57 protein-coding genes, 1 tRNA gene and 1 pseudogene are annotated in these 55,103 nt (G+C 66.8%); 21 read left to right on the plus strand and 38 right to left on the minus strand.

The genetic code is table 11. The features are described from left to right. Positions 1 to 322: 322 nt before the first annotated feature. Positions 323 to 1,765, plus strand: coding sequence for a glutamate decarboxylase (locus ABZ827_RS27010; RefSeq protein ID WP_357242304.1), 1,443 nt, complete (start codon positions 323 to 325; stop codon positions 1,763 to 1,765). A gap of 200 nt (positions 1,766 to 1,965) precedes the next feature. On the opposite strand, the gene ABZ827_RS27015 is transcribed toward ABZ827_RS27010, so the two are convergent. From ABZ827_RS27015 to ABZ827_RS27105, 19 genes and pseudogenes are all read right to left on the minus strand, one after another. Beyond that, positions 1,966 to 2,352: a hypothetical protein gene (locus ABZ827_RS27015; protein ID WP_357242307.1), complete on the minus strand. Its 387-nt coding sequence runs from the start codon at positions 2,350 to 2,352 to the stop codon at positions 1,966 to 1,968. A gap of 178 nt (positions 2,353 to 2,530) precedes the next feature. Then, on the minus strand, positions 2,531 to 3,727 hold the full coding sequence (locus ABZ827_RS27020; protein WP_357242310.1) for an NADH:flavin oxidoreductase: 1,197 nt from the start codon (positions 3,725 to 3,727) through the stop codon (positions 2,531 to 2,533). Positions 3,728 to 3,791: 64 nt separating this feature from the next. Next, positions 3,792 to 4,370 (minus strand): TetR/AcrR family transcriptional regulator, encoded by a 579-nt coding sequence (locus tag ABZ827_RS27025; protein ID WP_357242313.1) that lies wholly within the window; start codon positions 4,368 to 4,370, stop codon positions 3,792 to 3,794. Between the two features lie 84 nt (positions 4,371 to 4,454). Beyond that, entirely contained in the window at positions 4,455 to 5,720 is a 1,266-nt protein-coding gene (locus ABZ827_RS27030; protein ID WP_357242316.1) for an amidohydrolase family protein, read from the minus strand. After that, positions 5,689 to 6,753, minus strand: coding sequence for an acetamidase/formamidase family protein (locus ABZ827_RS27035; protein WP_357242319.1), 1,065 nt, complete (start codon positions 6,751 to 6,753; stop codon positions 5,689 to 5,691). Before ABZ827_RS27035 ends, ABZ827_RS27030 begins: the two co-directional genes overlap by 32 nt. Next, positions 6,750 to 7,151, minus strand: coding sequence for a gamma-glutamylcyclotransferase (locus ABZ827_RS27040; RefSeq protein WP_357242322.1), 402 nt, complete (start codon positions 7,149 to 7,151; stop codon positions 6,750 to 6,752). Before ABZ827_RS27040 ends, ABZ827_RS27035 begins: the two co-directional genes overlap by 4 nt. 40 nt (positions 7,152 to 7,191) lie before the next feature. Then, on the minus strand, positions 7,192 to 7,854 hold the full coding sequence (locus ABZ827_RS27045) for a GntR family transcriptional regulator (RefSeq protein ID WP_357242325.1): 663 nt from the start codon (positions 7,852 to 7,854) through the stop codon (positions 7,192 to 7,194). Beyond that, positions 7,851 to 8,756, minus strand: coding sequence for a hypothetical protein (locus ABZ827_RS27050; RefSeq protein WP_357242328.1), 906 nt, complete (start codon positions 8,754 to 8,756; stop codon positions 7,851 to 7,853). The genes ABZ827_RS27045 and ABZ827_RS27050 overlap by 4 nt, the downstream gene beginning before the upstream one ends. Before the next feature lie 30 nt (positions 8,757 to 8,786). Beyond that, entirely contained in the window at positions 8,787 to 10,163 is a 1,377-nt protein-coding gene (gene allB, locus ABZ827_RS27055) for an allantoinase AllB (protein WP_357242331.1), read from the minus strand. A 23-nt stretch (positions 10,164 to 10,186) separates the two neighbouring features. Then, entirely contained in the window at positions 10,187 to 11,242 is a 1,056-nt protein-coding gene (locus ABZ827_RS27060) for an ABC transporter substrate-binding protein (RefSeq protein WP_357242334.1), read from the minus strand. A 44-nt stretch (positions 11,243 to 11,286) separates the two neighbouring features. Further along, positions 11,287 to 12,096 carry an ABC transporter permease subunit gene (locus ABZ827_RS27065; protein WP_357242337.1) on the minus strand — a complete coding sequence of 270 codons (810 nt, stop codon included), beginning with the start codon at positions 12,094 to 12,096 and terminating at the stop codon, positions 11,287 to 11,289. Continuing rightward, positions 12,093 to 12,929 (minus strand): ABC transporter permease subunit, encoded by an 837-nt coding sequence (locus ABZ827_RS27070; protein ID WP_357242340.1) that lies wholly within the window; start codon positions 12,927 to 12,929, stop codon positions 12,093 to 12,095. Before ABZ827_RS27070 ends, ABZ827_RS27065 begins: the two co-directional genes overlap by 4 nt. Continuing rightward, positions 12,926 to 13,735, minus strand: coding sequence for an ABC transporter ATP-binding protein (locus ABZ827_RS27075; protein ID WP_357242343.1), 810 nt, complete (start codon positions 13,733 to 13,735; stop codon positions 12,926 to 12,928). The genes ABZ827_RS27070 and ABZ827_RS27075 overlap by 4 nt, the downstream gene beginning before the upstream one ends. Before the next feature lie 153 nt (positions 13,736 to 13,888). Continuing rightward, the gene (locus tag ABZ827_RS27080; protein ID WP_357242346.1) at positions 13,889 to 14,332 is read right to left on the minus strand and encodes a hypothetical protein; all 444 of its coding nucleotides are present in this window, start codon (positions 14,330 to 14,332) and stop codon (positions 13,889 to 13,891) included. Positions 14,333 to 14,380: 48 nt separating this feature from the next. Next, complete coding sequence (locus ABZ827_RS27085; protein WP_357242509.1) at positions 14,381 to 15,085, minus strand: hypothetical protein; 705 nt, start codon at positions 15,083 to 15,085, stop codon at positions 14,381 to 14,383. A gap of 165 nt (positions 15,086 to 15,250) precedes the next feature. Next, positions 15,251 to 16,108 carry a CbbQ/NirQ/NorQ/GpvN family protein gene (locus tag ABZ827_RS27090; RefSeq protein WP_357242512.1) on the minus strand — a complete coding sequence of 286 codons (858 nt, stop codon included), beginning with the start codon at positions 16,106 to 16,108 and terminating at the stop codon, positions 15,251 to 15,253. Next, on the minus strand, positions 16,080 to 17,609 hold the full coding sequence (locus ABZ827_RS27095) for a MorD protein (protein WP_357242349.1): 1,530 nt from the start codon (positions 17,607 to 17,609) through the stop codon (positions 16,080 to 16,082). Before ABZ827_RS27095 ends, ABZ827_RS27090 begins: the two co-directional genes overlap by 29 nt. A gap of 173 nt (positions 17,610 to 17,782) precedes the next feature. Beyond that, positions 17,783 to 18,400 (minus strand): TetR/AcrR family transcriptional regulator, encoded by a 618-nt coding sequence (locus ABZ827_RS27100; RefSeq protein ID WP_357242352.1) that lies wholly within the window; start codon positions 18,398 to 18,400, stop codon positions 17,783 to 17,785. A 68-nt stretch (positions 18,401 to 18,468) separates the two neighbouring features. Further along, a pseudogene (locus ABZ827_RS27105) lies at positions 18,469 to 19,584 on the minus strand (transcription termination factor Rho, short form); the annotation flags it as partial. A 455-nt stretch (positions 19,585 to 20,039) separates the two neighbouring features. Here ABZ827_RS27105 and ABZ827_RS27110 point away from each other — a divergent pair. The 3 genes from ABZ827_RS27110 to ABZ827_RS27120 all read left to right on the plus strand — a co-directional run bounded on the left by ABZ827_RS27110 (position 20,040) and on the right by ABZ827_RS27120 (position 22,640). Beyond that, positions 20,040 to 20,981 carry a hypothetical protein gene (locus tag ABZ827_RS27110; RefSeq protein ID WP_357242354.1) on the plus strand — a complete coding sequence of 314 codons (942 nt, stop codon included), beginning with the start codon at positions 20,040 to 20,042 and terminating at the stop codon, positions 20,979 to 20,981. Positions 20,982 to 21,007: 26 nt separating this feature from the next. Further along, a complete protein-coding gene (locus ABZ827_RS27115; protein ID WP_357242357.1) occupies positions 21,008 to 21,763 on the plus strand; it encodes a helix-turn-helix transcriptional regulator in 756 nt (251 codons plus the stop codon). A gap of 79 nt (positions 21,764 to 21,842) precedes the next feature. Then, positions 21,843 to 22,640 carry a sulfite exporter TauE/SafE family protein gene (locus ABZ827_RS27120; RefSeq protein WP_357242360.1) on the plus strand — a complete coding sequence of 266 codons (798 nt, stop codon included), beginning with the start codon at positions 21,843 to 21,845 and terminating at the stop codon, positions 22,638 to 22,640. Between the two features lie 93 nt (positions 22,641 to 22,733). Here ABZ827_RS27120 and ABZ827_RS27125 read toward each other — a convergent pair whose 3' ends face one another. Further along, positions 22,734 to 23,366 (minus strand): SagB/ThcOx family dehydrogenase, encoded by a 633-nt coding sequence (locus tag ABZ827_RS27125; RefSeq protein WP_357242362.1) that lies wholly within the window; start codon positions 23,364 to 23,366, stop codon positions 22,734 to 22,736. Positions 23,367 to 23,540: 174 nt separating this feature from the next. Here ABZ827_RS27125 and ABZ827_RS27130 point away from each other — a divergent pair, with 174 nt between their 5' ends. From ABZ827_RS27130 to ABZ827_RS27145, 4 genes are all read left to right on the plus strand, one after another. After that, a complete protein-coding gene (locus ABZ827_RS27130) occupies positions 23,541 to 23,960 on the plus strand; it encodes a VOC family protein (protein ID WP_357242365.1) in 420 nt (139 codons plus the stop codon). Between the two features lie 76 nt (positions 23,961 to 24,036). Continuing rightward, complete coding sequence (locus ABZ827_RS27135) at positions 24,037 to 24,615, plus strand: dihydrofolate reductase family protein (protein WP_357242368.1); 579 nt, start codon at positions 24,037 to 24,039, stop codon at positions 24,613 to 24,615. Positions 24,616 to 24,723: 108 nt separating this feature from the next. After that, positions 24,724 to 25,002 carry a type II toxin-antitoxin system Phd/YefM family antitoxin gene (locus ABZ827_RS27140; RefSeq protein ID WP_357242371.1) on the plus strand — a complete coding sequence of 93 codons (279 nt, stop codon included), beginning with the start codon at positions 24,724 to 24,726 and terminating at the stop codon, positions 25,000 to 25,002. Positions 25,003 to 25,064: 62 nt separating this feature from the next. After that, complete coding sequence (locus ABZ827_RS27145; RefSeq protein WP_357242515.1) at positions 25,065 to 25,265, plus strand: type II toxin-antitoxin system RelE/ParE family toxin; 201 nt, start codon at positions 25,065 to 25,067, stop codon at positions 25,263 to 25,265. 40 nt (positions 25,266 to 25,305) lie between these two features. Here the strand turns inward: ABZ827_RS27145 and ABZ827_RS27150 are convergent, their stop codons facing one another. Then, positions 25,306 to 25,701 (minus strand): type II toxin-antitoxin system VapC family toxin, encoded by a 396-nt coding sequence (locus ABZ827_RS27150; RefSeq protein WP_357242374.1) that lies wholly within the window; start codon positions 25,699 to 25,701, stop codon positions 25,306 to 25,308. Next, a complete protein-coding gene (locus ABZ827_RS27155) occupies positions 25,695 to 25,949 on the minus strand; it encodes a type II toxin-antitoxin system Phd/YefM family antitoxin (protein ID WP_357242377.1) in 255 nt (84 codons plus the stop codon). The genes ABZ827_RS27150 and ABZ827_RS27155 overlap by 7 nt, the downstream gene beginning before the upstream one ends. A gap of 177 nt (positions 25,950 to 26,126) precedes the next feature. On the opposite strand from ABZ827_RS27155, the gene ABZ827_RS27160 reads away from it, so the two are divergent. From ABZ827_RS27160 to ABZ827_RS27170, 3 genes are all read left to right on the plus strand, one after another. After that, the gene (locus ABZ827_RS27160; protein ID WP_357242380.1) at positions 26,127 to 26,747 is read left to right on the plus strand and encodes a TetR/AcrR family transcriptional regulator; all 621 of its coding nucleotides are present in this window, start codon (positions 26,127 to 26,129) and stop codon (positions 26,745 to 26,747) included. Between the two features lie 180 nt (positions 26,748 to 26,927). Continuing rightward, positions 26,928 to 28,154, plus strand: a complete 1,227-nt coding sequence (locus ABZ827_RS27165) for a helix-turn-helix domain-containing protein (RefSeq protein ID WP_357242383.1) — start codon at positions 26,928 to 26,930, stop codon at positions 28,152 to 28,154. A 103-nt stretch (positions 28,155 to 28,257) separates the two neighbouring features. Further along, positions 28,258 to 29,631 carry an AarF/ABC1/UbiB kinase family protein gene (locus ABZ827_RS27170; RefSeq protein ID WP_357242385.1) on the plus strand — a complete coding sequence of 458 codons (1,374 nt, stop codon included), beginning with the start codon at positions 28,258 to 28,260 and terminating at the stop codon, positions 29,629 to 29,631. Positions 29,632 to 29,669: 38 nt separating this feature from the next. Here ABZ827_RS27170 and ABZ827_RS27175 read toward each other — a convergent pair whose 3' ends face one another. Next, entirely contained in the window at positions 29,670 to 30,437 is a 768-nt protein-coding gene (locus ABZ827_RS27175) for an IclR family transcriptional regulator (RefSeq protein WP_357242517.1), read from the minus strand. 172 nt (positions 30,438 to 30,609) lie between these two features. Between ABZ827_RS27175 and ABZ827_RS27180 the strand changes: the two genes are divergently transcribed. The 5 genes from ABZ827_RS27180 to ABZ827_RS27200 all read left to right on the plus strand — a co-directional run bounded on the left by ABZ827_RS27180 (position 30,610) and on the right by ABZ827_RS27200 (position 35,561). Next, the gene (locus ABZ827_RS27180) at positions 30,610 to 31,233 is read left to right on the plus strand and encodes a DUF4203 domain-containing protein (RefSeq protein WP_357242388.1); all 624 of its coding nucleotides are present in this window, start codon (positions 30,610 to 30,612) and stop codon (positions 31,231 to 31,233) included. 134 nt (positions 31,234 to 31,367) lie between these two features. After that, complete coding sequence (locus ABZ827_RS27185) at positions 31,368 to 32,210, plus strand: fumarylacetoacetate hydrolase family protein (RefSeq protein ID WP_357242391.1); 843 nt, start codon at positions 31,368 to 31,370, stop codon at positions 32,208 to 32,210. Then, complete coding sequence (locus ABZ827_RS27190; RefSeq protein WP_357242394.1) at positions 32,207 to 33,178, plus strand: acetaldehyde dehydrogenase (acetylating); 972 nt, start codon at positions 32,207 to 32,209, stop codon at positions 33,176 to 33,178. Before ABZ827_RS27185 ends, ABZ827_RS27190 begins: the two co-directional genes overlap by 4 nt. Continuing rightward, complete coding sequence (dmpG, locus tag ABZ827_RS27195; RefSeq protein WP_357242397.1) at positions 33,175 to 34,221, plus strand: 4-hydroxy-2-oxovalerate aldolase; 1,047 nt, start codon at positions 33,175 to 33,177, stop codon at positions 34,219 to 34,221. Before ABZ827_RS27190 ends, dmpG begins: the two co-directional genes overlap by 4 nt. Before the next feature lie 203 nt (positions 34,222 to 34,424). Next, positions 34,425 to 35,561: a DUF456 domain-containing protein gene (locus ABZ827_RS27200; protein WP_357242400.1), complete on the plus strand. Its 1,137-nt coding sequence runs from the start codon at positions 34,425 to 34,427 to the stop codon at positions 35,559 to 35,561. Here the strand turns inward: ABZ827_RS27200 and ABZ827_RS27205 are convergent. Next, positions 35,545 to 36,339: a thioesterase family protein gene (locus tag ABZ827_RS27205; protein WP_357242403.1), complete on the minus strand. Its 795-nt coding sequence runs from the start codon at positions 36,337 to 36,339 to the stop codon at positions 35,545 to 35,547. The genes ABZ827_RS27200 and ABZ827_RS27205 overlap by 17 nt on opposite strands. Before the next feature lie 369 nt (positions 36,340 to 36,708). Between ABZ827_RS27205 and ABZ827_RS27210 the strand changes: the two genes are divergently transcribed. Together ABZ827_RS27210 and ABZ827_RS27215 are read left to right on the plus strand one after the other, a co-directional pair. Further along, entirely contained in the window at positions 36,709 to 37,362 is a 654-nt protein-coding gene (locus ABZ827_RS27210) for a GntR family transcriptional regulator (protein ID WP_357242406.1), read from the plus strand. Then, entirely contained in the window at positions 37,359 to 38,558 is a 1,200-nt protein-coding gene (locus tag ABZ827_RS27215; protein ID WP_357242409.1) for an MFS transporter, read from the plus strand. The genes ABZ827_RS27210 and ABZ827_RS27215 overlap by 4 nt, the downstream gene beginning before the upstream one ends. A 21-nt stretch (positions 38,559 to 38,579) precedes the next feature. On the opposite strand, the gene ABZ827_RS27220 is transcribed toward ABZ827_RS27215, so the two are convergent. Further along, positions 38,580 to 39,803, minus strand: coding sequence for an FAD-dependent oxidoreductase (locus ABZ827_RS27220; protein WP_357242412.1), 1,224 nt, complete (start codon positions 39,801 to 39,803; stop codon positions 38,580 to 38,582). A 121-nt stretch (positions 39,804 to 39,924) separates the two neighbouring features. Beyond that, positions 39,925 to 40,410, minus strand: a complete 486-nt coding sequence (locus tag ABZ827_RS27225) for an Rrf2 family transcriptional regulator (protein ID WP_357242415.1) — start codon at positions 40,408 to 40,410, stop codon at positions 39,925 to 39,927. A 457-nt stretch (positions 40,411 to 40,867) separates the two neighbouring features. Between ABZ827_RS27225 and ABZ827_RS27230 the strand changes: the two genes are divergently transcribed. Then, positions 40,868 to 42,457, plus strand: a complete 1,590-nt coding sequence (locus tag ABZ827_RS27230) for an AMP-binding protein (RefSeq protein ID WP_357242418.1) — start codon at positions 40,868 to 40,870, stop codon at positions 42,455 to 42,457. 13 nt (positions 42,458 to 42,470) lie between these two features. On the opposite strand, the gene ABZ827_RS27235 is transcribed toward ABZ827_RS27230, so the two are convergent. The 7 genes from ABZ827_RS27235 to ABZ827_RS27265 form a co-directional block, all read right to left on the minus strand. Beyond that, positions 42,471 to 42,686, minus strand: coding sequence for a type II toxin-antitoxin system RelE/ParE family toxin (locus tag ABZ827_RS27235; protein WP_357242520.1), 216 nt, complete (start codon positions 42,684 to 42,686; stop codon positions 42,471 to 42,473). Between the two features lie 41 nt (positions 42,687 to 42,727). Then, on the minus strand, positions 42,728 to 43,465 hold the full coding sequence (locus tag ABZ827_RS27240; RefSeq protein ID WP_357242421.1) for a TetR/AcrR family transcriptional regulator: 738 nt from the start codon (positions 43,463 to 43,465) through the stop codon (positions 42,728 to 42,730). Between the two features lie 10 nt (positions 43,466 to 43,475). Continuing rightward, on the minus strand, positions 43,476 to 44,675 hold the full coding sequence (locus ABZ827_RS27245; protein WP_357242424.1) for a beta-ketoacyl synthase N-terminal-like domain-containing protein: 1,200 nt from the start codon (positions 44,673 to 44,675) through the stop codon (positions 43,476 to 43,478). A gap of 122 nt (positions 44,676 to 44,797) precedes the next feature. Next, entirely contained in the window at positions 44,798 to 45,952 is a 1,155-nt protein-coding gene (locus ABZ827_RS27250) for a thiolase domain-containing protein (protein ID WP_357242427.1), read from the minus strand. Beyond that, positions 45,949 to 47,019, minus strand: a complete 1,071-nt coding sequence (locus tag ABZ827_RS27255; RefSeq protein ID WP_357242430.1) for a lipid-transfer protein — start codon at positions 47,017 to 47,019, stop codon at positions 45,949 to 45,951. Before ABZ827_RS27255 ends, ABZ827_RS27250 begins: the two co-directional genes overlap by 4 nt. After that, positions 47,012 to 47,485 (minus strand): Zn-ribbon domain-containing OB-fold protein, encoded by a 474-nt coding sequence (locus tag ABZ827_RS27260; protein ID WP_357242432.1) that lies wholly within the window; start codon positions 47,483 to 47,485, stop codon positions 47,012 to 47,014. Before ABZ827_RS27260 ends, ABZ827_RS27255 begins: the two co-directional genes overlap by 8 nt. After that, positions 47,485 to 47,943 (minus strand): DNA-binding protein, encoded by a 459-nt coding sequence (locus ABZ827_RS27265; protein WP_357242435.1) that lies wholly within the window; start codon positions 47,941 to 47,943, stop codon positions 47,485 to 47,487. The genes ABZ827_RS27260 and ABZ827_RS27265 overlap by 1 nt, the downstream gene beginning before the upstream one ends. Positions 47,944 to 48,176: 233 nt before the next feature. On the opposite strand from ABZ827_RS27265, the gene ABZ827_RS27270 reads away from it, so the two are divergent. Then, the gene (locus ABZ827_RS27270; RefSeq protein WP_357242437.1) at positions 48,177 to 49,712 is read left to right on the plus strand and encodes an aldehyde dehydrogenase family protein; all 1,536 of its coding nucleotides are present in this window, start codon (positions 48,177 to 48,179) and stop codon (positions 49,710 to 49,712) included. 54 nt (positions 49,713 to 49,766) lie between these two features. Here the strand turns inward: ABZ827_RS27270 and ABZ827_RS27275 are convergent, their stop codons facing one another. The 3 genes from ABZ827_RS27275 to ABZ827_RS27285 form a co-directional block, all read right to left on the minus strand. Beyond that, positions 49,767 to 50,438: a VTT domain-containing protein gene (locus tag ABZ827_RS27275; protein WP_357242523.1), complete on the minus strand. Its 672-nt coding sequence runs from the start codon at positions 50,436 to 50,438 to the stop codon at positions 49,767 to 49,769. A 126-nt stretch (positions 50,439 to 50,564) separates the two neighbouring features. After that, positions 50,565 to 51,080: a hypothetical protein gene (locus ABZ827_RS27280; protein WP_357242439.1), complete on the minus strand. Its 516-nt coding sequence runs from the start codon at positions 51,078 to 51,080 to the stop codon at positions 50,565 to 50,567. Positions 51,081 to 52,062: 982 nt separating this feature from the next. Beyond that, a complete protein-coding gene (locus tag ABZ827_RS27285; protein ID WP_357242441.1) occupies positions 52,063 to 52,509 on the minus strand; it encodes a nitroreductase family deazaflavin-dependent oxidoreductase in 447 nt (148 codons plus the stop codon). 146 nt (positions 52,510 to 52,655) lie between these two features. On the opposite strand from ABZ827_RS27285, the gene ABZ827_RS27290 reads away from it, so the two are divergent. Continuing rightward, positions 52,656 to 52,729 (plus strand) — tRNA-Ile (locus ABZ827_RS27290). Positions 52,730 to 52,826: 97 nt separating this feature from the next. Here ABZ827_RS27290 and ABZ827_RS27295 read toward each other — a convergent pair. Then, positions 52,827 to 53,408, minus strand: a complete 582-nt coding sequence (locus ABZ827_RS27295; protein ID WP_357242443.1) for a hypothetical protein — start codon at positions 53,406 to 53,408, stop codon at positions 52,827 to 52,829. 53 nt (positions 53,409 to 53,461) lie between these two features. Continuing rightward, positions 53,462 to 54,760, minus strand: a complete 1,299-nt coding sequence (locus ABZ827_RS27300) for an NtaA/DmoA family FMN-dependent monooxygenase (protein ID WP_357242445.1) — start codon at positions 54,758 to 54,760, stop codon at positions 53,462 to 53,464. Positions 54,761 to 55,103: the final 343 nt, after the last annotated feature.

The raw sequence follows: 55,103 nt of genomic DNA on the forward strand, positions 1-55,103 counted from the left end.
CGGGGCCCGTCTCGTTCTGGAGCGACCAGAGCGAAGGAGCGCAGCGACTGAGCGTCGGGAGTGAAGAACGAGACCAAGGGGGCCCCGAACCCGCGGCGCCGGAGGCGACGCCAAAAAACACAGAACCTTCACGAACTGCCCTGCTTCTCACCTTCGCAAACTGTCCCTGTTCGTCACATCCACGACCCGCCCCCGCTCACCGAACCCACCACGACCCGCCGCGCCCCGCGACCTCCACCTCCGACCCCGCCCATCAGGGAATACTCCTACCGATCGGCGGACCGGGCGACCGGCGCCCGGCCAGATGCTGATGGAGGTTTCCATGGCATTGACCCATCCGGCGCATATCTCGGAGCCCGATCGCGAGCAGATCGCGGTGAATCCCGTGTTCACCCGGGAACCCATCGAGGTGCCGCGTAACCGGCTTCCCGCCGGTGAGATCGACAGCGATACCGCTTATCAGATCGTGCACGACGAACTGCTGCTCGACGGCAACGCTCGGCTGAACCTGGCGACCTTCGTCACCACGTGGATGGAGCCTATGGCGCAGACCTTGATGAGCGAATGTTTCGACAAGAACATGATCGACAAGGACGAATATCCCCGTACCGCCGAGTTGGAGGCTCGGTGCGTGCGGATCCTCGCCGATCTCTGGAATGCCGCCGATCCCGATCACGCCGTCGGCTGTTCCACCACCGGTTCCAGTGAGGCGTGCATGCTGGCCGGTCTGGCGTTGAAGCGCCGCTGGCAGAAACGGCGGCGGGACGCCGGGCAGGCGACCGACCGGCCGAATCTGGTGATGGGCAGCAATGTCCAGGTGTGCTGGGAGAAATTCACCGAATACTGGGACGTCGAGGCGCGGCTGGTGCCGATGGCGGGGGAGCGGTTCCATCTGACCGCCGATGAGGCGGCGGCCCATTGCGATGAGAACACCATCGGTGTGGTGGCGGTGCTCGGTTCCACATTCGACGGTAGCTATGAACCGGTCGCCGAGATCTGCGCCGCCCTGGATCAGGTTCGGGACAGCAACGGCTGGGATATCCCGGTGCATGTGGACGGTGCGTCCGGTGCCATGTTCGCACCGTTCTGCGATCCCGGGCTGGAGTGGGATTTCCGGCTCGCGCGGGTGGCTTCGATCAATACTTCGGGCCACAAATACGGATTGGTCTACCCGGGTGTGGGCTGGGTGTTGTGGCGCGATGCCGCGGCGTTACCCGAGGAGTTGGTGTTCCGGGTCAACTATCTCGGCGGCCAGATGCCGACCTTCGCGCTGAACTTCTCGCGGCCGGGCGCTCAGGTGGTGGCGCAGTACTACACCTTCCTGCGGCTCGGTCGCCGCGGTTACGAACGTGTCCAGGGCTACTGCCGGGAGGTCGCCGCCGCGCTCGCCGACCGGATCGCGCAGCTGGGTGCTTTCCGACTGCTGACCGATGGGCGGGAACTGCCGGTTTTCGCGTTCAAGCTCGCGCCGGAGGAGAGCGGTTACTCGGTTTTCGATGTCTCCGCCGCGTTACGCGAAGAGGGTTGGCTGGTTCCCGCCTATACCTTCCCGGCGGACCGGGAAGATCTGGCGGTGCTGCGGATCGTGGTCCGTAACGGTTTCAGCCACGATCTGGCGGATCTGCTCATCGGGGCGTTCGAACGGGCGCTGCCGCGCCTCCGGGCCCAGCAGGCGCCGCAGCGGGGTGTGGAATCCGCTTCGTTCTCCCACGGCGCGGATACCGGTGTTCAGGGTGCGTCGCCGCCGGCGGGTGGAGCCGGGTGAACCTGCGCCCGGTCGGGCCGGGTGGCCGCGGAACTGATCGCCGACTGTTCCGCGCCCACCCGGTATCACCGGAATCTCCACCGGGTGTGGCGGCCGGTGTCGTGCGGCGGTCGGCTCTCGTGAAGCCGGCCGGCCGCTCAGGAGGGCAGTTCTCTCGGCGGCACATCTGAAAACCTGAATGATGTGCCGCTATTCGACGGCTAGAATGCGCTGCCGGTTCCGGGGAGGAAGAACCCGGGCAGCGGCAGGCCGTGGCCGTGGTTCCAGCCGCGGTCGTGGTTCCAGCCGTGGTTGCGGCCCGGGCGGCCGTGGCCGTGCCGGTTGCGGTGGCCCCGGTTCCAGTCGATGCCGTCATCGGACCAGCCGTTCCAGCTGTGGTTGCCGCGGTCGTGGTTCCAGCCGCGCCCGTGGCCGTGGTTATGGCCGAAATGCCCTGGGCGGCTGACATCTTCGACCTCCGAGCTGGGGGCGACTGCCACCGGCTCGGCGAGGGCGGGTGCGGCGGTGATCGCCAGTGGTGCCAGTGCGATGACCGCGGTGGCGGCGATGCGGGTGACGAATCGGTGGGTGCGGGAGGTTCGGTGCATGGTTCGGTCCTCGGTTTCGCCGCGGTGCGGTGAGTAGGTCTGCGGGCAATCGCACTCGGGGAGTGCGGGTTTCGATACCGCTTACCGTACCGTTAAACAACGGCGCATTCAATAGGTGTTCGTTAATGAATGTTTGTACAACACCCGAGCGCCCCCGGCGCACAGTGGATTCGGCAGCTCACCGGCTGTCCGGCGCCGAACCCGCAGCCGACGGCTCGATCCGCAATACGCACCGCGTACGGCTGTAGATGGTCGGCATGCATTCGTTGCAGTGCACGCAGGCCGACTCGGTCTTCGCGTCGGATTCGATGCGCCGCAAAAGATCCGGCTCCCGCAGCAGCGCCCGGCCCATGGCGACGAACTCGAACCCTTCGTCCATGGCCAGCTGCATCGACTCCGAGTCCGTGATCCCGCCCAGCAGTACCAGCGGCATGGACAGTTCGCGGCGGAACTGGCGGGCGCGTTCCAGCAGATAGGCCTTCTCGTAGGGGTATTCGCGCAGGAAGGCCCGTCCGATCAGCCGGAAACCCCAACGCGCCGGCCCCGGCAGTGTTTTCGCGAACTCCCGGCGCGGTGCCGCGCCGTGGAACAGCAGCATCGGATTCAGCAGGGAACTGCCCGCGGTCAGCTCCAGCGCGTCGAGTGTGCCGTCGGCCTCCAGCCAGGAGGCCACCTGCAACGATTCCGGGAGGGTGAATCCGCCGCGGACCCCGTCCTCCATATTGAGTTTCGCGGTGACCGCGATCCGCTCGCCCACCGCATCGCGCACCGCGCGGGCGATCTCGCGGGCCAGCCGGGCCCGGTTCTGCAATGTGCCGCCGTAGCGGTCCTTACGCCGATTCAGTAGCGGGCTCAGGAACGAACTCGCCAGATAGTTGTGCCCGAAATGAATCTCCACCGCGTCGAAACCGGCCTCGATCGCCAGCAGCGCCGCGTCCGCGTGAGCGGTGACGAGCTCACCTATCTCGGTTTCGTCCGGAACCTTCATCGGGCTCATCCCGAGTGGACTGAAGAGTCGGCTCGGTGCCAGCGCGGGTGCGCGATTGGATGCGGAATTGGCCACCGGACCCGCGTGCCCGAGCTGCGCACTGGCCGCCGCTCCCTCGGCGTGCACCGCGTCGGTGAGACGGCGCAGTCCCGGCACGGCTTCGGGCCGCATCCAGATCTGGTGCCGGTCCGTGCGCCCCCCCGGCGCGACGGCGCAGTAGGCGACGGTTGTCATGGCGACCCCACCCGCCGCGACTTCGCGGTGGAATTCGATGAGGTCATCGGTGACCAGCGCGTCGGGGGTGCGGCCCTCGAAGGTCGCGGCCTTGATCACCCGGTTGCGCAGGGTGAGCGGGCCCAGGGTGGTGGGTGCGAATACCTCGTTCATCGAATCTCCCTCGAGATTGGTGCATGCGGTCGGCGGAGGCCGGAGCGGAGGCGGAGGCATCGCATCACGGGGTCTCCTTTGCGGTCAATCCGGCCACGACGAAATCGCGCAGGGACGCCACGGCCTGCTCGGTGATCGGCCGGCCGTCGGCGGCGTCGCCGCCGAATCGCATGATGATCAGGTCGAAGGCGAGCATCCAGCGGCGCCGGCTGTCCGGTTCCGGCAGATGGGGCAGCAGGCCGGACCACGAATCGAGCCGGAACCACTGCTGCTGCCAGAACTCGAGTCCGACCTGCCGGCCGAGGATGCACTGGGCGAGCAGCCGTAGATGTAGCCGGCCCGCGGGGTCGGCCGCCAGTTCGGTGAACGGTTCGAGGATCGCGTCCACGATATCGCCGACCGGGCGGTGTTCGCTGGTGACGGCGGTGAGCCGGTCGGCCCACAGCGCGCCGAGTCGGTCTTCCAGCAGGGCCACCACGAGGGCCTCTTTGGACCCGAAGTGGTAGTGGACGGCTGCCGCATTGGCGTCGGCCGCCGCGCAGATGCCGCGTACCGAGACATCCTCGTAGCGCTCGGTCAGCAGTAGTCGTTCGGCGGCCGTGAGCAGGCGTTCCCGGGTCCCGGCCGAGACTTTCTGGGGCATGGAGGTAGTGAACCACCGCGGCCGGGAAAGTTCAATCATTGATTGAACTACTGATTGAGAACGGTCTGAAGCCGGGGCGCGGAATCAGTCCGGCGGCCGGGTCACCGTCGAGCGTTCCGAGCGGCTGGCCGCGACGAGCCTGCCGCGGCGCAGAACGAACCGATCGGTGGGCGCCGTGGCGATGGCGTCCTCGAGACCGGAGGCCCGGATGGCCAGCAGATCGGCGTATGCGCCCGGCACCGGCCCGGCCGCCGGGAGGCCCATCACTTCGCGGGCACCGGTGCTGACCGCGCGGTAGGCCTCCCGCGGTGTGAGATGCGCGGCGGTGACGAGCAGCATGGCCGTTTCGAACGCGTCGGCGCGCCCGAGCGGGTTGAACGGATCCCGTACATTGTCCGCGCCGCCGGCCACCGGGACGCCGGCATCGAGTAGTGCGCGAACCGCGGTGATACCCCGCGGCGTGGCCACCGGGTGATCGCGGCCCTGCAGGTACAGGTTGGTGATCGGCAACGCGACCACGCCGATACCCGCCGCCGCGACCGCGGCCGTCACGCGCGCGCGGACCTCCGGGCGGGTCATACCCAGGCTGGCGCAGTGGCTCGCGGTCACCGATCGCGTCGGCGGCCTGTCCCGGACGAGGTGGGTGAGCTGTTCGAGCGTGAGCATCTCGGGGTCGAGTTGTTCGTCGGTATGCATATCGACACCGATCCCGCGGTTTTCGGCGATCCGCAGCAGCCGCCGCAGGTTGGCGGTCGGCTCGGGCGTGTTGTGCGGATGGCCGCCGACGAAATCGACCCCCAGGTCGAGTGCGGCGTGGATCGCCGCATCGTCCACCGCGTACGGGGCCAGGACCGCCAGCTGGATATCCATGACCGCCGCGAGTTCGGCCCGCACGCGCACCAGTGCCTGTACGCCGCGCAGCGGGGCGTCACCGGGCAGCAGATTGACATGCGAGCGGATGGCGGTCGTGCCGTTGGAGAGCATGTGCAACGCCACCCGGCGCGCGCGGTCGGCGATACCGTCCACCGTCAGCCGGGGATTGTATTCCTCCCAGGACGCGATGGCAGTGCGCAGATCGCCCAGCGGAGGCCGGATTTCGTCGAACGAGAGCGCCTTGTCGAGATGGGTGTGTGGTTCCGCCGGTGCCTCGAGCAGGAGGTAACCGCTGAGGTCCAGATCGCGCTCACCCACGGGCCCGTCTCCGGCCGCGGCGACCGCCGCCACCCGGTCGCCGGTGATGTGTACATCCACGAGCTGTCCGTCGACGGTCGCGGCGTTGCGCAGTGACGTGACCCGCCCCCCGTCGGCGTGGCGGAAACTACCCGGCGACATCGCGTTTTCGGATCGCACAGTGCACTCCTTTCACCAGGTCGACCACCTGGGTCACCGAGAAATCTCCGGCCGCGCTGAGATAAAGGTAGGCCTCGCTCGGTGTCATACCGGTGCGGGACGCGAGGAACTCGACCGCGGTCCGCGCGCATTCCCGCATCGCGATATCGAGGCTCTCGTCCATCCCCAGCAGGATCCAGTGCTCGTCTGTTTCGGCGAACGGGGCGGCCGGAGGCTGCCCTGGAAGTGATTTCACCACCGAGAGCCGCGCGGTGACACGCAGGGATCCCTCCAGAGCGGTGAGCGCGATCTCGCCGTTGCCCTGCGCGAAATGCGGGTCACCGAGGAAGAATCCGGCGCCCGCGATCTGTACGGGGAGGTAGAGAGCCGAACCGGCCACGATCTCACGGATATCCATGTTCCCGCCGAACGGCCCCGGTGGGATGGTGCTGCGTGCTTCGTCACCGGACGGGGTGACACCGCACAGCCCCATGAAGGGCCGGATATCGATCGTTGCCCGGCCCCTGTCGTACCGGAACTCCGCGCGACCCGGACCGTCGAGAGCGCAGAATCTGCTGAAAACGGCGGGCACACTGCCGTCGGCCTCGCGTGGCAGTTCGTCGGGCAGCGCACCCCGGCGGTGCCGGCTGGAGATGATGCCGTAGGGAACCCGGGGCGTCAGGCCGAGGAAATCCACCCGCAGCCAGTCTCCGGGCTCGGCTCCCCGAACGTGCACAGGGCCGAGCACGATATGGGGACCTTCGGGCGTATCCATCCGATGTAGATCGGATGCGGCCAGGTCGACGGCATCGGGCAGGACGTCTCCGGGGGCGACGCCGAACTGCCCGAAGTAGCCGGCCGGATCGCGCCCCTGGTCCTCCATCAGGCCTTCCTGCGAGACCGTATCGAAGGTGACGGTCTCGCCACTGTCGACGGCCAGGACCGGTGTGGTTCGCGCGGTGGGCAGTGTTCCCCAGCTGACGGTCTCCGGGGTACACCAGAGATAGTGATCGGCGGTCCCGGGATCCTTTCCGGCGGTGAGTATCTCTGTCACAGCCGACCGGCCGGAATCGAGTGGTGTTCGCGCCAGCCGCCGGGTGCGGTGATCTCACTGACGGGGTCGTCCGGCCCGGGGAGGCGACGGCAGACCATGCTCAGCGAACCCCGGCCGTCCTCCAGTTCGATCACCGAGAGTTCCAGTTCGGCCGGCTCCCGCGGCAGCAGATTGTCGCGGAGGTCGGCGTAGGACACTTCGTAGATTTCTCCCGGTACTGCCCAGCCACCTTCGGAAACTCTTGCGAGACCGGGGAATACATCGTCGAACGAGAAGAAGCGATACCTCGGAGCGGTTCGCACGGCGCCGAGGAAACGTGCCGAGGCAAGGGCATCGTGCAACGATCCGCCGCGCATGGCCTGGCCGTTGACGAACATGAGGACGAGACCGTCGGACATGGTGGAGCTCCTTGGCGGCAGAGCGTACGAGGACGCGATATCAGATAAGGGTGGTATTTCCGGGGCCCCGTAGCGCGTGCACCCGGGCAGCGGTGACGGCGCGTTCCGGATCGCCGCTGGAGAGATCGTCGAGGAGTACCCGATGCTGGGAGACGGGTTCGTGGCCCGGCTGCTGAACGTAGTCGTCGGTGGGGTAGAGAAAGGCCTGCCGTCGGAGGAACGATGAGGTGACCGGGGTGAACGCGGCCCGGTTGACGGCCATATGGAATTCGAGATGGGCCATCGAATACTGGGGGCTGGTGACGCCGTATTCGTGCAATGCGGTGCCGAGCGGTTCGAGTAGTGCGTAGAGCGCCACCCAGTCCACGCTGTCCGCCTTGGCAGTGAGCATTCTTGCCGCCACCTGATCGAAGGCGACCCGGAGTTCGTGCAGCTCGGCTCGTACATCGGCATCGAATTGCACGACCACCAACTGACCGCGCCGCACCCGTTCGACCAGGCCTTCACTGGTCAGCCGTTGCAGCGCTTCCCGGATCGGCGTCCGGCTCGCGCCGAGTTCCTCGGCGATCTGCTCTTCGGTCAACCGGATACCGCCGGCGTATTCACCGGTGATGATCTGCTGGCGCAGAAAGCGGTACACCCGTTCCCGGACGCTCAGCTGTTCCTCGGCGGGCCGGGTACCCGCCCCGTTGGGCGTGGTCACCGTGGTTCCGTACTCAGCAGCGCGGCGCGGCAGGCGTTGGTGACGCGCTGCATGAACGTGCCCGACACAACGTTCATCCCGGAGCGCAGCGCGGTGGTCTGCAGCGCGGAGACCCGGTTGTTCAGGTCGAAATAGCAATTTCCCGGCCGGGCGAGTTCCGGGAAGTCGAAAACGAAGGGTTCGTTCTCCGAAGCGTCGGTTTCACCCCAGGTGGTCGTGTTGACGATCAGGGCGGGAGACTCCTCGGCGCAGAGCGCCTTCAGCTCGCCGGGCGCCACGGCCTCGGCGCCGAACCGGGCGGCCCACGCGGACAGGGCCTCGGAATTGCGGGCGCTGCCGATCAGCCGCGTATCCGGCCAGGCGCGGCGGCACCCCAGCGCGACCGAATTCGACGATCCGCCGGCACCGAGTACCAGTACCGCACCCGGGGTCCGGCCGCCCAGAACGGTTTCCATCGCCGCCTGTGCCGCCCACGTGTTGGTGTTGATCCCGGCCGGGCCGTCGGCGCCGCGGACGATGGTGTCGACGACGCCGGTCCGAAGAGCGGATTCGGTTCGGGTCGCCAATTGTGCGGCCACACGCTGTTTCCAGGGGCTGAGCACAAGGGCGAGGTTCCACGACCGGTCCGCGAGCAGGGCGTCCGCATCCGGGAACGGGACGGTATCTGCCGGTTCGACACCCTGGGCGGCGAGTGCGTCGTGCAGCAGTGCGCCGCGCAGCGCGTGCGGTGCCGTGGTGCCGATACCGGCGATCACTGTGAACGATCCGCCACAGGTTTCGGCGGGTCGATCGGGCACCACGCCGGCGCGGATCACTTCGTCCAGGCACTGTGTCACCGCGTTGCGGATGGTGGCGGCGCCGTCGCCGCCGGAGTCGAGCAGAGATATCTGTGATTCGGTCACGACTTCTCCCTAGTATTCGGAGGATGGCAGTCAGAGTGCGGCAGCGCGCGATGCGCGGATAGGAAGCACCTGCCGGCCCGTCGGCGCACCGATGATGTCACCCTTCTCGTAGACGAGCTGCCCACGCAGATAGGTGGCGACGACCGACCCGGTGAGCGGCCACCCGTGGTAGGGCGTGACGGTGTGCTTGGAATGCAGTGCGGCGGAGTCGAGAGTGGTTTCGGCGGTCGGATCGACGAGAACGAAATCGGCGTCGTAGCCCGCCGCGATCTGCCCCTTGCCGGCGATCGACCATCGCTGCGCGGGCCGGTAGGCGCAGAGCCGCACAATATCTTCCACCGTCAGTTTGCCTTGGGCGGCGGCGGTGAGCAGCAGCGGCAGCATCGTCTCGACACCGATGAAACCGCCGTAGGCCTTCCAGACATCCGTTTCGGCCTGTTCGTCCGCGGTATGCGGGGCATGGTCGGTGGCGATGATATCGACATCGCCGCGGGCGATCCCGGCCCAGAGGGCGTCCACATCGGCGGCGGGCCGGATCGGTGGGTTGAGCTTCACGAGGTTGCCGTAGTTGTCGTAGGCGTTGTCGTCGAGGAACAGATGCGCGATAAGGGTTTCGACCGTTACCCGGTGACCCTCGGCGCGCAGATCCATCACCCGCCGCAGTCCCGCCGCCGTCGACAGATGGTGGATATGGAGTTTCGCACCGGCCTCGGTGGCCATGGTGACGATCCGGGTCACGGCCTCGACCTCGACGAAGGCCGGCCGCCCTTCCAGATGCGCCCGCGGGTCCTTGCGGCCGGAGTCCTGCAGCCGGTCGCCGAACATTCGTAGTAGGTGGTCGTTCTCGGCGTGCACCCCGACCACGAGATCGGCCGCCGCGGCCGCCTCGAGTCCGCGGAAGATCGCCGCGTCGTTCGGGCAGCGGTTATCGCCGGTGGTCTGGCCCATGAAGAGTTTGAAGCCCATGGCGCCCAGCCCGGCCATCCCGGCGATCTCGCCGTCGTTGTCGTGGTCGATCATTCCGTAGAGCCCGAAATCGACATAGGCCTTGTTCCGGACCAGTTCCAGCTTCTGCCGGTATCGCTCGGCGGTGGCGACCGGGGGTTTGGTGTTCGGCATATCGACGACCGTCGTCACACCGCCCGCGGCCGCGGCCCGTGTCCCGCTGGCGAAATCCTCCTTCTCGACCATCCCGGGTTCCCGCAGGTGGACATGCATATCGACGAGACCGGGCAACACCATCAAGCCGGTGGCGTCGACCGCCGGGATCCCCTCGGCGGCGAGACCGTCACCGACGGCGAGGATCCGGCCGTCGCGGACGGCGATGTCCTGGCGGCGGCGGCCGTCGTGGGAGACCACGGTCGCGCCGGTGACGACGAAATCCGGGGTGGTGGCAAAGGCGGGCATGATCAGGCCTTTCGGGGAGAGAGTCAGGCGAGGGCGAGGTCGGGGTTCTCGGCGAAGACCTCGCGGATCGGCCCGAGATCGAACAGGTCGTTCACGGTGAGGTCCAATCCGCCCGCCGCGATCGAGGCGATATTCGCGGCGGCCGCCTCGTCGGAGATCGCGACGATCTGCTGCCGGGGATCGCCGTTGCGGATGAGTTCGATGCCCGCGATACAGCAATCGAACGTGGCCGCGCGGTCGAGTTCGAGAGTTCTGCCGTAATCGTCGACGGTGATATCGGTGGCCAGGCGCGGATCGGCGACAACATCCTTCCAGCCGCGGACCTCGGCCTTCAGGAAGGCTTTGACCTTGTCCCGGTGATTATCGAGATTGGCCTGGGTGGTGATATAGGTCTGGCCCACCAGCGGAAAGCCCATATCGGCCAGCAGCGTGGCGCGGATATCGAATCCCTTGTGGCGCAGGTCCACGACCTGGCTGTTTATGAATCCCAGATACCCGTCGATCTCACCGACCGTCATCCCGATCGGATCCCCCTGGACGGGAACGGTGTTGATCCGGGAATCGTCGAGCCCCAGTGCGGCCATGAAGTTACGCCAGACGGGTTCGCTGGAAGAGGCACAGCCGATGGTTTTGCCGTAGAGATCCTGTGGTCCGTCGATCGGTTTCGAACCCATCGACATGATGCATCCGGCGTACCGCTGGTAGACCGCGCCGATGATCTTCAACGGCGCGCCCTTGGCGACCGCCGAGCCGACGATGGGTACCTGGGAGACGCCCGCGAATGTGCGGCTGAGGACATCGGATTCGATGGGCGGCGCGGTCGGGCCGCCGGCGACGAGATCCGCTCCGGTGAAACCCGCGTCGAGATAGTAACCGTTGCGGTCGGCGAGAAAGCTGCCCGCGAACTGGGTGTTCTTGATCCAGGCCAGCCGCTGGGAAGCGACGCCGAATCCGTCGGTGGAGCCGCTGGTGGCGCCACCGGAGACGCACGCGGTCAGGGCGGCCGAACCGGCCAGCGCGACGCCGCCGGCCGCCAGGGTTCGGGTCAGGAATTTACGGCGATCGAACTGTGCAGACATGGGTGCTCCGATGATTGTTGGTGCATGGAGTGCGGGCTCCGGTGTCAGCGCGCAGCGCTCATCCGGGCAGTCACGAGGTCCTCGGCGACTGCGACCACCTGGTAGACGGCGACGCATACGACGGTGAGGACGACCACCGACGCCCAGAGCCGGTCGAACTGGAATTCGTTGGCGGCACGCAGCATCTGCCCGCCGAGACCCTCCCCGGTCGCGAGCCATTCGGCCAGCAGGGCGCCGACGACCGAGGTCGTCACCGCGACTCGGGCCGCGGCGAACCAGGTCGGCACGGCGTGGGGGAGCGAGACTTTGAAGAAGACATCCAGGGTGGAACCGCCGAACGCGGTGATCATGTCGAGATCCGCCCGCGGGGTCGCGCGGATTCCGTGCAGCATGGTGAGCAGCGCCGGTACGACGACGACGGCGGCGCCGATAACAGCGGTGGCGAGGGCTCCCCGGCCGAAGACGAGGACCAGGATCGGCGCGACGGTCACCATCGGGATCGCGTGCGCGGCGGTCACCGTCGGCGTGAACATGGACTCGACGGTTCGCGAGAAATAGAACAGCAGCGAAACCGCCGCTGCCAGCGCGAGCCCCAGCAGGTAGCCGTAGGAGGCGTCGGCCAGGGTGCGGAGCAGATCGGCGATGATCGCGGAGCGGTTGGCCGCGGCCTCCGGGGCCGTGAACAGGTAGGTCACCACATCGCCCGGGGATTTCGCGACGAACGAGCTGACATCGACCACCCGCAGGAACACCGTCCACACGATCACGATGGCCAGTACCGCACCGATCAGGGTCGCGAGGGTCCGCGCCGCACTTCTGGCGGCCGGATTTCCCAGTACAGTCGCGGTGCTCATACCCGGACCTCCGATTCGGTCCCGGCGGCCCACGGGGTGGCGAAGCGCTGGACGGCGGCGACGATGAGGAAGCCTCCGGCGGCCAGCGCACTGCACACCAGCGTGATACCCCAGGTGCGGACGACCTCACTGGACTGTTGCGCGACCACCAGCGCGGCGCCCAGACCGGTTTCCTGACCCATGAATTCGCCGATGATCGTGCCGAGCAGGGCCGCCGGAACGGCGATCTTCAGTGCGGTGACGATATCGGGCAGGGCATAGAGCAACTGGACCTTGCGCAATACGAGATATCTGCCGCCGCCGTAGGCCCGGACCAGATCCTCACTGACCGGGTCGGCGTGCCGGAGCCCGTTGATGGTCCCGACCAGCGTCGTGAAGAAAACGGAGACGGCCGCCATGATCGCCGAGGTCACCTGCCCGTTGAAGCATGCTGCCAGGATGGGCGCGATGGCGATCAGCGGAATACAGGCCGAGGCGATACCGATCTGCAGAACCAGTTTCTCCAGCGCCGGCACCGTGAGCACCAGGGCCGCGCAACCGATCGCGGCCAGATTGCCCCAGAAGAAGCCGGCGGCCGCCGATGCGAGGGTCACCGGGAGATGCAGGCTGTAGAAGTTCGTGCCGTCCGTGATCAGGCCCTGGACGATATCGACCGGGGCCGCGATGGCCGGACCGAGTACTCCGGTCGCTCCGATCACCTGCCAGGCGGCGAGCACGATCAGAGAGCCGGCCGCCCCGAGATACTTCCGGCCTTTCGTACCGCCGCTGCCGAGCATCCGCGAGGGCTCCGCGTGGTCGCCCTTCGCCGCCACTTCCGGGCCCGACTCGCTCATACGCCCACCTCGACAGCGTCCCGGGCCGGTTCTCCGGATCCGAACAGGACACCGGACAGTAAGTCGACGTAATCGTGGAAGGCGCTGGTCCGCATCATTTCCGGGGTACGCGGCCGGGGCAGGTCGATATCGACCACCTTCTGGACGCGGCCCGGCCGGGGGCTCATCACCACCACGGTGTCGGAGAGGAATACCGCCTCGGAGATCCCGTGCGTAACCATCAGTGTTGTCGCCGGGCGTTCGGTCCAGATACGCAGCAGTTCCATATTCAGGTTCTGCCGGGTCATATCGTCGAGTGCGCCGAACGGTTCGTCCAGCAGCAGGACCCGCGGTCGCACCACCAGGGCGCGGGCGATGGCAACGCGTTGCCGCATACCGCCGGACAGTTGTGCGGGCCGCGCGTTCTCGAAACCGGTCAGGCCGACCAGATCGATCAGTTCCTGGATAGCCCGATCGTCCACCGGCTTCTTGGCGACCTCCAGGGGCAGCCGGATATTCGTGCGCACCGAACGCCACGGCAGCAGGGCCGCGTCCTGGAACGCGATCCCGAGGTGATCGTGCCGGCGCATATCGCGTGGCGTCTCGCCATGGACCAGCGCGATACCCTCGGTCTGCGGCTCCAGCCCGGCCAGAATGCGCAGCACAGTGCTCTTCCCGCACCCCGAGGGACCGAGGAGGCTGACGAATTCTCCTTCGCCGGACTGAATGTCCACACCGTCGAGGGCGGTGACCTCCCGGCGCCGGCCGACCTTGAATGTCTTTGTGAGACCACCGATATGGATTCCGGGTGCGGTAGGCGAGACCATACGTTCTCCTCGTGTGAAGCCCTCCGGACTTGTATCCGAGTTTGGATCCAAGCTCGTATCCAGAAGCTACGAGGCCGACGTTTCGTCCCAATGAAGTGTGGACAAGACTGGATTACGTTCCGCTCACCGGGGCGGCACCGGGCCCCGGTTCCGTCAGCGGGGTGGTGGCGCCTGCTGCGCGGCTTCCTGGCGGGCCACGCGGTCGTCGCGGATCTGGATGAGTTCGCGGAACCCGATCCGATCCCAGCCCGGTTTCGGCTGAATACCCCAATCGTCCCGCGCGGTTTTCTGACCCGCCGCTTCCGGCGGCCCGCCGAAGGGCGGTCCGGACAGCGGATACGGATGCTCGCATTCGAGGGTGTCGTCGGAATATCTGACCTTCATCAGTTCACTGCAGATCTCGGTGAACGACAGGGTCGGCCAGCCGTACCAGAGTGCGAGGGCCGGTACCGTGAAAGCGCCCTCGATGACGAGCGCGAACAGGCAGACGAAGATGGCGCGCCGTAGCCATTTGTGCATCCGGGCGTACGGTGCGGTGGTGCCCAGGGGCAGATCGGTTTTCGCCGGATCGTTCGCCGCGGGGGTGGATGTGCTCATATGGAAGTCCTTCGAGCGGAACGGAATCGACTACCGGGTGGGCGCCGGTCAGTCGGAGAAGATCTCGCGGTTGACCGTGTGCAGATAGGGAATCGCGAGGAACGGCGTGATGTAGAAGATGTCGTAGAGCCACCAGCCGATCACCGGCAGTACGACCCCGTCGTAGCGCACATCGGCGTACATGGTCATGTTGAACGTGTAGCCGATCCAGATGACCAGGCCGAACCAGCAGGTGACGATCATCCACTGGTGTCCCCAGCGTTTCATCTGCAGGAACGCGATCGCGGCGGCGATACGCATCGGGAACACGGTCAGCATCAGGGCCACTTCCCAGCCCTTCTCGCCGGGCGCGCCGGCCCCGCCGATCCACAGTTCGTTGTAATGCCAGAAATAGCCGGCGTCGAAGAAGTTGCCCCACGCGGTGAGGATCACCCGGTTGATCAGCGTGTGGTTGGCGATGAGATCCAGCGCCCAGCCGAGGCTGTTCAGCGCGGCGTCGAGGATAACCAGATAGCCGATCAGGGTGACGATGATCGGGCGGACCGACAGGCCCGCGGTCTGCGCCCGGCGCTGTAGCCATACCCCGCGCAGGAAGATCGGGAGACCGACGATACCGAGCACCAGCGTGCCCATCAGCAGAGTTCCGCCGGTGAGCCACCAGTCGGCCTCCCGCTGGGCGCGCCGGGATTCGTCCTGATGTTCGTCGTAGGCGTCCTTGGGCCCGGCGGCAGCGGGAGCGCCGCGCCAGGGCAGGGTGAATGTCGAGAGTTTCACGAGGGCTCCTACCAATCCCGGACCGAGTACATGTACAGCTGGATGAGGAACATCGCCAGCAGAAATCCGTAGGCGAAGATCTGAACGGCGATCAGCGCACGCCGTCGCCTGCGATCCTGTTCGTTCACGGTGGTTGGCCTCCTTCTAGACCGACTGCGCGGCCGGAGTGTCCGCGGCGGCCAGGCCGGCCGCCGCGATCTCGCGCAGACCTTCGTTGATCGCGCCGTTACTGCTCAACGGCGCCAAGATGCACGCCTGGGCCGCCTCCCATTCGCTCGCTCCGGCGGCGATCAGATGCGCGGTGGTCACCAGGACGCGGGTGGAGGGAGGTTCGAAATGGAAGACCTCGTCGGCCTCCCGGATGGTGCGGGCGCACCGGACCAGGCGCCGGGCGATCTCCGGCGTGATACCGGTTTCGGCAACCACCACATCGGTCTCGCGGTCCGCGTCCAGATAGTCCATGGCCAGCGTCAGGAACCGTTGCCGGAAAGACGGTTTCAGCTCCTTGAGTGAACTGCGGTACGCCGGGTTGTAGGAGCAGACGAGCATGAAGGTCGCCGGCGCGGGCACCACTTCGTCGGCGCGATCCAGGAACAGCGCCCGGCGATGATCGGTGAGCGAATGCAGGACGGCCAGTGAATCGTGCCTGGCCTCGACCACCTCGTCGAGATAGCAGATCGCGCCGTTCTTCACGGCGGTGGTGAGCGGGCCGTCCTTCCAGACCACATCGCCACCGGTCACCAGGAACCGGCCGACCAGATCCGCGCTCGTCAGATCGTCATGGCAGCTGATCGTGACCACCGGCCGGTTCAGCCGCTGTCCCATGTACTCGACGAACCGGGTCTTACCGCAGCCCGTCGGCCCGGTGAGCATCACCGGTATCTGCCGCTGAAAAGCCTTGTCGAACAACTGGATATCGTTGCCGGTGGAGTGGTACTCGGTACTCATCCGCACCTCATTCCTGACACGATCGCTAAGCGGCGACCAATTCGCGATGTACATGGGCGAGGACACGGGGTAGTTCCTCGACCCGGCGGATCCGCTGGGAACGGCGGTCTCCGAACACGGTGGGTAGTGGGTCGACCCGCACGGGTCCGATCCCGAGGTAGTAGACGGCCACACCGGCCTCGTCGGCTTCTTCGACGGCATGCGCGACATCGGCCCAGGCGTAGCGCCCCTCGTAACCCTCGTCGGAGATCAGTCCGTCACCGATGATCAGCAGCAGCCGGCGTTCGGCCGGTTGCGCGAGCAAACGGCTGGTCAGGTGTCGCACGGGCGCGCCGAGACGGGTGTAGCCGCCGGTTTCCAGTCCCAGACCACCGGGATCGACGAAACTCGGCTCGTCGAAATCCTTCAGGCAGCGGACCTCCACACGGTGCCGGGTATTACCGGTGAACACGAAGATCCCGTGCCGTTCCCGTGCCGTGGCCATGGCGTGGGAGAGGGCGTCCGCGCAGGCGAGCTCCAGCTGGAAGGCGCGACCCTGATGCACGCCGAGCGACGAACTACCGTCCAGCAGAACGGCGGTGGCGACATCGCGCGATTCCGGCAGCAGCTCCCGGAACACCCGGGGCTGATGCGCGGTGCCCGTCATCAGGTCCACGTAGTAGCCGATATAGCGGTCGATATCCAGGTCGGAACCGTCCTCCAGTCCGCCGGTCATCGCCCGGTGGGTGCGCTCGCGGAACCAGCGCCGCACATCCACCGCGACAGGAGCGGGGCTGTGGGCCGGCCTGGCCTGTCTCCGTTCCAGGACGGCGACATGGCCGGGCAGGAAACTGCCGGTCCACGAATTCCACTCGGGGTAGGGGATACCCGCCCGCCGGTCCGGGCTGATCTCGATATCGTCGTTCTCCGGGCGGCTCGGTGGCGGCAGGTTCGGGTTGCGTACGCCGCCCTCGCCGCCGACCGGTACCGACATGGCGCGGTAGGAATCGGTGCGCTGTGAGGTCCACGGCATCCGCCCGTACATCCGCCGCATCGCCAGCGATACCCGGCCGCGCGCCGGAACGGTCAGCGGAGGTGTGCCGAGGATGGGGTGCGCCACGGGCGGGCGAGACGACCGGGCCGCCGCGACCGCCCGGTCGACGATCGCGAGCCCGTCCAGATCGGGATCGCCGATATCGAAATCGGGTAGCACCCGGCGCAGCTCCGGAATCAGGCCTGGGAATGTCGCGGCGATCCAGCCCATCGCGACATTCCCCTCGACCACGGACAGGCTCGCGAGTTCACGGGGTGAGAGTTCGTGCAGCGCGTACCGCGCGATGCGTTCTTTGGAGGGTGCGCACTGCAGGGCGACACCGCAGGTCACGGTGCGGCGGGTCCATCCCGGCAGCGGTGGATAGGGTACGTGCACGACGGTCTGTGCCGGGTTCAGGCCGAATGCGCGGCGCTCGCCGGTGATGAGGCGGGCCCCGGATCGTCTGCGCGCGGAGAACGCGACGGCGGTGACGGCGCAGCTGCTTTCGAGCGCCGCGGCGGAGGTGGTTTCCCGGATATTCATGACATGCCTGTGCTCGGGCGGCTCAGAAGGTCCCGATATTGCGCATCACCCAGTACCAGAACCCGATCACGGCGCCCATGGCGCCCCAGGCGACGATCAGGCGCACGATGTCTTGCCACATGAGGACCTCCGTTGTGATCTTTTCCCGATGGCTGCGGTGAACGCCGGGGCGCTCACCGGGGTTCCAGGCCGCGCAGAGCGACGGTGACGTAGTTGTCGAGCATGGTGGCCCGCACGGATTTCGAATCGCTGGTCGTGGTGAGCAATGCGTACAGGCCGAGCAGGAAGAACACCGCGCTGTGGAACGGATCGACCTCGTCCGCGGCCTCGCCGGCCTCGCGTGCCCGGGCGATCTCCTCGACCACCAGCACGATCAGTGGATGGTCGGTCCATTCGTCGTCCGGCGGGCGGGTCGGCGCGAAGTGCAGTCCCAGGACGTCTTTGAACAGGACCGCACCGACCCGGCGCTCGACGGAGAGCACGAGTCGCACCGCCTTCCGCAAGGCGGCCGGCAGATCGTGCGGCCCGGCGACGAACCGGGCGAACTCCTTGGCGCAGCGCGCCTCTTCACGCCGCTCCAGTTCCAGCAGCACATGCTCTTTGCTGGGGAAATGGAAGTAGAACGTCCCCCGCGCCACGCCGGCGGTATCGATGATGGCGCCCACGTCCGCTCCAGCGGTGCCGGTGCGTTTGAACTCCGCGACGGCGGCATCGAACACCCGCTTCCGGGTCTCCAAGCGCTGGGCTTCCCGGCCTCGTGGCTGTTGTGTCGGCGCGTTCACGATATCCATTACCGCGCGCTCATTGAAAAATGTCAATAAAAAATTTCAATGACCGATGTCAGCGAAGGAGCTGGAGCTCAGCCCGCGGTGCGGATCTGGGTGAGGAATTCGGCGTTGGTTTCGGTCTGCCCGAGACCGGTCAACAGCAGTTCGAGAGCTTGCCGGGAGTCGCGGCCCGCGAGGGTTTTTCGCAGGGAGCGGGTGGCGGTGCGCTCGTCGGGGGTGAGCAGCAGCTCCTCTTTGCGGGTGCTCGAACGGTCGATATCGATCGCGGGGAACAGGCGCCGGTCGGCGGCGTGGCGGTCGAGTTTCAGTTCGGCGTTTCCGGTGCCCTTGTACTCTTCGAAGATCACGGTGTCGGCGAGTGAACCGGTTTCGACCAGGGCGCTGGCGATGATGGTGAGCGAGCCGCCGTTCTCGATATTGCGAGCGGCGCCGAGGAATTTCTTGGGTGGTGCGAGCGCGGCGGCGTCGACTCCGCCGGAGAGGATCCGGCCGGATCCGGCGGCGGCCAGGTTGTACGCGCGGGCCAGCCGGGTCAGCGAATCGAGTAGGACCACCACATCGCGACCCATTTCGACGAGGCGTTTGGCATGTTCGATGGCCAATTCGGCGAGCACGATATGGTCGCGGGCCGGCTGGTCGAAGGTCGCGGCGGCGACCTCGGCCGGTACCGCGCGGGACAGATCGGTGACCTCTTCCGGGCGTTCCCCGACAAGTACCAGCATCAGCTGGCATTCGGGATGATTCTTGGCGATACCGTGCGCGATGGATTGCAGTACGGAGGTTTTGCCCGCCTTGGGTGGTGCGACCACCATGGCGCGCTGGCCCTTGCCGATCGGCATCACCAGATCGGTGACGCGGGTGGTCAGCTCATGCGGTTCGGTTTCGAGCCGCAAACGGTCCTGCGGGTAGATGGGAATCAGGTCGGCGAAGTTCGGTCGCGATTTCGCGTTGCCGGGCGGCAGGCCGTTGACGCTGTCGACTCGGACGAGTGGCGGCAGTTTTGCGCCCTCACGTTTGGGTCCGACCGTCCCGGTGAGGGTATCGCCGCGCCGGAGCCCGTACTCGCGGATCAGGCGCGGCGGCACATGTGCGTCGCGCGGTCCGGGTAGGTAGCCGTCGACGCGTAGCGAGGCATGGTTGTCGGTGATGTCGAGGATGCCCGCCACCGACGGCCGATCGTCCTCGTCTGCATGGTTCTGTCTGTGAATAGTATTGTCCTGCATAGTGTTTCTCCTGAATGGTGAGTTGCGGAATCGGCTCTGTGCCGTGAATGCCGCATGCTGCGTACGACGCTCGCCGCATGGGCGTAGATGTGAGGCGTTGCTGTGGTGGGAATCCCGTCCGGTTCGGACGTTGCGCCGAGCCGACGGCGTTCGAGTACCGAAGTAACGAATACAGAGTCTTGTGGGAGGGAGTGATCCACCTACGTCCACAAGATGAAGACCGCACCCACGGTAGCGGCACCCCGTGCAACACGCAACAGCGCCGGGTTGTTCCCGCGAGTCCGTGGGTTCCGCTGGGGAGGCCGGTCTCGAACTGGTCCTGGGCTGAACATGTACCGGATGACATCGCTTACCGGGTGTGAGACTGTCGAAGGAAGCCGGGGGACCGGATGACGAGGTGACCGGGCAGGAGGCCGCATATGAAGCCCCCCGTCTCCCGATCCATTATCGAAGCTGTACACAAAGTCACGCAGCAAGCGGCTCTGGCCTTTCGAGGCGCCGCGGGCGGGGTCCACGGAAGCTACGGTCGCATTGCCGACGGCTCGAAGGCCGGAAGAGAATTCCTGCGTATGGCGGACGAGGGGCGTGGAAAAACTCTCCGGCGGGTGTCCGCCGGCGCCCTGGGTGCCGTAGCGCTGACACAAATTGTCGACGATGAACCCAGTCGGGTGGAACGCGTGGTGGAAGACACCCTCTCCGAATTCGACCCGGCCGTGCAACGCTATGCCGGTATGTCCCCTTTCTTAGTGGATCAGCTGGAAACATTGCATGCCGAGGGCTGGACGATAAAATACGGGGATGTCGCCGGAAAATATGGCGAAAGCACGAAGGGTGAAGCCGACCACCAAGCCAAGCAGATCACTATCGATGACGGGTTGAAGGACGATTCGGTGCAGACAACTCGCATTCTGGCGCACGAGGTGGGTCACGTATATCCCGGACGGGTCGTAGCAATTACCGATCCACCCACTCCCGGGGAAAAATTTCCCGCATGGCTCGCGCGGAACATGCGCGAACTTTATGCGGGGGAAGCCGAAAGTGAACTGGTCACAGCCCGGGTACGAAAGGAAATTCTGGACGCCGGCGGCCCGGACATCACTCGTAATGATGAGGGTGGCGGATCCACCAGGGGCGAAGGCCGTTACGGCCGGGTGCTCGACGGGGAACTGTCTTATGACGAAGCCCGTGACGGGCTGACAGATACGATGGAATACGATCCGAACGATATCTATATTTCCCGCCTGGAAAAGGAGTGGGACGAAAAATATGCCGATTCCCACGGGCCGTCGACGGTACGCCCGGGTGAGGATTGGGGGCCGGATGATTATGTCGGCCGTCCTCCGGGGCTTACATCGGACTGAACCCACCGCGCACTAGCCTGGGAGTCGTGCGCAACGTCTCGATCGACGCGCTGGACCATCTACCCGTCGATGTCCTGCCGGTGGGCACGGACTACCCACCGGACTTTCTCCTCGCACGCCACCGCCATCGTCGTGCCCAGCTGCTCTACGGCGCCAGCGGAGTCATGCAGGTGGTCACCGACGACGGGTCGTGGACGGTCCCGACCGATCGCGCCGTCCTCATCCCCCCGGGTGTCGGCCATGAGGTGCTGATGCTCGGCGTGACCACATGGAGTCTGTACATCGAGCCGGACGCCGTGCCCTGGTGGCCCGCGGTGTGCACCGCCGTCGAGGTCGGTCCACTGCTGCGCGAGCTCCTCAGGGCGGCCAACGAGTTGGCGGACGACTACGACGTGGTGGGAAGAGATGGGAGACTTGTCCGGCTCGTTCTCGACGAATTGCAGCGAGTGGCCCCGGCGCCCTTCTCGATCTCCCTGCCGCGTGAGGAGCCGTTCCGTTCGCTCTGCCGAGACTATCTGGCCCGGCCGGACCTCGCGGTGACGAATACCACCTGGGCGCGGGCCGTATCCATGAGCAGCCGGACCTTCGATCGGCGATTCCGTGCGGTCACGGGGACCGGGCCGGCGATGTGGCGATCCCGGGCCCGTCTGCTGGCGAGCTTGCCCCTGCTGCAGGCGCATACCGTGACGGAGGTGGCAGGCGCTCTCGGCTATGCGTCGCCGGCCGCGTTCACGGCCGCGTTCACCCGGGCGTTCGGCGCTTCTCCTTCCCGTTTCACTTGATCCAACCGGTGGCGAACTCTCGAAACTATTCGGCATAAGAGCGATTGATCGCCATCGTCGATTGCGCTGGGATCGAGTGGTGTCCTTCCTCGCTCTCGCCCTCGTCGGTCTCGCCGTCGGGGTCACCACCGTTCTCTTCGGCTTCGGCGGCGGCTTCGTCACCGTGCCGGTCATCGCCGTGGCGGATGCCGCCCTCGGCGGCGACGCGTTGCGGGTGGCGACCGCGACCTCGGCTCTCGTCATGCTGGTCAACGCCGCCGTCGCGACCCTCGCCACGCGCCGGGAGGTGCTCCGGCGTCTCACCGGCCGATGGGCCCTTTTCGTACTGCTCGCCGCGGGTGGTGCCGTCGGAGCCGGTATGGCCCGCTTCGCCCCCGCGGCGATCATCCGCTGGGGTTTCGTGCTCTATATCGGCGCGACGATCATCGACCTACTGGTGCGTCCCGGCTTCTTCGGGCGATCGCACAGCGGGCCGTCTCCCGCCCCGGCCGGCTCGTTGGGGATAGGTAGGTCGCTCGGCCTTCCGATCGGCTCGATCGCCGCATTCCTGGGTGTCGGCGGAAGCGTGATGACTGTACCGCTCATGCGGCGAGCGGGCGCTTCCATGCCGGTCGCGGCGTCACTCTCCAATCCGCTGACCCTCGTGATCATCGCTCCAGCGCTTGCTGTGTCCCTACTGCTGCGTGGCAGCACCCCGGCGGCCGCCGGTCTAGTCGGCTCCGTGGACGTCGTCGCCGCGCTCGCGCTCCTGATCGGATCCATCCCGACGGTGGTGGTCCTGCGGCGTCGCCCGCCACATATCCCGGACGGCGTACACGCGTGGACATACCTCGGCTTACTGGTCGCCGCGGGCGTGACGGTCGGGGTCACGGGGTGACGGGCGATATCGGGACGAAGCGCGGCGGGCCGAGCTGCCCGGTCCTCCGCACTCGACCCCTTCGGCCCGCTGGTGTGGCCTCGAGGGCGCTGCTCAGGACGGATGCCCGATTCCCAGGATCGTGAGCGGGTGATGTCCGGCCGGGACGATCTTCGGGCCGAGGTTCGAAAGACGATCATCGTGGAATCCGGCGACGAGCACCGCGCCGAGTCCCGCCTCGGCAGCTTGTAGATAGATGTTCTGACAGGCGTGGCCGGCCTCCAGCCACACGTAGCGACGACCGCGCGTGCCGAGGGGCGGTTGATCGGCGAAATGCCGGTCGGCCGAATCGATATCGCCGGTGAGAATCAGCAGCGCGGCGGCCTGCCGTAACCATTCGTAGTCGACCAGCGTGGTCCCGGCGACCACGTCCCGATGGTCGCCGACGGTAATCAGGCGCAGCCGGTCGTGGTCGGCGTCGTAGCTGTACACGCCGGCGGCAAGATTATCGATATTGCCCGCGACAACCGACAGGGTCAGCGGATACAGCGCATGCGCCGAGGGACACACGCGATGACCGTCAGCCGTCCGCCCCTGCGCCGCCCACACGATGGACGCGAGAGCATCCAGTCCGAGCGAACGTCCAGCGAAGCTGCGACTGCTTCGCCGCCGCCACAGCAGGCTCCCGAGCGTGCCCTGTTCCCCCGGTCGCCGGATCGGTTCCAGCGGAATTTCGTGATCGACCATCAGTCCACTCGACCACGACAGTCGCCGCCCTCGCCACCTTGCTGAGCATGATCGGCGAGGCGCGTCATCGCCGAAATCCCCGGTTCTATAGCGGACCGAAACTGTCCGGTATCGGATCTACCTTTCCATGTGGCGGCCCAATCACCGCCTCAGCGACAGGAGCAGGAGCACACAATGGAACTCGTATCGACCCGTCTGATCACCGATGACATCCAGCGTATGGTCGATTTCTATCAGCACGTGACGGGTGTCGACGCCGCCTGGGCTACACCGGATTTCGCCGAGATCGTTACACCGTCGGGCACTCTTGCGATCGGAAGCACCCGCACCGTAGCGCTTTTCGCGGAAGGCAGTGCGCGGCCCGCCGACAACCACACCGCGATCATCGAATTCCTGGTCACCGATGTCGATGCCGACTATCGGCGGTTGCGGGGCACGGTCGAAGATTTCGTCAACGAGCCCACGACGATGCCGTGGGGAAACCGGTCACTGCTGTTTCGCGATCCCGACGGCAACCTGATCAACCTCTTCACCCCGGTCACCGCGCAGGCGGTCGCGAAATTCGCCGACCTCGCCGCCCGGGCACAGCGATGAGTTTCGACGGGACATCCGGTCGTTATCGATACGCCCGATATCGATACATCCGATCGATCGTCCCGAGGAGATCGTCATGACCGCTACCTACACCTTCGACGTCTTTTCCAGTCTCGACGGTTATGGCGCCGCCGGCGGCGACTGGACCGGTTACTGGGGTAAACAAGGCCCCGAATTGCTCGACCGCCGACTCGGCCTGTACGCCGAGGCGCAGCGGATGATCTTCGGGGCCAACACGTATCAGCTGTTCGCGCAGATGCTGGCGGAGAGCACCGCGGAGTCCGACGTGCGTGACCCTTGGGTCACCCGGATGCGGAACCTGCCGGCAACGGTGGTGTCGACCACCCTGGAAGGCCCCCTCGACTGGCCGGACGCGACCGTCGCGAGTGGTGACGCCGTCGACGTGGTCGCGCGGCTCAAAGAGGAGTCCGGGGTGCCATTGCGCTCGCACGGCAGCTTATCGATGAACCGGGCGCTGATGGCCGCCGGCCTGGTCGACCGGGTCCAGGTGACGCTCTTCCCGGTGATCACCGGTGCGACCGGGCTGGATCCGATCTTCCAGGGCGCGGCCGATTTCGATCTCCGCCTGATCGAGAGCCGGACGCTGGACGGCGATATCCAAGAGCTCATCTACCGGCCTACCCTGCACGCCTGAATCCGTCTGCCGCCGAGGTGCGGCTCCGGTCTTTGTCGACTGCTTGCCCCAGTCATAATAGGTCGGGATAATGGTCCATATATTGGCCAATAGGCTAGGCTGTAGTGCATGGAGACGATACCCATCAGTGAAGCGAAGGTCCGGATCGCTGAGCTCGTAGACAAAGCGGCCAGGGAGCACGACAGCTATACGATCACTCGGAACGGTCGCGCCGACGCGGTCATCCTGTCGATGGCGGAATACGAGTCGATGAGGGAAACGCTCGATATTCTCGCCGACCGGGAAGCGGTCGCCGATATCTCGGAATCGGAAGCGACAGAGGAGTATTCGACCTCCGAGGAGATCGCGGAGCTGATGGCGCAGCGACGCGGACGGCATACCGCGTGAGTTGGTCGATCCACTACAAACCTGCCGCGCGTCGAGCGCTGACCGAGGTCTTGCCGGAGACGGTGGCTGCCGCGGCGCTCGAACTGATCGAGGGTGATCTGCGCAAAGAGCCATTCCGGGTGGGAAAGCCGCTGGAGGAGCCTTTCGAAGGTCTTCACTCCGCGCGCCGCGGAACCTACCGAATCATCTATCGCATAGTTGCGACACGCGGTGTGATCGAAATCCACTCGATTCGGCACCGGCGAGACGTTTACCGATTCTGAGCCCCGGGGCGTTGAGTCGGCGCGGTCTTGACCGCCGGCTTCAGAATTTGACGACGCGCAGGCCGGGCATATCGTCGTAGTCGCCGTCCTGGGTGACTACCGGGACGTCGTAGGTCAGTGCGGTAGCCGCGATCCAGCTGTCGTTGATCGGCGCTTTTCGGCCGGCGGCGCGCAAGCGGGACACCAGCAGGGCCCAGGTTTCGGCGACCAGTTCATCTACTTCCAACGGTTCGAATCGCTGCGCGAGTTGATAGGTGGAGAGTCTGCGGGCCGCGGATTCCGGGTCGCGCGCGTTGATCACCCCGAGCCGGAGTTCGCCGAGCGTGATCACCGATACTCCCCACTCGTAATCCTCGAATCGGGAGGGGTCGAATCGGCGCTCTTCCATGCCGATGAAAACGGATGTGTCCGCGATCGCTCGCGTAGCGTCTACCACGGCAGGTCATCCGTAGTGCCGGAAAGGGTTTCGCGCAGTTCCTCGGCGAAACCAGTTGTGTCCGGGCCCAGACGCATCAGCTCTTGGACGACCTCGGTGGCCGGCACCCACTGGCGGCGCCGGGGGAGCGGAATGATCTTTGCGACCGGGCGGTTGTCCTTCAGAATTTCGAATTCTTCACCGGCTTCTACGCGGCGCAGCACTTCCGCGGTGTGATTGCGGAGATCCCGGGCAGGTAGAGAACTCATGCTACGAGCGTAGCTTATTGCTACGGGCGTAGTCAGGACGATTTGTCCGTGTTTCGGAAGGCTGGGCGGCGGTACACAGGGTGGCGCGCATGAATTCCCGCGGCGATCCGGTCCCCGGCAGACCGGTGGCCCGCTAAAGTGAGCCGAGCTCAGTTTTGGCGTGCGAGGGAGTGTGTGATGCCCGCGAAGGTGGCCGGTCAGCGGCGGCGTCCTACTCAGGAACGGGCGAAGCTGACCAGGGAACATATCTTGGATACCGCGGCGCGGTTGTTCGGTGAGCGGGGGATCGCGGAGACGTCGACCAATCGGATCGCGGCCGAGGCCGGGCTGAGTATTGGTACGGTTTACCGGTACTTCTCCGATCGCACGGTGATGGTCGAAGAGTTGCTCGGGCGTCTGCTCGAGAATGTCGAGCGGCGCCTCACCCAGCGGGTGTCCGATCTCGCGGGAATGTCGGTGCAGGAACTGGCCGGTGAGCTCCTGACCATGATCACCGAGGAGCTCGTCGCCAACGCGCGGTTGGTACGTGCGCTGGTGGCGGGCGTGCAGTTCTACAGCAGCGGGATTCCGGAATTCGAACCGCGGCTGCGGCTGCTGATCAAGGTGATGCTCATCCAGGTGCTCGGCCCGGGTGACGACCACGAGTACGACCTCATGGCGTTCGTGATCCTCAATACCGGATTCGCCGCGGTTCTGCGTGCCTCGGCACTGGAGGTCGAAGCCGGGGAACGGCAGGAGTCCATCGATATGACCGCCCGCATGATCGGCGCCTGGATGGAGGCCGAGGGCAAGAAGTGAGCGGTGGTCCAGGTTAGTGCTATCCGATCCTCGCCTCGATCGTTCTCCGGTCATAGTTTCTGCTGGTGGGAGAGTATTTCTCGCGGCGTCGGGAGCGGGTGTAAAGAGGAGTAGAAGGTGAGCCCTCGCTCGAATTACCGTTTCCGGGAGTAGCGGAAACAGTCGGTGAGGAGGTCGCCCATGACGACCGAGAGCATTACCCGTCCCGAGTGCGAGATACCGGAAAGGCGGGCGTCGACGTCGCCACGCGAGGTGCGCAGGCTGTCCCGGGAACTGGTCGGCGTGCTCACCAGTTCGGTGCCGCCGTTCACCGAACTTTCGGCCGAGGTCATCGCGGGCGATGTCACCAGTGCGGTCCGGGTCTGCCTGGGGTGGGCGGTCCGCCGCCTGGACGGTGACACGCTGCCCGAGCGTGTCGATCCGCTGTATGTCGCGGCGGCCGGGTGGGCGCGGGCGGGGATCCCGATCGAGACCGTGCTGCACGCCCTGCACGAGGGATTCAAGGCCGGCCTGCACCTGCTGTTCGCTCGGGCGAATCCGGCCGGAAGGGACGAGATCGTGACCGGCGCCGCCACCACACTGGAGTTGCTGGACCTGATCACGGCGGCGATCAGCAAAGCGTATGTCCACGAGGACAAGGCTCTCGCCGCTGAACATCACACCGCCGTACACGTTTTGACCTCGGCGCTGCTGCGCGGCCGCGCCACGGCGAAAGTCGCCCGCCAATGCGGGATCCGGATCGCGGACGAATATTACGTGCTCGCGCTCGCGCTCCCGCCGCATACCGACGAACGCCGCGCGGGCCGCGATCCGCATTTCGTCGCCGTACGGAAGTTGCGGCGCGTGCAGGCCGCGCTCGCCACCGAACTGCGCGGTAACGCCCTGTCGCTGTTGTCCGTCGACGGCGGCACCGTACTGGTGCCGGTGGCACTGTGCACCGAGCCGGAAATCGACGAGATCGTGGCAAGGCTCGCCGAGGCCGGCGAGGTGCCGATCACCGCGACAGTGCTCCGTGCCCGCACCGACGAAGTTTCGGTGGCGGCCGGCCATGCCCACGAATTCCTCGACACCGTCAAAAGAGTGAGCCGGGGCCCGGGGGTGCACCGGTTCGCTGAAGTGGCGCTGCAACATCAGCTGACCAGGCCCGGAATCGGCCGCGACATCTTGGACGCGCGGCTGCGGCCGCTCGAAGCCCATCCCGAGCTGATGCACACGCTGCGGGTATTCATCGGTACCGATTTCAACCGGCAGCGCACCGCGCGGCGGCTGCATATTCATCCGAATACGGTCGACTATCGGATGCGCCGCATCGGGCAGCTGACCGGGATCGATCTATCGCAGGCATCGGGCCTCTGGTACGCGCGCTCGGCCCTGATCGTCAGTTCGAGCTGCCGGCCCGGATGCTGACAGACAGGCCATTCGTTCATTCCTCTGCCGGGTGCCTGCTGGTATGTGCAGAATCTGCTGACGCGCGCTGGTATCCGTGCGCGAGTACGTGGAGGTACGGGTGATGGCGGGACGAGTACCGAAAAGCCGGCTCGCCCGGGGCAGTCGGCTGGGGCGGCTCGCCGCGGGCCAGGCCGTCCGGGGGGTCGGGACCCGGCTGTCGATGATCGGCCGCACCGAAGCCGCTCGGCAGGTCCTCGCCGAAAGGTCCACGCTGCAGGCGGCCCAGCAGCTCGTGGCTGTCCTCGGCGGGATGAAGGGCGCCGCGATGAAGCTGGGGCAGATGCTCTCGGTTCTCGATCTCGACATGGTTCCGGAATCGCATCGCGAGCTGTTCCGGGTGAAATTGGGTGAGCTCCGGGATCGCGCACCGGCCGTTCCGTTCTCGGAGATGCGCACGGTGATCGAAAGTGATATCGGTCCGCTCGCAAGGGTTTTCGTCGATTTCGACGAGACGCCGATCGCGGCCGCCTCGATCGGTCAGGTCTACCGGGCGAAACTGCGGGACGGCCGCATGGTCGCGGTAAAAGTTCAATACCCCGGCGTGGCGGACGCGATCGCGGCCGATATGCGCAATCTGGAGTTCTTCAGCAGGTTGTGGAAATCGGTTCTGCCCAGCGCGGCCGACGCCGAGGTACTGGAAGAGATCGCGCGAAACCTCGACACCGAACTCGACTACCTGCGCGAAGCCCGGACCCAGCACTCGATCGCCGCCCGTTACCGCGGCCACCCGTTCATCACGGTGCCGGATAGTATCGGGGAATACTGCGCGCACCGGGTGCTCGTGACCGAGCTTGTCGAGGGAGAGTCCTTCGACCGGTTACGCGGGCTGCCGGACGCGGATCGTGCCCGGATCGGTGAACTCGTCTACCGCTTCTACGTGAATTCGCTGTTCTTCGACAACGAGTTCTGCGGTGACCCGCACCCCGGCAATATCCTGCTCGCCGCCGACGGCCGGGTGGCCTTCGTCGATTTCGGGCTCTACCAGTACATGGACCCGGCCCATGTCGAACTCGAGCGCACCTGTCTGCGGGCGGCCGGCGAATATCGCGCCGAGGATCTGTACGAATCCTGGGTCGGCCGCGGAATCGTCGATCCCGCAACGGACGTGAGCCCGCGGGAATGTCTCGGATACGTCTGGTCCGCCGCGGGCTGGCATCTGCTCGACGAGGAGATCACCATCACCCCGGCCCTGGCGACGGGCGCGCTGGTACTGGCCGTGGACCCCCGGACCGCCGAGTTCCACGGGATGCGCCGGCAACACCTACCGCCCGAGCATGTTTTCTCACGACGGGCGGACCTGTTCACCTTCGCCGCGCTGGGGCAGTTGGAGGTGACCGGCAACTGGCATCGGATCGCCCGGGAATGGCTCTATCGCGAGCCGCCGAGCACCGAGGTCGGACGTGAAACAGCCCGGTGGAAGGGCGCTCTGCGCTAGCCGGCCCGATGGTGGAATCGGTGGTCGCCGTAGTTTCGTCAGGGATTGCTCTGGGCGCGGCGCGCGAGGATGGAGGCGATGCCCGCCGCGGCTGCCTGGATCGATGACGCGTGGGTTTCCGGGCGGAAGCGAGTGACCGGGCCGGTTACCGAGATGGCAGCCGGCGGCTCATCGCTGCCGTCGAGGATGGGCGCGGCTACGCAGGCGATGCCGAGAGTCGATTCCTCGTGTTCGTAGGTGACGCCCGTTTCCACGGCGTGCGTGAGTTGTGCGCGCAGCAGGCCCGGGGCCACGACGGTACGGGGTGTGCGGCGGACCAGCGGGCCGGCGAGTATCCGGTCGATGGTCGCCGGGGTGGAATGGGCGAGCAGGGATTTGCCGATCGCGGTGCAGTACAGGGGCATTCGGCCGCCGATACGCGAGGGGGAGCGGGCCTGGCGGTGGCCGCCGATCTTGCTGATGTAGACGACTTCGTCGCCGTCGCGGACGCCGAGGTGCACGGTTTCGCTGGTGCGGGTGAACAAGTCCTGGAGAAAGGGGATCGCGACCTCGAGCAGGGTGCGTTCGGTGGCCGCGCGCATCCCGAGTTCGAACAGGCCGCGACCCAGGCGGTAGCCGTCGGGGGAGGAACTGAGCAGGCGGGCCGCCACCAGGTCGCGGCACATCCGGTGCACCGTGGCTTTCGGCAGGCCGGTTCGCCGGGTGAGTTCGGACAGCCCCACGGACTGATCCTCGACGCCGAACGCCTCCAGGATCAGGAGTGCCCGGCCCAGGACTGACCGGTTGTCGAGCTGTCGTTCCGGCATCGTGCTCTTTCCGTGGAATTGGTCCATTCAGTGGACCATCCTAGCGCTGAGCTGCACCGCGTCGATGTGGTGCCGTCTCCGGCGCGCGCCACCGGGAGCGCGGGCCGGATGGGTTTAGGGTGGTGGCAGTATCGCGTGTTCCGCTCGTGCTCGGCTGTCGAGAGGAGTGTCCGTGAACGGCATCATCGTCGCGGTGGTCGGTGCGCTGCTGTGCTTCTACGGCATCCGTTCGGTCCATCTGGGGATCCTGGCGATCGGGTTCGGGATCGGCTGGCTGATCGCCGATCTTTTCAACGCCTCGTTCTGGTGGTTGCTGCTGATCGGCCTGATCGGTGCGCTCTCGTCATGGGTGGTGACCTCGCTGATCTTCCGGTTCGCCTCGTATTTCATCGGTGGTCTCACCGGCGCGATGATCGGCACAAAATTGGCGATGGTGCTCCAGCCCGGCGACAAGAACTGGGCGCTGAGCATGATCGTGGCGCTCGCGGTGTGTGTGGCCGGCGCGTTTCTCGCGGAGAAGTTCCGGGCCCGGGCCCTGCTGTGGCTCACCTCGATCGGCGGTGCCGGGATGATACTCAGCGGTCTCGCGCGGATGAGCGATTCGCTGGAGTTCCTGCGCAGCCCGGAAGCGGGCTGGCAGCAGATCACCTCGACGCTGGCCTGGGTCGCGCTGTCGGTGCTCGGCTGGATCACCCAGCGCTACCTGTTCGCCGAGAAACTCGGGATCCAGCACATGGTCGTCGACCGGGACGAGACGGATCAAGATCAGCGCGACAGCGGCTCGCCCACGAATTGAGCGGCCGCGGTCCAGTGATCCTGCGCCTGTCTTTCCGGCCGGGTGGTCCAGTGAGTGGACCGTTCTCCTGTTCAGCTGGGGTGCGGGGGTGTGCACTGGTAGCACACCCAACGATGAGGAGAACGGAGGTCGTGGTGGCAACCACTGTCGAGGACACCAGCGCGTCCGGTGTCGACGAGTCCATCGTCGCCCGTGCCGCGCACCGGCTGATCACCGCCGCGGAGACCCGCATAACCTGTGCGCCCCTGCGCGAGGGGTTGATCGGCCCCGACGATGTCGCCACCGCGTATCGGATCCAGGAGCGGTTCAATGCGGCCCGGATCAGCCCGGAGGTCACGGTGGTCGGTCGTAAGATCGGCGCCACCTCGCAGGCCGTCCAGCAGCAGCTGGGCGTGGACCAGCCCGATTTCGGGGTGCTGTTCTCCGATATGGCCTATGCCGACGGAGATGTGATCCCGATCGACCGGCTGCTGCAGCCCAAGGCCGAGGCCGAGGTCGCGTTCCTCCTGGGTGCCGACCTCGACGAGGGTCCGCTCGATATCGCCCAGTGCCGGGCGGCCGTGGCCGAGGCGATGGCCGCGCTGGAAATCGTGGACAGCCGGATCACCGACTGGAACATCTCCTTCGCCGATACCGTCGCCGACAATGCCTCGAGCGGGCTGTATGTCCTCGGCAGCGAGCGCCGCACCCTCGACGATTTCGAGCCCATCGACGTCACCATGAGCATGAGCATCGACGGGGAAGAAGTCTCCACCGGTAACGGCGCCGCCTGCCTCGGCGACCCGCTCAACGCCCTCTCCTGGCTCGCGCGGCAGGCCCGCACCTTCGGGGAACCGCTGCGCGCCGGCCAGGTGATCCTCTCCGGTGCGCTCGGCCCGATGCGGCCGCTGCACCCCGGTGCCACCGTCACTGCCGCCATCTCCGGCCTCGGGACGGTTTCGGCTTCCTTCACCACCGCTTCGGAGGTCTCCCAATGAGTGACAACAACACCCGCACCAAGGTCGCGATCATCGGGTCGGGCAATATCGGCACCGATCTGATGATCAAGGTCATGCGGCATTCCCGGTTCCTGGAAATGGGCGCGATGGTCGGTATCGACCCCGATTCCGACGGTCTGGCCCGCGCGGCGCGCCTGAAGGTCCCGACCACCCACGAGGGTGTGGAGGGCCTGATCGCGCTGCCGAATTTCGACGAGATCGAGATCGTCTTCGACGCCACCTCGGCGAAGGCGCACGAGCAGAACGCCGCCCGGCTGGCCCCGCTGGGTAAACGCCTGATCGACCTGACGCCCGCGGCTATCGGCCCGTTCGTGGTGCCGCCGGTGAACCTCGAGGAGCACCTCGAGGCGCAGAACGTGAACATGGTGACCTGCGGCGGTCAGGCGACGATCCCGATCGTCGCCGCGGTCTCGCGGGTTGTGCCGGTGCCCTACGCCGAGATCGTCGCGTCCATCGCCTCGAAATCCGCCGGCCCCGGTACCCGCGCCAATATCGACGAATTCACCGAGACCACCGCGCATGCCATCGAATCCGTCGGCGGCGCGGAACGCGGTAAGGCGGTGATCATCCTGAATCCGGCCGAACCGCCGCTGATCATGCGCGATACGGTCTTCTGCCTGGTGAACGCGCCGGACGAGGATTCGCACGATCAGATCAAGGCCTCGGTCGTGAAAATGGTCGACGATGTGGCGGCCTACGTCCCGGGCTACCGGCTCAAGCAGGAAGTGCAGATCGACCCGATCCCGCAGGACCAGCCGGTGCACACCCTGCTCGCCAAGGACAACGCCCTGTTCCCGACGCATCGCGTATCGGTGTTCCTCGAGGTCGAGGGCGCGGCCCACTATCTGCCCGCCTACGCCGGCAACCTCGACATCATGACCTCGGCCGGACTGCAGGTCGCCGAGCGGATCGCGCAGAACAGCCAGCAGAAAGAGAGTGCACGATGAGTTCGACGGAATCGGTGACCTCGGTTTTCGTCCAGGATGTGACCCTGCGTGACGGTATGCACGCCATCCGGCACCGCATCACCCCGGAGAACGTGGGCAAGATCGTGGCCGCGCTCGACGCCGCCGGTGTCGACGCCATCGAGGTCGCGCACGGTGACGGGATCGCCGGCGGTTCGCTGAACTACGGACCCGGGTCGCACAGCGACTGGACCTGGCTCGAGGCCGCCGCCGCGAATATCAAGAACGCCCGGCTGACCAGCCTGTTGCTGCCCGGTGTCGGCACCGCCGAGGATCTGCGGCGCGCCTGGGGTCTGGGTGTGCGGTCGGTGCGCGTCGCCACGCATTGCACCGAGGCCGATGTCGCCGCCCAGCACATCGCGACCGCCCGGGAGATCGGGATGGACGTCTCGGGCTTCCTGATGATGAGCCATATGGCCGAACCCACCCAGCTCGCCCAGCAGGCGAAACTCATGGAGAGCTACGGCGCGCACTGCGTGTACGTCACCGATTCCGGTGGCCGCCTCACCATGAACGGTGTCCGCGACCGGATCCTGGCCTACCGCGACGTCCTCGACCCGAAGACCGAACTCGGTATCCACGCGCACGAGAATCTTTCGCTGTCCGTGGCGAACTCGGTCGTGGCGGTCGAGAACGGCGTCACCCGGGTCGATGCCTCCCTCGCCGGACACGGTGCGGGCGCGGGCAATACGCCGATCGAGGCCTTCGTGGCGGTCGCCGATGTGCTCGGCTGGAAGCACGGCTGCGATGTGTTCGCCCTCCAGGACGCCGCCGACGATCTGGTCCGGCCGCTCCAGGACCGGCCGGTCCGGGTGGACCGCGAAACCCTCACCCTCGGCTACGCCGGCGTCTACTCCAGCTTCCTGCGGCACGCGGAAGCCGCGAGCGAACGCTACGGGATCGATGTCCGCACGCTGCTCATGGAGGCGGGCCGCCGCCGGCTCGTCGGCGGTCAGGAGGACATGATCGTCGATATCGCGCTCACCATGGTGGCCGAACGGGAAGCCGAACAGCAGCCGGCCTGACGGGTTACTCGCAGAGTCGCTCCCGGAGCGGGTGGTATCGACCATTCGCTCCGGGAGCATTCTGCGTTTTCCAGCACTCATGCGCAGCGGTGGGATAGTGCCGGGCCCGGACCCGGAAATACGTTGTCAAAGAAGCCCGGTGTACCCATCAGGGTTCTGTCAGGAAGCGGAACCACCCGCGGCCAGGCGAAATAGCTTGCTGTGTGGGTATTTTCGACTTGGATTTCTCCGGGGCGGATGCCGGAAGTCTAATCGGCGGAGCGGTGGCCGGAGGTTTCCTCGGCCCGCCGGGCGCCTTCCTCGGGGCGATGGCAGGTTCTTTCCTCGGCGGGACCCTGGTCGACGGCAAGGACAAGGGCGACGCGGTGGAGGAGGCCCTCGTCGCCGGCATCGGCGGAGTGGGCGGTGCCTGGGGCGCGAACCTGGCGGGAAAGCTCCTCAAAGAGGGCGTGGAGAAAGGGCTGGCCAAGGCCGCGGACACCGGGATCGCCGGGGCGGTCAAGCGACACGTGGACCACAAAACGGGGCTGGTCCTGGTGCACGGGCCCAAACGGGAGGGCGGGGTGCTCGCGGCGTTGGGTGGCGGTTTCGGTGCCTATGCGGTCTCCCCGCAGTCCCCGCAGATCGTCTCGATCGAGACCAGCGATATCGGCAACGGCGGATGTCCGGCGGCGATGTCGAACCTGCGGATGCCGGCCGGCCTCACCGGGGCCGGTGCGGTCGGCGAGATGTATCTGAGCCTGCCCGGATATCTCTGCTCGGTATGGAAGAGTTTCGGGACCGGCGAGCGGACCCCGCCCCCCGCACCGGAACTGCCCGAGAACGTCAGCGACACGGAAACATCCGGTGTGCCCGACTACAGCAAGAAAGCGCAGCGTCTCAACACCGTCATGGCCGGTTTCGCCGAGCTCGACGCCGCAGCGGTCACGGTGATCGCGAACGGCGCCGATCGGATCGCCGACGAGGGACATCTGGCGGTCGATTCGCTCATCGAGACCGTCAATACGCGCGCGGGCGCCGCCCCGCCTCCCGGAACCTCCGTGCCGGCGAATGCCCTCGACGTGCTGAACGATGCTTTCGGGCGGGGCCGGGAAATCCTGAGCCAGGCGGTTGCCGCGAACAACCGCACCGCCGGTGATGTCCAGCGGCTCACCGACCGGCTCGACGCCCTGCGGGAGCGGTTCGACGAACATACGGCCCAGCGTCCGCCCGCGCCACCGCATCCCGGAACGTCGACGGCGGCGTCGGCTGGTGCCACCCCCGCCGCCGCGGTGCCGGGCCGCACGCCGTGGACGGACGTCGGCGGTGACATCCGGTGCGCGGTCAGCGGGGGCCGATGAACAGTGTCTGGGTGCTGCGGCCCAGCGGGCCCTTCTCGTCGAAGAGCGCGGATTCGGCCATGCCGATACCGTGCGGCTGGGGGTGGGTGACCGCGTCGAGGCAGACCCATTCACCGGCCGGCTGCCGGTGCAGGGTGACCGTCAGGTCGGTGTTGATGAACAGGTAGCTGTTCCAATCCAGGACGGAACTGACGCCGTTACCGGAATCGGCGGCGGCGAGTGTGCGTTCCAGCGGGCTCGGGGTGGTGCCCGCGACGATCGGGTACTTCAGCCGGATCCAGCACACCGCCGGGCCGGGTTCGGCGAAAGTGCCTGCGACGAAACGGTATTCGATTCCGGTGTGGAAGCCGACGGGCTGGGTGGAGGGGAACGGTTCCGGTTCCGGAGCCTGTTCGGGGCCGGGTCGCGAGCCGGTCGGGAGGAACTGTGCCGGTAGGTCCAGGTCCTGTTCCGCGAGTTTGAACCGCCAGGCGTTCGCGCGCATCACCGGGCCGCGGTCGGTGGACAGCGTGGCCTCGATCAGTTCGACGCTGCGACCCGGCCGCACCAGCCGGGCCTCCGCGGTGAGCGGGGCCAGTGGGACCGGGCCGAGGATCTCGACCGCGACCCGGCCCACCTGGAAGCCGGGCCGGGGTTCACACCGCTCGATCACATGCCCGAGCAGCGCGGACGGCGGGCCGGCGTGCTGGGCGTCGGGCGACCACGGTCCGCGAGTGAGCTCGGTGGAGACGAACCGCTGCGGGTCCGCGGGGTCGGGTAGGTAGAAGGCCTCGTTCACGTCATTGTCCGTTCGTCGCTCGGCGGTCGCCGCTGGTCGTACCGTGTCCCGACGTTACCGAGCGGCTGTGCGGGCATGTCGGCCGATCCCGCGCTCCGCATCGGTGGCGTTGCCGGCCGGCGCGGAAGTGGCGGCGGGGGCGGAGGCGGCTGTTCGGCACTCCGGGGGTGTACGGGGTGGTAGCCGGACGACGGAGTAGTCGCCGGCGGGAGCGAGGTGTAGTTGCCGGACTCCACGGAATCGGTGCGCCGGCTGCCCAGCGATGTCGATCCGGTCCGTAGCGCCCGGATCGCCGAGACGGGCCGCACCGAGAGCGAGCTTGCGCACACGCTTGCATGCAAGCATGTATCTATTCGCTACAGTGAGGGGGTGCAGACGACTCCGGACCGAGGTCAGACACCCGCGAGCGCCGCCGACAGGGCGTATCAACTCACCAAAGAGCTGGTGCTCTCCGGCGAACTCCCGGGCGGCCACCTGTTCAGCGAGACCGAGATCGCCGGCCGGCTCGGGCTGAGCCGGACCCCGGTACGCGAGGCATTCGTCCGGTTACAGGCCGAGGAATTGCTGACGCTGGTACCGAAGCGCGGTGCGATCGTGGCGCCGGTGCCGCCGGGTGAGGCCGAGGATGTGCTGGACGCCCGGGAAGCGGTGGAGAGCGCCGCGGTACGCCGGCTGCTGCGCACCCCGGAGCGGACACCGGCGGCTGTCGAGCAGCTGCGGGCCGCGCTCGAGGTGCAGCGCGAGCGGGCCGCGGAGGCGGATCTGCATGCGTTCGCGGAGGCCGACGAACGGTTCCACCGGACACTGGTCGAGGCCGGGGGCAACGCCCTGCTGATCCGTTTCTACACCGGGCTGGCCGATCGGCAGCGCCGGATGAACGTGGCCGCGCTCGGCCCGGTGCCCGACCACATCCCGGTTGTCCTGCGTGAGCACGGCGAGCTGATCGAGATCATCGAATCCGGGGATGCCGCCGCGTTCAGCACCGCACTGCGCGCGCACCTGGACGGGACGCACCGGCGATGACGAACCGTTCCTGGCAGGCGGCTCTCGCCGCGATCTTCGTCTCGGCGTGGGGCGGTAACCAGTTCACCCCGCTGCTGGTGATGTACCGCGACGCCGGTTATTCGGCGCTGACCGTGAACGCGCTGCTCGGTGCCTACGTGCTCGGTCTCGTCCCCGGCCTGCTGGTGACAGGGGGGCTGTCCGAGCGGTTCGGCCGGCGTCCGGTCGCGATCAGCGGGGTGCTGGCCTCTCTGACCGCGAGCCTGCTGCTGGCGGCCGGGGTGTCCGGAGTGGGCTGGATCGCCGCGGGCCGGCTGATCACCGGATTCGGGGTCGCGGTGGCCATGGCGGTCGGCACGACCTGGGTCACCGAATTGTGTGACCGCTCCGGTGCCGCCCCCGGTACCGGAGCCCGCCGTGCCGCGCTCTGGCTCACCGCGGGTTTCGCGCTGGGCGCGGCTGTGGCCGGTGGCCTCGCGCAGTGGGGGCCGGCGCCCATGGTCACGCCGTATCTCGTGCACGCACTGCTCGCGCTCGCGGTGCTGCCGTTCGTGTTCCGGGTGCCGGAAACCGGAGTGCCGGGTATGCCCGCCCGCGGGCAGTTCGCCGGTTTACGCCACCCGCGTTTCCGCCGGGTGATCATGCCGATGGCGCCGTGGATCTTCGGATCGGCGGGGGTGGCCTACGCGATCATGCCGCAGCTCGTCGGCGACCGGGTCGGGCAGTGGAGTCTGCTGTATTCGACCACCCTGACAGTCGGCACTCTGGTCGCCGGCACCCTGGTGCAACCGCTGGCGAAACGGCTCGACCGCACGACCAGCGCCCGCGCGGTGATCGTCTCGATGACGCTGATGCCGCTGGGGCTGCTGATCAGCACGGTCGCCGCGATCGTCCGCTCACCCGCGCTGGCGCTGGCCGCCGCGCTCGCGCTGGGCTCCGCGTACGGGATCGCGCTGGTCTCGGGCCTGCTGGAATTGCAACGGCTGGCGCCACCGCACGAACTCGCTGCCCTCACCGGTGCCTATTACGCGCTCGCCTACGTCGGGTTCCTGCTGCCCTCTCTGCTGAGCCTGCTCAGCTCGGCAGCGGACTATTCCGTTCTGCTCGGCGCGCTGGTGCTGGTGGCACTGTCGGGTACCGCGGTCATCCTGCGGTATTCCCGGGCGCACCTGCCCGCGGACGAGATCGCGGAGAAGGAATTGGTTCACGTGCAGTGACCGGGCCCGGCCGCCGGGCTCTCATACCGGTCGGGGCTCGGAGATCTGCCGGACCGAGAACCGGTAGTCGGCCTGTCGCAGGAGTTCGTCCGGGTCGTCGGTGGGCGGGTAGATCCACAGTTCGTTGACCTTGCGCTTGCGGTCCTTGGCGACTGCCCCGGTCGCGACCACCCGGCGGTCCCACCCGTTGGTGAACACCGCGCCGTGGGAGCCCAGGTCGAGGCAGGTGACATAGGGGCTTGCGGTGAACGGCACCGCGGGTAGCCCCAGCAGATCGGCGGCGGCATTGTGACCCGCGAATTTGCCCAGTTGCAGGGCGTGCTGGCAGCACTGCATCACCTGGTGTCCCGGTTCGGCCGCCGCGGCCGCGGTATCACCGGCCGCGTACACCTGCCGGACTCCGGTAACCGCCAGGTTCTGGTCGACCGCCAACCGGCCCAGCCGGTCGCGGGTGCCGGGGATCCCGGCGGTGAGTCCATTGGCACGCACTCCCGCCGTCCAGATCGCGGTGCGGGTAGTGACGTGCGTGCCGTCGGACAACTCGACCCGATCCGGTTCCACCGACGCCACGCTCACCCCCAGCCGGTATTCCACGCCCAGGGCTGCCAGGGCGTCGGCGATCTCCGCGCGTGGCCCGGGTCCGAGTTCCGGTCCGATGGTGTCTGCCCGTTCCACCAGAACCACCCGGGCCTTGTCGCCGGGCGCGTGGGCCGCGGCGAGCGCGCCGAGCCGGTCGGCCAGTTCGGTGGCGATCTCCAGGCCCGTGAATCCCGCGCCGATGACGACGGCGGTGAACCGGCCGTCCCCGGGCGGAAGTTCGGCGAGCCGGTTCAGGTGGGCGTCCAAGTCTGTGGCCGTGGGCATTGTGTCCACGTCGAACAGCAGCTCGGCGCCGGGCAGTTCCGGCCGGACCAGTTCGCTTCCGGTGGCGAGAATCAAACGGTCGTAGCCGATTTCGGCGATCCGGTCCGCTCCGTCGATCGTGGTCACGGACCGTCCGGCGGTATCGATTCCGGTCGCCGCGGCCGCGATCCGGCGCACGCCGACGGGTCCGAGGATCCGGTCCAGCGAGACCCGCATCCGTTCCGGTTCGGCCTGGTACAGGCGTGGGCGGATCACCAGATCGTCACCGGGCGAGATCAGGGTGACCGGCAGCTCACGACCTGCCGCACGGGCCAGGCGAACCGCACCGGCCGCGCTCCACACCCCGGCGAAACCGCCGCCCACCACCACTATTCCGGACATACTCGTCTCCTTGCCGGTTCGACGTTTCCAACAGTTCCCGGGGCGTTCGCGCAACCGTGCGAACGATCGGGTATCCGTCTTCGGTTACCGAGGCCCGGGCAGAGCTTCCGAGGGCCGCGCATCAGCCGGCCTTCGTGGCGTTCGCGAGCTCACGCCGAGTGCGTTCCGCCGAGCCCGCCGGGGCCGAGGCGGCCAGATCGGCGATGGTCTGCGCCGCCAGTTCGCGCCGCCAGGCCAGCTCCGCGCGGCGCATGGCCATCGAGATACCGCACGGATGAGCGAAATCCGTGGTCGCGGTGCGACCGCTGTGCCCGCGCTGCCGGATCTCGGTACAGCGGAACGGATCGGTGCCGCCTTCGATCGCGGTCACGACATCGAGCAGTGTGATCTCCTCCGGTGGCCGCGCCAAACCGAACCCGCCTCGCACACCGGGGGCCGAGGTGAGGATCCCGGCGCGGACGAGGGCCTGCAGGCGCTTCTTCAGGTACTCCACGGGGAGGTCGAACCATGCGGCCAGTCGCGCGATCGAGACCGGCCAGTGCTCCTCGGCCCAGGCCAGCGTTACGCAGCAGTGCAGGCTCCACTCGACGCCCTCGCCCATTTTCATAATAGGGATACTAGATGTCCCTATTTATGCGAGCAAGTGGCGATGGCAGGGCATGTGGTCCCCGTAGCCGCCTCGAGGTGTGGCCAGGGGTGTTCTTCGAGGTGGTACCGCGAGTGGGTGGACATCAGGGTTACGGCGAGAGCAATGCCGCGGTCCGGCGGGCGGCACAGCTGAACATCTGACGCAGTACGGGCAGCGAGGTGATGCCCCTCATCCGCCGTCATGTGACGTCGATGGGCCGGTTGGGCCCCGTCGCACCTGACCGGTCACCTGGCGGCAGGTGGTCGGTTTCCTCGTGCGGCCAAAGTAGAACGTGTTATAGTTTTTCAGGTTTGTGAGCCTCGGTGAACGGGCTCCCGAGCCGCGGCGTCCCGCGGGTGCCGAGGACCGGGGGCCGCACCGAAGCGCCGGTCAACTTCGCTGGGCCGCTCGTGCGAGCGGGCCGAAAGGCAAACGAATGAACACTGAACCGCACGTCGACGACACCGACCTGCTCCATCGGGAACCCCTCTCGGTGGATCTGCTGGGCAAGGCTCTCGAGCGTTATGCCGACCGCACCGCGGTACATATCGACGACGCCACTCTCACCTACCGCGACGTGCGGGATCAGATCAGCCGGTTCGCGCAGGCGCTGGCCGCCGCGGGGCTCGGCGTCGGGTCGCCGGTGGCGGTGCTGTCGGCCAACCGGCCGGAGGTTCTGTTCGCCCAGGGCGCCAACAATGTGAACGGCTCCCGGGCGATGGCACTGCACCCGATGGGCTCCCTGGACGACCACGCGTATGTGCTCGAGGACGCCGGCGTGGAAACGCTCATCTTCGACCCGGCCGGTTTCGACGAACGCGCCGCGCAGTTGCGTGACAAGGTGCCCGGCCTGCGGAACTTGTTCTCGTTCGGCCCCTCGGAAGCGGGTACCGACCTCATCGAACTGGCCGCCGGTCTCACCCCCGGCCCGCTGGTTGCGCCCATGGTCGACCCCAACGCCACCATGAGCCTGGCCTACACCGGTGGTACCACCGGTAAGCCCAAGGGCGTCGAGATGAGCTTCCGCGGCAGCGCCACCATGCTGCGCATCCAGATGACCGAATGGGAATGGCCGGACGAGGTCCGCTTCCTGGTGTGCACGCCGCTCAGCCACGCGGGCGCCGCGTTCTGGAATCCGACGGCCCAGCAGGGTGGCTCGATCGTGGTGCTGCCCTACTTCCAGCCCACCAAGGTCCTCGAGGCGATCGAGAAGTACAAGATCACCGCGACCATGCTGGTCCCGACCATGCTGTACGCGCTGCTCGACAGCCCCGACCTGGACAAGTACGACCTGTCCAGCCTGAAGACGGTGTTCTACGGTGCGTCCGCCATCTCGCCGACCCGGCTGGCCGAGGCGATCGAGAAGTTCGGCCCGATCTTCTTCCAGTTCTACGGTCAGGCCGAGAGCCCGATGACCATCTCGGTCCTCCGCCGCGGCGATCACGACCTGAACAAGCCGGAGCGCCTGGCGAGCTGCGGCCGCCCGGTGCCGTGGCTCAACGTCGCGCTGCTCGACGAGAAGGGCAACGAGGTGCCCCAGGGTGAGCCGGGGGAGGTGTGTGTGCGCGGCCCGCTGGTGATGAACGGTTACCTGAACAAGCCCGAACAGACCGCCGAGGCTACGGAATTCGGCTGGCTGCACACCGGCGATATCGCCCGGCAGGACGAAGAGGGCTTCCTTTACATCGTCGACCGCAAGAAGGACATGATCGTCTCCGGCGGGTTCAACGTCTTCCCGCGTGAGGTCGAGGATGTGCTGTCGGCCCATCCGGCGGTGAGCGCGGCCGCGGTGATCGGTGTGCCGGACGAGAAATGGGGCGAAGCGGTCAAGGCGGTGGTCGTGCTTCGGGACGGTCAGACGGTACCGGTCGAGGAGCTGCAGGCGCTGGTCAAGGACCGCAAGGGGGCGGTGTATACCCCGAAGACCGTCGATTTCGCCGAGAGTATCCCGCTCAGCCCACTCGGCAAACCGGATAAGAAAGCCCTGCGTACCCAGTACTGGGGTGAGGGTCGGCAGGTCAACTGAGGGTAGCGGGCAACTACCGCTCGTAGATATCTCGGCGATGCCCGGCGCATACGACCAGAATGATCAGTTTGCCGTCATCGACTTCGTATACGAGCCGGTAGTTGCCCACCCGCAGCCGGAACCCGCTGCGGCCGGTCAGGGCTTTGATATCCACCCCATCGCGACGATACGGGTCATCTCCCAAGAGAGTCAGGGCGACGAGTAGCCGTAAAGCGTCTTCCTGCGGGATTGCCCGGAGCTACCGGGCGAGCCGGCCGCGGCCGCACCGCCTCACCGGTCCGGCGGACCGGTGAGGATCGCGGTGACCGTATCCACGAGTTCGGTGAGCAGTTCGCCGGGGGAGAGCCGGGTTCCGCTGAGCGCCAGCATGCCTTGCAGGCCCTCCGGGTCGCCGAGTGTCTGGAACGTCAGGTTCATGGCCTGAGTGAGACGGAAACGGATGGTGCGCGGGGCGGTGTCCGGCGCGATTCGCTGGAGCAGGTCGTTGAAGGTGCGGGCCTGCGGGGCGAAACCTTCGGTCAACCGGGTGAGAGCGGGGTGGTTACCGCTCATGATGCCGGCGACCAGGCGGATCCAGGGTGTGCCACCGGCGGCCGCCAGTTCGCCGACCGGGCGGACGAACGCGTCGGCGAGCGCGCGGGCATCCGGTGTCCCGGATGCTTCTACCGCGTCGAGCAATTCGGCGCGGCGGGCGTGCAGTTGCGCGCTGCGCCGGCTGATCAGGGCTTCGACCAGAGCGTCCTTCGAGCCGAAGTGGTAGTGGACGGAGGCGACATTCGCACCGGCCTCCGCCATTACCGAGCGCAGTGAGACCGCGTCGATACCGCGTTCGGCGAAAAGCCGTTCCGCGGCGAGGATCAGCCGTTGATCGGTCGGGAGGTCGAGATCCGCCGTAGTGGTGGAATCCACTGTGCCCAGGCTCTTTTCACTCTCGATATCCCGTTCCGGACGCGCGGGTACGGCGGGCCGGGATATCTCCCGGCCCGTCCGCACCCTGCCTCGCGTCATGATCGAAACTCTAGGAGACCGCGCCGGGCGCGCCGTAGAGGGTCACCACACAGGCGCCGCCGAGACCGAGATTGTGCGCCAACCCCAGTCGGGCGCCTTCCACCTGACGGTCGCCCGCGCCGCCGCGCACCTGGGTCACCAATTCGGTGCATTGCGCCAGACCGGTGGCGCCGAGCGGATGCCCCTTGGAGATGAGACCACCCGACGGGTTCACCACCCAGCGGCCGCCGTAGGTGGTGGCACCCGATTCGACCAGCGCGCCGGATTCGCCCTCGCCGCACATGCCCAGCGCCTCGTAGGTGAGCAGTTCGTTGATCGAGAAGCAGTCGTGCAGTTCGAGAACGTCGATATCGCCGATCCCGACGCCGGCGGTTTCGAGGACCCGCTGCCCGGCCGCGCGGGCCATGGGCGCGCCCACCACATCGATCATGGAACCCGATTCGAACGAGGCCCCGGTATCGGTGACCAGTTCCTGGGCGAGGATCGGCACCGCCCGGTCGAGCCCGTGTTCCCGGACATACCGTTCGCTCACCAGCACTGCCGCGCCGGCACCGTCGGACATGGGGGAGCACTGGGAACGGGTCAGCGGATCCGACACCAGCTTGTCACCGAGCACCTGTTCGAGGGTGTACGCATCCTGGAACTGGGCTTTCGGGTTGCGGGTGGAATGTTCGTGGTTCTTCACCGCGACCTGAGCGAGTTGTTCGCGGGTTGTCCCGTAGCGCTTCATATGCTCGGTGGCCGCGGCACTGAAGAACTGAGCGGTCATCGGGGCGCTGCTGAAACCGGCGGCGGCTTTCAGGGCGTCCATATGCCAGTCGACCGTGGTGACCTTCGGGACCGTGCCGTCCCCGGACATCGCCTGTTTGGTCATCTGCTCGAACCCGACCGCGAGCACGATATCGGCCAGTCCGGCCTGAACCCATTCCCGGGCCAGGACCAGCGCCGACGACCCGGTGGCGCAGTTGTTGTTCACGTTCACCATCGGGATACCGGTGAGCCCGATCTCGTAGAGCGCCCGCTGGCCCGCCGTGGACGGCTGGAACACATAGCCCACGGCGGCACGCTGCACCCGGTCGTACGGGACCCCGGCATCGGTGAGCGCCTGGCCCACCGCCTCGGCGACCATTTCGGGATAGGTCCAATCCCGGGATTGGATCTTTTCGAACTTCGTCATCCCTACACCGGCGACGTATACCCGCTCGGTCATGTTCGTTCACTCCTCTTCCGGAAGTTCATGCGGTCCGCGGAGGCCGTAGCGAAGGCGGAGGTATCGCATCATGATCTCTCCTTGTTCCGGCGCAGTGCGATCCGTAATAGTGTTGTCGGCGTTCAGGATTGCGGCGGCTCGGAGCCGACCACCCACAGCGCGTGGAACTGGGCGGCCCCGCCCATGGCGTGCCCGATGGCCCGTCGTGCATCCGGCACCTGGTGCTCGCCCGCGGTGCCGCGCACCTGCATGGCGGCCTCCGCGAAACGCAGCAGACCCGTCGCGCCGGTGGGGTTTCCGGAAAGCACCCCCCCGGACGGGTTGATCGGCAGCGATCCGCCGAACGCCGTACGCCCGGAGTCGACCACCTTCCAGCCCTCGCCCACCTCGGCCAGGCCGACGTTCTCCAGCCAGATCGGCTCGAACCAGCTGTATGGGATGTAGAGCTCGGCGGTATCGATCTCGCGGGCCGGATCGGTGATACCGGCCTGCCGGTACGCTTCGGCGGCGCATTGGCTGCCGGCCTCGGGATTCACCTCGTCGCGCCCGGCGAAATGCCCGGTCTCGGTGCGCCAGGACATGCCGTGGATCCAGGCCGGCGGGCGGCCGGTGTGGTGGGCGTCGGCCTCGCCGGTGATCACCACCGCGCACGAACCGTCCGAGGACGGGCACGATTCGAGGAACCGGATCGGATCCCACAGCATCCGCGATTCCCGCACCTCCTCGACGGTGATATCCGGCCGCTGGATATGCGCGTAAGGGTTGCGGGTGGCATTCAGCCGATGGTTCACCGCGACCTGCCAGCCGATATGCTCGGGCGCTTCCGAACGGCGGATGTACTCCCGGATCACCGGCGCGAAATGCGCGCCCGCGCCCGCACCGAGCTGCGCGCTGAACGGCAGCCCGCGGGAGAGTGCCCAGGTGAAATCGCCTTCGGACTCCTTCGAATACGCGACCACCAGCACCCGCCGCGCCAACCCCGCCTGCACCAGGTGCGCACCGTAGATCGCCGCGTGCCCGCCGACACTGCCACCGGTGAACACCCGGGTCACGGGCAATCCGCGCGCCCCCATGGCATCCGCCAGATACAGCTCCGGGTTCATCACCCCGTCGAACAGGTCGGGCGTTTTCGACAGCACGATGGCATCGATGTCGCCGAATTCCAGTTCGGCGTCGGCCATTGCCTCGTCGACTGCTTCGCGCACCATCGCGCCGATGGTGACCTTGCGTTTCTTGGCCTGTTTGCTCTGTCCGATTCCGACGACCGCGAGATTCACTGGTCTCCCTCCAATAGGCAGATCATGTTCTGCTGGAGCGCGGGCCCGTTGGTGGCATGCGCCAGGGTGCGGTCCGCGCGGCCGGTCAGGATGTGCCGGGCGGCCTCGCCGATCCGGATCAGGCCGGTCGCCGTGGTGGGGCGGGCGACGAGTGGCCCACCGCCGGGATTGATCGTGGCCCCGGATAATTCGAGCGCATCGGCCAGCAGGGGTTCCTGGTAGCTGTATTCGGTGTGCAGTTCGGCGATCTGGACATCGCGGGCGGTGAATCCGGCTTGCTGCGCCGCCTTGGCCGCGGCGAGACCGACAGTGTCGGCGCGGGTCAGGTCGCGGGTTCCCGGATAGTGCGAATCCATCCGGTGGTCTGCGCCGCGCACCCAGGCGGGGCGTTGTGCCAACCGGCGCGCGGTATCGCCCGCCGCCAGCACCAGCACGGCCGCGGCATCGCCGATCGGCCCGCGATCGTGTTCCCGCAGGGGTGACGCCAGATAGGGAGCCGCCAGCAGTTCGTCCACCGTGAGCTCGCCGGACACCTGTGCCGCCGGGTTACCGACCGCCGCCGCGCGGGCCCGGACGACCACCTCGGCCATCTGCTTCTCGTCCAGCGACCCGGCCGCCACCAGCGCCTGCGCCTGGAGTGCGGCGAGCGCGTCCTGGTGCGGCCGCAGCGGCGCCAGGAAGTAGGGGTCGAGCTGGGTGTTGGTCACCTGGTCCAGATCCTGCGCCAGCGACCCGCGCCCGACACCGTAGACAACGGCGATCTCACCCTCGCCGAGTTGCAGCCACGACCATGCCTCGTAGGCGGCCCACGCCGCATCCATCTCGACATGCGATTCCGAGATCGGCGGCCAGGCGCCCACCGCGTCGAGCGATTCGATATAGGCGAAGGTGCGGCCCTCGTGGAAATCGTGGCTGCCGGACGCCCAGAAATCGACCTCGGTCCGATCTATCCCCGCCGCGGCGAGCGCTTCCCGCATCACCGGGAGCAGGATCTCGGCCATATCGTCGCGCCGGTCGGCCGCCGTGCCCGGTGACTGCGCGAACGCCACCACCCCGATATCACGCATCGGAACCTCCCGCGATCGGCCGGTAATAGCGAATGCTGTTCATGGATGTGTCCAGGTCCTCGTCGGCGCACCACACCGGTTCAACCCGCATACCGATATGGACATCGCCCAGTTCGACATCGCGGATCAGGTGCATCAGGGTGGTGTCCGCGCCGTCCACCTGGATATAGGCGACCAGGTACGGCGGTTCGATCATCTGGCCGGGGAACGGGAAGTTCACCACGCAGAAGGTTTTCACCACGCCGGTGCCGCCCAGCTCGAACGGTTCGGACAGTTCGACGAGGCAGCGGGAGCAGAACTCCGGCGCGGGCAGATATACCCGTTCGCAGGTTCCGCAGCGGCGGGCCAGCAGGGTGCGGTGTGCAAGCCCGCGCAGGAAGGCCGAGCGGCCGGTTCCGGCGACGAAGGTGTAATCCACCTTGTGCGGGCTGGTGAACGATTCCACCGGGGTGGGAAGAGAACTCATCACGCCTCCACCGGTTCGAAGCAGACGATATCGCGGATACTGCCCACGCGTTCCGCTCGCCAGCGGGGCCGCACCCGCAGGCCGGCGGTGAGCCGGGCCGGGTCGCCGCCGGTGTCGACGGCGTGGAACAGGGCGCCCTCGGTGCCGTCGATGGCGATCAGGGCCCAGGCGTAGTGCTCGGCGTCGATATCGTCGCCGGGGCGGGTGGGCACCCATGTCCAGTGGGTGACGGTGCCGGTGGGGTCCAGCCGGACCAGTTCGCCCGTGGGGGCGGCGGTCGCCGGGTCGAATTCGAGGGCCGGGCAGAGCACCGCCCCGGATTCGGTGCGCACCCCGTACAGTTCGCCGTCGCGCAGACCGCCCAGGAACGTGCCGATCTTCTCGCCGACTGTCCGGTTGTACGGGAATTCGATGGTGTAGGGCGCGGTGAGACTCGCGTCCGGGGGCTCGGCTGTCATCGTTCTCCTGCCGCTCGGGTACGCGGCCATATGCCGGGCCGCGCCTCGATCGTGACCCGCACGAACGCCCGCTGTCAATCACTTGATTGAATCGTTTGATAGTTCGAGCTTCCGTCGCGGTCCGGTTTCACGCGAACGCATGGGTGAACCCCGGTGCGTTGCCCGCGGCCATGACGTAAGCTCCGAACTAAAGTAGAACCTGTTCCAATTCCTCTCGGTGAGGAGAGATCACCATGGCCATCGTTGAACAGCTGGAGCCGACAACCGACGGACGCCGCCGGCTCGAGCTGCGCAGCCCCGCGACCCGTGAACGTGTCGGCGAAATCGAGGTGAGCACGGCCGACGATGTCGCGGCCGCGCTGACCACCGCCCGCGCCGCGCAGCCGGGCTGGGCCGCCCGGCCGGTCAAGGAACGCGCCGAGATCATCCGCAACGCGGTCTCGGTGCTGCTGGCGCGTCGCGACGAGATCGTCGAAACGGTGATGGAGGAGACCGGTAAACCGCGCGTCGAGGCACTCGCCGTGGAAATGGTGCCGGCCTGCGATTTCCTGAACTACTGGAGCGGTCGGGCCCCGAAGGATCTGGCCGACGAGAACCGCCGCCTGCACGGCTATATGCTGCCGCTGAAAAAGCTGGTCATCAACTATCAGCCGCTCGGCGTCGTCGGCGTCATCACGCCGTGGAACGGGCCGTTCATCCTCTCCCTGAACCCGATCGCCCAGGCGCTGCTGGCCGGTAACTCGGTGGTCCTCAAACCGTCCGAAGTCACCCCGCACTCCGGGGAATGGGCGGTCAAGGTGCTGCACGAGGCCGGGGTCCCCAAGGATGTGCTGCAGGTCGTCCACGGTGACGGGGAGACCGGCGCGGCACTGGTCAACGGCGATATCGACAAGATCTCCTTCACCGGCAGTGTCGGCACCGGTAAGAAGATCGCCGCGGCCTGTGCGAGCCGGCTCATCCCGTGCACGCTCGAACTGGGCGGTAAGGACGCGATGATCGTCTGCGCCGACGCCGACCTGGACCGGGCCTCACTCGGCGCGGTGTACCTGTCGATGTTCAACACCGGGCAGGTCTGCGTCGGTGTCGAGCGCATCTATGTGGTGGACAGTATCGCCGACAAGTTCATCGAAGAGGTCCGCAAGCGCGCGGCCGAGGTCACCTACGGGCCGTCCGGCAAGGACGTCGGCCCGCTGTTCTGGGACCGGCAGCTCGAGATCGTGGAAAAGCACGTCGAGGACGCCAAGGCCAAGGGTGCCACAATCCTGCTCGGCGGTGAATCCGATACGGCCGAGGGCGTGTTCTTCAAACCCACGGTGGTCGTGGATGTCACCCACGATATGGACATCATGCAGCAGGAGACCTTCGGTCCGATCGTCGCCATCATGCGCGTCCGGGACGAGGACGAGGCCGTCCGGATGGCCAACGACTGTCAGTACGGACTCAGCGGCAGCGTGTTCACCAAGGACAAGGCCAAGGTCGTGCGGCTCGCCAAACAGCTGAAGACCGGGTCGGTGGTGCAGAACGACGCGTCGGTGATCTACGGCGTCGCCGAAGCGCCGTTCGGTGGCCGCAAGGACAGCGGGATGGGGCAGGTGAACGGGCGCGACGCGCTGCGCGGCTTCGTCCATCCGCAGCCTGTGCTGCTGGACCGGTGGGGTCTCAAGAAGGAGAACATCTGGTACCCCTACAGCGAGGCCACCGCCGCCACGCTGGAGAAGACCATCGGCACCCTGTTCGGCAACAAACTCCTCCGGCGCCTCGTGCGCTGAACCGGATACCGGCCGCCCGCGATCAGCGGGCGGCCGGTATCGGTCGATCCGGCGTCAGGCCGCCGGGCGGTCGGCCGGTTCGTCGGCGCTGTCCGCGTTCGCCGCGCGACCGGACCGGTACCGCTTGAACACCTCCCACACGATCGGCAGTACCGAGACCGCCACGATCAGCAGGAAGATCAGATCGACGTTATCGCGCACGATCGCGATCTGACCCAGCAGATAACCGAGCATCGTGACCCCGGCGCCCCACAGCACCCCGCCGATGATGTTGTAGGTGAGGAACACCGAATACTTCATCTTCGCCGCACCCGCGACCAGCGGCGCATAGGTGCGCACGATGGGCACGAACCGGGCCAGCACGATGGTGATCGGCCCGTGTTTCTCGAAGAACGCATGCGATTCGTCGATATAGGACTTCTTGAAGATCTTCGCGTCGTCGCTTTTGAACAACGCCGTCCCGCCTCGGGAGCCGATCAGATACCCGACCTGGTCGCCGATGATCGCCGCGATCGGGATCAACACCAGCAGTACCCCGATCGGCGCGAAGGGTTCTATCTCGGCCGATTTCGACGCGGCGATGAGTCCCGCCGTGAACAGCAGCGAATCGCCGGGCAGTAGCGGGAACAGCAGACCCGATTCGATGAACACCACGACGAGCAGGCCCAGCAGCACCCAGGTGCCGAACGAATTGAGCAGATTCACCGGGTCGAGGAAACCCGGCATCAGGGCAAGTTCGGTGGTGACCGCTGTGGCGGCTGAGTAACTCACCCAGCCGAAGATACCGCAGCGAACTATGCCGTCTATTTCCGGATTGCCCGTTTCGGGTAGTTATAGCGGACGGGTAGCCGATCAGGGCCGGTGAGCGCGTTCCTGCAGTGTCGCCTCGATCTCCGCGACCCGCCACGCCGGAATTCCCCAAGGCTGTTCCAGTCCGAGCCGGGTGTCCAGATCCCACAGCACGCATTCCTCGCCGGGCTCGGCGACCAGCGACCACGCCACAACGGTCCGACGCAACTGGCTCGCCATATCGTCGTGTCCCGAGGTAGGCGTCTCCGCGCCTTCCGGGTGATGGTGCAGGAACCGCCCGTAGGCGCATTCACAGAATTCGGCATACCGCCGGGTGCACAGGATGAAACCGTGCCACGCTTCATCGACCGCCCGGGACGGCATGCCTATCACCTGGTCGTCGGCCAGGGCGGGACCGCAGCAGCGGAGCCACTGGCGCAATCCGGTGGCGACGAGTTCACGTGGCTCCCAGGGGCAGGTCTTGAAGACCGTCTGGGGCAGCTGGAGGTCGCGGACCGCGCGTTCCACGGTGGCCGGGTCGACACCACGCCGGCGCCGGGATGGGGCGAAGGTGAACACAACGCCATTATCCGGTTCTTCGCCGGGCCTTCGCTGTTCGGCCGCCGCACTCGCACGCTGGGGTGTCCTGATGCGGTTCCGGCGCTATGTCTCTCTGCGCCCGCGGCCTGGATCGCTTGTAAGTCGCTGTGCGCCAGGTATATCCACCGGTACCGTGGAGAGATGGAATCGGTGGGAGATTTTTTCGCCATAATGGTGTTCGTTCTGCTGGTAGCCGGGGTGATTGTGGTAATCATCCGCGCGATCATCAATGCGGCTACCGGGGGAAATAAGAGGACGCGTAGACGGAGTGGGTACGCAGCCGGCGGTCTCTGGTTCGGCGACGGCGGTTCGGGCGGCGGGGGGTCCGGTGACGGCGGCTCCGGTGGGGGTTGCGGAGGCGGCAGCGGTTGCGGCGGGGGAGGCGGCGGTGGTGGGGGAGGTGGCTGCGGCGGTGGTGGTGGCGGCGGGGGAGGCTGACCCCGACTCTCGAACGCGAGCGGAATCGATTGCCGCGCCAGGCTGTCGACTCGAGATATTACCTGCAACTGACAGTTGCATGTAATATCCGGATCGGCGCGGTCGACATGTTGTGAAGCCGCATAGTGGCGACGGCGGATTGTGCTCCAGTGCTTGTGTATTCGCAAACATGGGAAGGTCTCAGGGTGAACCTCTTATATCAATTTGATATAAGTGGAACCCGTTGCTTTCACAGTATTTCCGGTGATTACGGAATTTGCACCAAGTCCTCCTGTTGAAGGTCCGTTGCTGCAGAATATTTCTGCTCATATGTGAATTTGATTCCGGATAAAGGTAATTGGTGAACGGCCGTAGACCGGTCTCGGGTGCAGTGGCAACCCGTCGAAGTTACTGTGCGTGCCGTGATTACCGCATTGGTAGTACTCGCCATCCTGATTCTCGTTGCCTCCGTAGTCCATCTCGCCAGCAGACCGCCGGAGGATCTCGCTCCCCGTAGAGCGCGGGCGCGAGTCGGATCGGAAAGCTACTCCGACTGAATCCCGCCCGCGGGTGACAGCACGACCACCGCAATCGGACGCCGGGTCTTCTTCTGGTATTCGCTGTACCGACCCCGATTCACCGCGTCCACCAACCCCCAGCGGCGCGTGTATTCCGGATCGCCGGGCAGAGTGGCCCGCGCGACAACCGGAATCGCGCGCCGCCCCACTTGGATCTCACACTCCGGCCGCGCCTTCAGATTCGCCAGCCACCCCGGCGGCCGCGGAGAACCACCGTTCGACGCGGTCACCAGGAAATCGGCCCCGTCCTTCGCGTAGGTCAGCGCCGAGGTCCGGGGCAACCCGGACTTCCGCCCCACGGTCCGCAACAGCAGGGTCGGATTCCCGAACAGCAGTTTGTGCCCCACCAGCCCACCGCTCTTCTCGTACACCCACTGATGCAGCTGCAACGCCCGCACGAACAACCCGGCCACAAGCCCTCCTCCGCTCGGCAACGCCCCCACCCTAACGAGCCCGGGCCGCCGCGGCTCGCCGCGACGAACCACGCCCCGCCGCCTGATTGGCCCCCACCCAGCCGGACCGGGTACCATCCGACACCTGCGGCCCCTGGTCGTGGCGAGGGGCGGTAGCTCAGTCGGTTAGAGCCGTGGACTCATAATCCATTGGTCGTGGGTTCGAGCCCCACCCGCCCCACAAACAGTGCTCGAGCTGAGGAAATGTCGAATTCGACAGCCGGTTTGATCCAATACAGTGCTTCGACAGCAATGTATTTCTAATTGCCCGGAGGTGCTCAAACCACTCGGCTCAGGTTCACCGGGGTTGATAAAACCTGCCGTTCGCATGTGGCCGGCCGAGTCGGCCACAGTCGTAGGAGCCAGCGCTCGATCCCGTCGTGAGGCCAGGGCTCGGTTGTCGGCTCCGCTTCTTCCTCCTCCGCGTCCAGCCAGGCAAGGAAGGCCGCCTCGGCCGCGGCTCGGCCGCGGCAGTGGGCCTCGAGGATGTAGGTGCCGGCAGACACCGGGAGGACACAGTCCGTCCCGAGGCTGGAGGTGCCCGAGACGAGCGCGATGTGCGGACCGGCAACCTCCAGTTCGTGGAGGGACGTCAGATCCCATGGATGGGGCGGGGTGGGAACAGGATGATCCCGGAGTTCCAGATCCGCGTGGACGGCGCCGTCCTCCAGGACGCTGTGGAACAGCGCCAGATCCGGGCCGGCTCCGGTGGTGACGGGGGAGTCGTCGGAGGGGAGCGGGGCCCGGCGCACCGCCGACGCCTCCGGATCGGAGAGTCGGAACAGGTGCCGTTCGACCAGAACGAGACCCGAGGCGGCGGCGCGGGGCCGGGAGGCCGATGGGGTGCGGGCGTCGGTCATCGTGGCGGCGACCTCCTGGGTACGAAGGTCCGGCCGCAATACGGGCTCGGCATTCAGAACCGTTGGCGTAGGGGGAGGTCGGTGGGGGTGCCGCGGTAGATGCCACGGTCGATGAGGCGGGGGACGACCTCGTCGATGAATTCCCGGATGGCTGTCGATCCTGCCGAGAACATCAGGTTGAAACCGCCGACGTTGCCGTCCTCGTGCCAGGTAGCGAAATCGTCGACGAGGTCGTCGTAGGTGCCTACGAATTTGCGGTGGGTCGCGCCGCCCCGGCCGACCGCTTGGGCGACGACGTCGCGCACGGTGATGCCCGGGTGTTCCTGGGCCCAGTTGTAGAGGCCGACGTAGTTGCCGAAGGTGCTCTTGATCGTTTGTTCGACGTCTTCGGGGCGCGGTAGCAGGTGGGTGGGGAACGGGTCGTCGATATCGCCGAGGGGTACTTCGATGCCGAACTGTCCCAGTGCGGCCGGTGCGAGGGGTGCCCAGTCGACGTAGCTGTCGAGTTCCCGGAGTTTCTCCTCGGCCTCTGCGGTGGTGCTGCCGAGGTAGGGGATGAGTCCGGGGATGGCGGGGACGGTGCCGGGGGGCCGGCCTTCGTCGATGAGAGCCTTGTCCAGTGTCTGGCGGTAGGCCGCGGCACTCGCGCGGGTGGACGAGTTGGTGAACACCATTTCGGCGTGTTTGGCGGCGACCTTGATACCGGGCCCCGAGCCACCGGCCTGTGCGATGAGCGGGCGCTGCTGTCGGCTGGGCGCGATATTGAGTGGTCCGGCGACGTTGAACAGGGGGCCCTGGTGGTCGATCGGTTCGGCGTGGAAGCGGGGGCGGCCGTCTGGATCGCGACGCATGGATCGGTTGTCCCACAATGCTCGCAGGACCTGGAGGAACTCGTCGGCGCGGTGATAGCGCGCTTCACGAGAAAGGTGCTCTTGCAGGCTGTAATTCTGGGCGAAGCGATCGATCACCGAGGTGACCGCGTTGTATCCGGCGCGGCCGTCGGAGGCCTGATCGAGCGAGGCCAGCAGGCGGGCCAGGTTGTAGGGGTCGTAGAACGTCGTCGACGCCGTCGCGATCAGGCCGACATGCCGGGTGTGTTGTGAGATCGCGGTGAGGGCGGTGATGGGCTCCGCCGGTCCGCCGTCGAAGGCCGGGGAGCCCTGCATGCCGGGGATATCGCCGACGAACAACGCGGTGAACAGGCCCTCGTCGCCGAATCTGCCGTATTCGAGCAGACGCTCGAACGTGCCGCGTTCGGGAACGCCGTGGGCTTGTTCGTATTTGTAGGCGCCCTGGTGCAGGTTGAGGTCGTTGGCTACCAGGTTCAGGTGCAGATAGCGTCGCTCTGCCATCGGGGGCTCCTGTCGTAGAACTTGCTCCGAGGGTAGGCGCATCCGCGGATCAGCGCGGTGTCATCCCGGATATGAGAGCAGGTCGCTATTGCCATTCCGCGGCGGTTCTGCTCAACCCCGATCCGGCTGAATTATCGCTCCTGAACTGGACTTTCCTTCTGGGGTGGCGTCCGGCGGTGGCCGGGTAGCCCCTGCCCAAGGAAGTTCGGGCTGTAACGGATTCTGCTGATTCTGCGATCCTATACCCTGACAACTCCACGACCCCGGAATGGGCGAGGCTAGAGGATGCCGAACACCGGCAGGATTGGGAAGCTTGATGAAACGTTGCCTGGTGACCGTGTTC

Source organism: Nocardia sp. NPDC019395 (assembly GCF_040632335.1).
Taxonomy (GTDB): Bacteria; Actinomycetota; Actinomycetes; order Mycobacteriales; family Mycobacteriaceae; genus Nocardia.

What these genes read in the sequence shown, in the direction of transcription:
- ABZ827_RS27010 (WP_357242304.1), top strand. Translation starts at nt 323, where the DNA reads ATGGCATTGACCCATCCGGCGCATATCTCGGAGCCCGATCGCGAGCAG.
- ABZ827_RS27015 (WP_357242307.1), bottom strand. Translation starts at nt 2,352, where the DNA reads ATGCACCGAACCTCCCGCACCCACCGATTCGTCACCCGCATCGCCGCC.
- ABZ827_RS27020 (WP_357242310.1), bottom strand. Translation starts at nt 3,727, where the DNA reads ATGAACGAGGTATTCGCACCCACCACCCTGGGCCCGCTCACCCTGCGC.
- ABZ827_RS27025 (WP_357242313.1), bottom strand. Translation starts at nt 4,370, where the DNA reads ATGCCCCAGAAAGTCTCGGCCGGGACCCGGGAACGCCTGCTCACGGCC.
- ABZ827_RS27040 (WP_357242322.1), bottom strand. Translation starts at nt 7,151, where the DNA reads ATGTCCGACGGTCTCGTCCTCATGTTCGTCAACGGCCAGGCCATGCGC.
- allB (WP_357242331.1), bottom strand. Translation starts at nt 10,163, where the DNA reads ATGCCCGCCTTTGCCACCACCCCGGATTTCGTCGTCACCGGCGCGACC.
- ABZ827_RS27060 (WP_357242334.1), bottom strand. Translation starts at nt 11,242, where the DNA reads ATGTCTGCACAGTTCGATCGCCGTAAATTCCTGACCCGAACCCTGGCG.
- ABZ827_RS27065 (WP_357242337.1), bottom strand. Translation starts at nt 12,096, where the DNA reads ATGAGCACCGCGACTGTACTGGGAAATCCGGCCGCCAGAAGTGCGGCG.
- ABZ827_RS27070 (WP_357242340.1), bottom strand. Translation starts at nt 12,929, where the DNA reads ATGAGCGAGTCGGGCCCGGAAGTGGCGGCGAAGGGCGACCACGCGGAG.
- ABZ827_RS27075 (WP_357242343.1), bottom strand. Translation starts at nt 13,735, where the DNA reads ATGGTCTCGCCTACCGCACCCGGAATCCATATCGGTGGTCTCACAAAG.
- ABZ827_RS27080 (WP_357242346.1), bottom strand. Translation starts at nt 14,332, where the DNA reads ATGAGCACATCCACCCCCGCGGCGAACGATCCGGCGAAAACCGATCTG.
- ABZ827_RS27090 (WP_357242512.1), bottom strand. Translation starts at nt 16,108, where the DNA reads ATGTACATCGCGAATTGGTCGCCGCTTAGCGATCGTGTCAGGAATGAG.
- ABZ827_RS27095 (WP_357242349.1), bottom strand. Translation starts at nt 17,609, where the DNA reads ATGAATATCCGGGAAACCACCTCCGCCGCGGCGCTCGAAAGCAGCTGC.
- ABZ827_RS27100 (WP_357242352.1), bottom strand. Translation starts at nt 18,400, where the DNA reads ATGGATATCGTGAACGCGCCGACACAACAGCCACGAGGCCGGGAAGCC.
- ABZ827_RS27110 (WP_357242354.1), top strand. Translation starts at nt 20,040, where the DNA reads ATGAAGCCCCCCGTCTCCCGATCCATTATCGAAGCTGTACACAAAGTC.
- ABZ827_RS27125 (WP_357242362.1), bottom strand. Translation starts at nt 23,366, where the DNA reads ATGGTCGATCACGAAATTCCGCTGGAACCGATCCGGCGACCGGGGGAA.
- ABZ827_RS27130 (WP_357242365.1), top strand. Translation starts at nt 23,541, where the DNA reads ATGGAACTCGTATCGACCCGTCTGATCACCGATGACATCCAGCGTATG.
- ABZ827_RS27135 (WP_357242368.1), top strand. Translation starts at nt 24,037, where the DNA reads ATGACCGCTACCTACACCTTCGACGTCTTTTCCAGTCTCGACGGTTAT.
- ABZ827_RS27140 (WP_357242371.1), top strand. Translation starts at nt 24,724, where the DNA reads ATGGAGACGATACCCATCAGTGAAGCGAAGGTCCGGATCGCTGAGCTC.
- ABZ827_RS27155 (WP_357242377.1), bottom strand. Translation starts at nt 25,949, where the DNA reads ATGAGTTCTCTACCTGCCCGGGATCTCCGCAATCACACCGCGGAAGTG.
- ABZ827_RS27160 (WP_357242380.1), top strand. Translation starts at nt 26,127, where the DNA reads ATGCCCGCGAAGGTGGCCGGTCAGCGGCGGCGTCCTACTCAGGAACGG.
- ABZ827_RS27165 (WP_357242383.1), top strand. Translation starts at nt 26,928, where the DNA reads ATGACGACCGAGAGCATTACCCGTCCCGAGTGCGAGATACCGGAAAGG.
- ABZ827_RS27170 (WP_357242385.1), top strand. Translation starts at nt 28,258, where the DNA reads ATGGCGGGACGAGTACCGAAAAGCCGGCTCGCCCGGGGCAGTCGGCTG.
- ABZ827_RS27175 (WP_357242517.1), bottom strand. Translation starts at nt 30,437, where the DNA reads ATGCCGGAACGACAGCTCGACAACCGGTCAGTCCTGGGCCGGGCACTC.
- ABZ827_RS27190 (WP_357242394.1), top strand. Translation starts at nt 32,207, where the DNA reads ATGAGTGACAACAACACCCGCACCAAGGTCGCGATCATCGGGTCGGGC.
- dmpG (WP_357242397.1), top strand. Translation starts at nt 33,175, where the DNA reads ATGAGTTCGACGGAATCGGTGACCTCGGTTTTCGTCCAGGATGTGACC.
- ABZ827_RS27215 (WP_357242409.1), top strand. Translation starts at nt 37,359, where the DNA reads ATGACGAACCGTTCCTGGCAGGCGGCTCTCGCCGCGATCTTCGTCTCG.
- ABZ827_RS27220 (WP_357242412.1), bottom strand. Translation starts at nt 39,803, where the DNA reads ATGTCCGGAATAGTGGTGGTGGGCGGCGGTTTCGCCGGGGTGTGGAGC.
- ABZ827_RS27225 (WP_357242415.1), bottom strand. Translation starts at nt 40,410, where the DNA reads ATGAAAATGGGCGAGGGCGTCGAGTGGAGCCTGCACTGCTGCGTAACG.
- ABZ827_RS27230 (WP_357242418.1), top strand. Translation starts at nt 40,868, where the DNA reads ATGAACACTGAACCGCACGTCGACGACACCGACCTGCTCCATCGGGAA.
- ABZ827_RS27240 (WP_357242421.1), bottom strand. Translation starts at nt 43,465, where the DNA reads ATGACGCGAGGCAGGGTGCGGACGGGCCGGGAGATATCCCGGCCCGCC.
- ABZ827_RS27245 (WP_357242424.1), bottom strand. Translation starts at nt 44,675, where the DNA reads ATGACCGAGCGGGTATACGTCGCCGGTGTAGGGATGACGAAGTTCGAA.
- ABZ827_RS27255 (WP_357242430.1), bottom strand. Translation starts at nt 47,019, where the DNA reads ATGCGTGATATCGGGGTGGTGGCGTTCGCGCAGTCACCGGGCACGGCG.
- ABZ827_RS27260 (WP_357242432.1), bottom strand. Translation starts at nt 47,485, where the DNA reads ATGAGTTCTCTTCCCACCCCGGTGGAATCGTTCACCAGCCCGCACAAG.
- ABZ827_RS27265 (WP_357242435.1), bottom strand. Translation starts at nt 47,943, where the DNA reads ATGACAGCCGAGCCCCCGGACGCGAGTCTCACCGCGCCCTACACCATC.
- ABZ827_RS27270 (WP_357242437.1), top strand. Translation starts at nt 48,177, where the DNA reads ATGGCCATCGTTGAACAGCTGGAGCCGACAACCGACGGACGCCGCCGG.
- ABZ827_RS27275 (WP_357242523.1), bottom strand. Translation starts at nt 50,438, where the DNA reads ATGCCGGGTTTCCTCGACCCGGTGAATCTGCTCAATTCGTTCGGCACC.
- ABZ827_RS27295 (WP_357242443.1), bottom strand. Translation starts at nt 53,408, where the DNA reads ATGACCGACGCCCGCACCCCATCGGCCTCCCGGCCCCGCGCCGCCGCC.
- ABZ827_RS27300 (WP_357242445.1), bottom strand. Translation starts at nt 54,760, where the DNA reads ATGGCAGAGCGACGCTATCTGCACCTGAACCTGGTAGCCAACGACCTC.